This is a genomic window from Streptomyces lasiicapitis, from assembly GCF_014646335.1.
GTDB lineage: Bacteria > Actinomycetota > Actinomycetes > Streptomycetales > Streptomycetaceae > Streptomyces > Streptomyces lasiicapitis.
The window spans coordinates 285,048-342,718 of sequence record NZ_BMNG01000013.1; the positions used below are offsets into that span (position 1 = coordinate 285,048).

The following is a 57,671-nucleotide window of genomic DNA, read 5'->3' on the forward strand; positions in this document are numbered from 1 at the left end:
TTCGAGAACATCTACCTCTCGCAGGCCGGTCCCGAGAAGTACGACCAGCTCGCCCAGCACAAGATCAAGTGGACGGACCCGTCGGTCAAGGCGGCCCTGACGACGCTCGGGGACCTGTTCGGCAAGAAGGGGTTCATCGCGGGCGGGGCGAGCGGCGCGCTGCAGACGGAGTTCCCCGCGTCCGTGAAGCAGACGTTCACCGGCGGCGACCAGCCGAAGGCGGGCATGGTCTTCGAGGGCGACATGGTGTCGCTGGCCATCGCGGAGACCAAGGCGAAGGTGGGTACGGACGCGAAGGTGTTCCCGTTCCCGGCCGTCGGGGCCGAGTCCCCGGCCGTCGTCGGCGGTGACGCCGCCGTCGCGCTGAAGGACAGCAAGGGCGCGCAGGCCCTGCTGACCTTCCTGGCCTCCCCCGACGCCGCCGAGATCTGGGCGAAGGCGGGCGGTTTCGTGTCGCCGAACAAGAGCCTGGACCTGAAGGCGTACCCCAACGACGTGCAGCGCGGCATCGCCGACGCCCTGATCAAGGCGGGCGACGACATCCGCTTCGACATGTCGGACCAGGCCCCGCAGTCCTTCGGCGGCACGCCCGGCAAGGGCGAGTGGAAGGCGCTGCAGGACTTCCTGAAGAACCCGAAGAACGTCGCGGGCACCCAGCAGACGCTGGAGGACGCGGCGGCCAAGGCGTACAAGAAGAGCTGACGGGGCGATGACGACCCCTGATGCCGGGGGCACCGCGGCGGTGCCCCCGGCCCAGTCGACGCCGCACACCCCCACGTCCGGCCCGCACCGGGCCGGTCCCCGCAGGAGCGTCACCGGGACCCGCAAGACGATCGCGGCACTGTTCCTGCTGCCCGCGCTCGTCCTGCTCGGCGCGCTCGTGCTCTATCCGATCGGCTACTCGGTCGGCCGCAGCTTCTTCGACACGGCGGGCGACTTCGCCGGCTTCGACAACTACGAGACGATGTTCTCCGATGACGGGATCCGTACCGCCATCAAGAACAACGCGATCTGGCTGGTGGCGGCCCCGGCACTGACGACCGCGCTCGGCCTGATCTTCGCGGTCCTCACCGAACGGGTGCGCTGGGGCACGGCGTTCAAGCTCATCGTCTTCATGCCGATGGTGATCTCGATGCTGGCGGCGGGCATCATCTTCCGCCTCGTGTACGAGTCGGACCCCGACCGCGGTGTCGCCAACGCGATGTGGGTGGGCGTGCACGACACGTTCGCCGAGTCGTCCGGCTTCCCGCAGGGCCACCCCGGCGCGCGTTCCCCGCTGAAGGGCGCGGGCGGCGGCGCGTTCATCACCAAGGACCCGGTCAGGGCCGGTGAGCCGGTGGCGCTGCCGCTGACCGGTGTGCCGCCGGGCCAGATGCCCGACGACGCCGAGTCGGCGAAGCCGGCGCAGGCCGACCCGGGCAAGGTCACCGGCACGGCCTGGCAGGACTTCACGCGCGGCAAGGGCCGCGGCAAGGTGAACGCCCCCGACGCCGCCGAGTTCGGCTACCCCGGCATCAAGATCGAGGCGGTCAAGGACGGCAAGGTGGTGGCCTCGACGAAGGCCGCGTCCGACGGCACGTTCAGCCTGCCCAAGGAGGCCGACGGGGCCCAACTCCGCTATCCCGCATCGAACTTCCGCGAGCCGTACAACGGCGTGGACTGGCTCGGCCCGTCCCTGATCACGCCCGCCATCATCGGCAGCTACATCTGGATGTGGGCCGGGTTCGCGATGGTCCTGATCGCGGCGGGGCTCGCGAGCGTGCCGCGCGAGCTCCTGGAGGCGGCGCGCGTGGACGGGGCCAACGAGTGGCAGGTGTTCCGTCGTGTGACGGTGCCGCTGCTCGCGCCGGTCCTCGCGGTCGTCGTGGTCACGCTCATGATCAACGTACTGAAGATCTTCGACCTGGTCTTCGTGATCCCGCCGGGTTCCTCGAAGGACGAGGCGAACGTCCTCGCGGTGCAGCTCTACAACTCGGCCTTCGGAGACCGCGACGCGGGCGTGGCCAGCGCCATCGCGGTGCTGCTCTTCCTGCTGGTGATTCCAGTGATGCTGTTCAACATGCGCAGGATGCGGCGGGAGGGGCGGCGATGAGCACCCAGGGTGAGACGAGCCGGAAGCCGCCCGCGCAGCGGGTCACGGTCGTGAAGGCCAAGCAGTCCCTCGGCGGCCGGATCGCCGCGATCGTCAGCGGCAGCGCGCTGCGGGTCTTCCTGGTCGTGATCGGTCTGTTCTGGCTGGTGCCGACGCTCGGCCTGATGCTCGGTTCGCTGCGTACGTCGGCGGACATGAGCGAGAGCGGCTGGTGGAAGGTCTTCAGCAAGCCCTCGCAGCTGACCTTCGAGAACTACTCCAGCCTGCTCAAGGACGAGACGATCACCGACTCGATCCTGACCAGTGTGTCGATCACCGTCCCGGCGACGCTGCTCGTCGTGGTGATCGGCTCGCTCGCGGGGTACGCGTTCGCGTGGATGGAGTTCCCGGGCCGCGACTGGTGGTTCCTGGGCGTGGTGGGACTGCTCGTGGTGCCGGTGCAGGTGGCGCTGCTGCCGGTCGCCAAGCTGTTCGGCGAGATCGGGATCTTCGAGTCGACGACGGGCGTGGTGCTCTTCCACACTGCCTTCGGCCTGCCGTTCGCGATCTTCCTCCTGCGGAACTTCTTCGCGGAGATCCCGCGCGAACTCCTGGAGGCGGCGCGGCTCGACGGCGCCGGTGAGCTGCGGCTGTTCCTGCGCGTGGTGATGCCGCTCGGCGCGCCCGCGATCGCCTCGCTCGGCATCTTCCAGTTCCTGTGGGTCTGGAACGACATGCTGATCGCGCTGATCTTCGCCGACGCGGGCAGCCCGCCGATCACGGTGGCGCTCCAGCAGCAGGTGCGGTTCTTCGGCGACAACGTGCAGATCCTCGCGCCCGGCGCGTTCATCTCCATGGTCATCCCGTTGGCGGTGTTCTTCGCCTTCCAGCGTCAGTTCGTGTCCGGGGTCATGGCGGGCGCCGTCAAGTGACGTCCGCCGCCCGGTGACAGGGGTCGGCAAGTGAAGGGCGGGTGACGTACGAGGGTTGCGGGGGCCAAGAGGTCGGGGGCGTGTCGTGCCGCGTGTGGTGTTCGGCGGAACGCGGCCACTACGGTCGATCGCGGCGCACTGCCCCCGACTCCAGGACCTGACATGCCCGAAGCCTCCGCTTCCGTACCGACGTCCGCCCAGGAATTGGATGAACTGCCCCGCCCGACCGGCCTCTCCGATGTGAAGGGCTGGTTCCACCCCGCCGACCAGGTGCTCTTCGACTGGTTCCTCAGCCGTCAGCTCAGCCGCGAGGAGCCGGGCGACCTGCTCGAACTCGGCGCCTACCTCGGCAAGAGCGCGATCTTCATGGGCGGCTATCTGCGGCCCGGCGAGACCTTCACCGTCTGCGACCTCTTCGACTCGCCCGCGCCCGACGACGCCAACTCCAAGGAGATGAACCGGTCGTACGCGACGCTCACGCGGCGTGCCTTCGAGGCCAACTATCGCTCCTTCCACGAGCGCCTTCCGGCGATCGTGCAGGCGCCGTCCTCCGGGATCACCTCCCACGTACGTCCGGAGAGCTGCCGCTTCGTGCACATCGACGCCTCGCATTTGTTCGAGCATGTGCACGCCGACATTGCCGCGGCGCGGAGGTTGCTGACGCCGGGCGGGGTCGTTGTCCTCGACGATTTCCGTGCCGAGCACTGTCCTGGTGTTGCCGCCGCGACTTGGGGCGCCGTCGCCACTACTGGGCTCAAGCCGTTGTGCATCACCGCCACGAAGTTCTACGGGACGTGGGGGGCGTATCACGATGCTCGTGAGGCGTTGGGGGTGTTTCTCGCGGGGCGCGGGGACATGTGGCATGGGGCCGAGGAAGTTGCTGGGCATCCGATGATTCGCATCAGCGGGGCGAAGGCTGTGCAGCCGGCTCAGCCGGTGGTTCGGTCGCCCAAGGGGCGGGGGCTTGCTTCGCTCCTTGGGCGTCGGGGCTGAGTCGGCTCGCCTTTTATGGGGCTGCGCCCCTTTCCCCGCTTTTCGGCCCTTCGGGCCTCGTCCTCAAACGCCGGACGGGCTGAAAACATCGCCGGGCGGGCCTCCGGCCCCAGCATCCAGCTCCGGCTTTCAGCTCCGCCCTGCCCGACAAGGGCGTGCCGTTTCGATGAATTTCTGGTTAATCGCGGCAAAGTGGGGCAATGCACCGCTTTCCTGACCCGGCGCCCCGCGCCGTTCGCGCCGTCCGCTCTCGTCGTCTCGGTGTGCTCGTCCGCAGTACGCGGTTTCGGGTGGAGCGGGCCGTTGCCGGGCGGGGCGGGGGGCGGGGGGCCCTGCTGCCGCCGCCCGCACACCTTTCGTTGCGGGACAGTCGTACGCTCAATCTCGCGCTTGTGGCGCCCGAGCCGGGGGTGCGGGGTGCCGAGCTGGTGATCAGCCGGGGGGTCCGGCGGTTCCGGGTGCCGCTCGTCGTGGAGCGGGACTCCGATGGTGGGCCGCTGCTGACGGCCACGGTCACCCTGCGGGACGCGCCGGGTGCGGCGGACCCTCGTCTCACCGAGGGCGTCTGGCGGCTCAGCGTTGTGACGACCGGCGGCGACGGGCGCGTACGTCGGTGGGGGCTCGGGCTTGTCGGCGGGGTCGTGCCCGCGCCTGGGCCCACCGCCCCGCACGCGCCGAACCCGCGTACGGGCACCCTCATGCGGGTCGTGCGGTGTCGCAGTGGGCGGGCGGCCGTGCAGGTCACGCGGTCGCGGCCGCGGGCGGAGGTGGTGCGGTTCGTGCCGCGCGGGGACGGGATCACGGTGTACGGGAGGGTGGTCGCGGGGGCCGGGGAGCGGGGCCGGGCGGGCCGGGAACGGCCGACGGGGCGGGCCGTGCGGCGCCGTGACGGTGTGCTCGCGCCGGTGGAACTCGCCTGGGACGGCGACGGGTTCAGCTTCGCGCTGCCGCTGGACGCCATGTCCGGCGCCGGTCCCGGACAGTGGGTGTGGGACTTCCACGTGGGCGAGCTGCCGCTGGGGCGCAGGCTCACCGACGTGGCCGATCTGCCCTCGGCCTTCCCCACGCCGTTCCGGCTCGTCGCGCTGCCCGGGGGCCGCCTGGTGCGCGCGCACCCGCACTTCACCGCGTCCGGCGCCTTCGCCGTCACCTGCCTGGACATCACGAAGGAGACCTCATGAAGATCACGTATCTGCTGGGCTGGGGCGACGAGATGGGCGGCACCGAGCTGGCCACGTACACCCAGGCGCTGCACCTCGCCGAGCGGCACGACGTCGAGGTCGTCTCCGTGTTCCGCACCCGGCCCGAGCCGTTCTTCCCGCAGGCGCGCGAGGTCCCCGTGCGCTATCTGGTCGACCGCACGGTGACGCCGGAGCGGCCGGTGCGGGCGTCCGCGCTCGACGAGGCCGCGTGCCGGACGCTCGCCGCGCTGCCCAGTGAACTCGTCGACCCCGCCTGGGAGTCGGCGTTCGACCGGCTCTCGGACGTGGAGCTGACGGCGGCGCTGACCACGCTGGACGCGGACGTCCTGGTCACGACGACGCCCGCGCTGCTCGCCGCCGCCGTCGGCCTCGTACCGGCGCGCGTGGTGACCGTCCACCAGGAGCACCGCCCGACCCAGCGCCGAGGCCGCTCCGGCGAGCCGCTGCTGCTGCACGCGCCGCGCCTGGACGCCCTGGTCACGCTCACCGAGCGGACGCGGGACTGGATCGCGGAGTCCCTGGGCGCGACCGCGCCCGAGCTCGCCGTGATCCCCAACGCCGTGCCCGACGGCTTCCGGCCGCGAGCCGACGGCGAGAGCAAGGTCATCGTGATGGCCGCGCGCCTGACCGGCGAGAAGCGCGTCGACCACGCCATCAGCGCGTTCGCGCGGATCGCCGACGCGCACCCGGACTGGACCCTGCGGATCTTCGGCGGCGGCCACCGCGAGCAGAGCCTGCGCCGCCTCGTGGACGCCTTCGGCCTCCAGGACCGCGTCGAACTCCTCGGCCCCTGCCAGGACATGGCCGCCGAATGGGCCAAGGCGGGCCTGTCCCTGATGACCGCGGGCCACAACGAGGCGTTCCCGCTGGTGCTCCTGGAGGCACTCGCGGCCGGGGTGCCCGTGGTCACGTACGACGTCCTGACGGGCCCGGCGGAGATCGTCCGGCACCGCGTGGACGGGCTGCTCGTACCACCCGGCGAGATCGGTGAACTCGCCGTCGCCATGGACGAGTTGATGGGCGACGACCACCTGCGGCGGGGCTGCGCGCGGGCGGCCCGCGAGGGGGTGTACGAGCGGTTCTCCTCGGCCGGGGTGACGGCACTGTGGGAGGAGCTGTACACCCGGCTCGTGGCGGGGCGCGACCGGCCCGAGCGGCTCGCAGGGCGCGCGGACCGGGTGGCGCTCGGCGTGGCCTCGGGCGGCTGCGGCTTCCGCCCGACGGCGCCGCACACCTTCAACGCGGCCGCGAGCACCGACGAGCGCGCCCGCGAGGACGAGATCATCGCCGCCGCCCCGGACGGCCGCGTGATCCGCTCGGTCGGCCGCCTCGCCGAGTGCCGCGACGACGTGCTCGCACCGCGCATGGCGGACTGGAACCTCGAACTCACCGCCGCCGCCCTGGAGTCGCGGCAGATTCCGTACGTCCTGGTGCGCACCGGCGGCACGGCCCACACCCTCGCCGTGGACGAGGACGACCGCGACCGCGCCCTCAAGGCCCTCGCGGAGAGCCTGCGCGGCGAGCCGGTCTACGCCGAGCTGGTCAACCCGCGGGACGCGGCGCCGGGGGCGGTGCTCGCCGAACGGCTCGACGGAATCGGCGAGTTGGCGGGCGTCAAGGTGTTCAAGCCGGTGACCACGACGACGCTCTCGCTGCGGCACGGGGTGCAGCAGGCGTGCACGGTGGGGTTCTGGCCGGGGGCGGTTGAGGGCGGGGCCGACACGGCGGAAGCCCCGACGCCACCCCCGCCGTCGAGGAAGGCCCCCGGCCGGACCCCCCGCCGCGCCCCCTTCGGCAGCACCCTCGCCGGCGCCGAACTCCCCTCCCTCGCCCCCACCGCCCGCCTCCGCGTAGGCGCCCGCGAGTACCCGACCCTCGACGTCTTCACCCAACCCCTCATGACCGACGTCGACTTCCCCGTCGACGCCGTCTACACGTGGGTCGACGACACGGACCCCGACTGGCGGGCGGCCCGCGCCGTCGCGCAAGCGGCATCACTCGGCGGGGAAGCCGACGACCACTCCCCCGACAGCGGCACGGTCCGCTTCCGCAACCGCGACGAGCTCCGCTACTCCCTGCGCTCCCTCGCGATGTACGCCCCGTGGGTGCGGCACGTGTACCTGGTCACCGCCGGGCAGGTCCCCGACTGGCTGGACCGCGACCACCCGGGCCTGACCGTCGTCGACCACCGCGACCTGTTCGTCGACCCCGCCGCCCTGCCGACCTTCAACTCTCACGCCATCGAGACCCAGTTGCACCGCATCGAGGGCCTGTCGGAGCACTTCCTCTACTTCAACGACGACATGTTCCTGGGCCGCCCGACGACCCCGGACACCTTCTTCCTGGGCTCCGGCCTCCCCAAGTTCTTCTGGTCGTCCGCGTCCGTGCCCGCGCTCCCCGTATCCCCCGAGGACGAGGGCTACCTCGCGGCGGCGAAGAACAACCGCGAGCTGCTGCGCCGCGACTTCGGCCGGACCGCGACACACTGCTTCTTCCACGTGCCGTACGCCCTGCGCCGCACCCTCCTCGAAGAGCTCACCGAGCGGTACGCGGACGAGCTCGCGGCGACCGCCCGCAGCCGTTTCCGCGGCAGCACCGACCACTCCCTGCTGTCGTCGCTGCACCAGCACTACGCGTACCTCACCGGCCGCGCGGTGCCCGCCTCGATCTCGTACGACTTCGTGGACATCGGCATCCGCGCCGACCACGCCCGCCTCGGCCAGCTCCTCCAGTCACGGAACAAGACGGCCTTCTGCATCGGCGAGTCCCCCGACAGCGGCATGTCCGACGAGGAAACGGCCCTGGCGGTGCGGTCGTTCCTGACGGCGTACTTCCCGGTGCGCTCGCCCTACGAGCGGCCGGCCGCCGGGTGACCGTCCAGGAACAGCCTCCGCACCACCCGCTCCGCCGCGCCCCCGTCGTCGTACGGACAGAACCGCTCCCGGAACGCGGCCCGCAGTGCCGTCGTCTCCGGGGTGTCCCAGTCGCCGTCGCGGAACAGGGCGATCAGTTCCTCCTCGGACGTCGCGAGCGCGCCGGGGGTCTCGCCGGGGCGGCCCGACAGGAGGTCGAAGTAGGTGCCGCGGGCGAGGCGGTAGGCCTGCCAGTCGGGGGCGTAGGTGATGATCGGGCGGTCCAGGCAGGCGTAGTCGAACATCAGTGACGAGTAGTCGGTGACGAGGGCGTCGGCGGCCAGGCAGAGGTCCTCCACGCGCGCGTGGCCGGTGACGTCGACCAGGCCGGGGTGTGCGGCGAGGCCCGCGTCGGCGCCGTAGAAGTAGTGGGCGCGGACCAGGACGACGTACGACGGGCCGAGCGCCGCGGCGAAGCGCTCCAGGTCCAGGCGGGGCAGGAAGCCCTTCTGGTAGTCGCGGTGCGTGGGGGCGTAGAGGAGGGCCTTCTGGTCGAGACCGATGCCCAACTCCTCGCGAATCCGCGCCAGTTCGTCGGGCTTCGTCGTGAAGTACACGTCGTTGCGCGGATAGCCCGCCTCCAGTGCCTCGTACGCCGCCGGGTACACGCGCTCCCACACCTCCGTGGAGTGCGGGTTGGCGGAGAGGCTGTAGTCCCACTGGTCGGTGTGGTCGAGGACCTTCTGGAAGCTGATGCCGTGCGTGCCGGCGGGGTAGCGGCGCTGGTCGAGGCCCATCTTCTTCAGGGGTGTGCCGTGGTGGGTCTGGAGGTAGACCTGGCCGGGGCGTTTGGTGAAGCCGCCGGGGAAGGAGGAGTTGTTGATCAGGTAGGTGGCGCGGGCCATGGCCTGCCAGTAGCGGCGTGAGCCCTCGATGACGTACTCGACGCCCGGCGGCACGCGGTGCTTGTGGCGGCCGGCGACGACCCAGACGCCCCGGATGTGCGGGGCCAGTTCGCGGGCCTTCGCGTGGATGGCTGCCGGGTTGCAGCTCACGCCGCGGTTCCAGTAGGCGCCGTAGACGGCGAGGCGGGGGTCGAGGGAGCGGCGCAGGTCGGCGCGGTAGGAGACGCGCATGGCGCGGGCGCGCACCGACTTCTTGCGCCGGGCCAGGGCGGTGCGCAGCGCCTTCATGCGGCCGCCCGCGCGGGAGAGCGCCCGGTAGGTGCCGTACGAGGCGGAGAGCAGGACGCGTTGACGGTCCGTCATGGGCGTGTACGCGGCGGGGCGGTGGGCGCGCAGCATCGCCGCCGCCGCGCGGAAGTACGCGGACCGGTCGCCGGGGACGACCCGGCCGGGGTCGTCGAGGACGGCGAGGAGGTGGTCCACGGCGTACGGGAAGAGCTTCTCGGTCACCTCGGGGCCCTCGGCGAACAGCTCCTCGTACCGCCCGACGACCGCGAAGTGCTCCCGCCCCGGCGACTTCGCGAAGCTGCCCCCGCGCCGCTCGCGCCAGCGCACGCACGCCCGGTCGAGGGAGCCGACCCGCTCCCCCGCCAGCAGGGTCGCCCGGCGCACGGGCACCACGTCCTCGTACGCGCCCAGCGAGAAGGCGAGTCCCCGCTCGGACCAGAAGGTCCGCCGGAAGAGGCGGTTCCAGGCGGCGACGGTCACGGCGTGCGGGTCGCCGGTGACGTCCTCGCCGACCGGTCGTCGCACCGTCTCCCACCAGTCGGTGCGGTCGTGCCCGAAGAGGAGCACGTCGACGTCCGGTGTCAGCGCGGCGTCCAGGGCCGCGAGGGCGCCCGGAAGGAGCACGTCGTCGCCGTCGAGGAACAGCAGCCACTCACCGGTGGCGCGTGCGGCGCCGGCGTCGCGGGCGGGGCCGACGCCCCGCCGCTCGCTGCGCCGGACGAGTTGCACGCGCAGGTCACGCTGCGCATACTCCGCGGCGATCGCGGCGCAGGCGTCCGGCGATGCGTCGTCGACGACGATCAGTTCGAGGTCGCCGAAGGACTGGTCGAGCACGGATTCCAGGCATTCCCGCAGGTACCCCTGGACACGATGGGCGGGCACGACGACTGAGAAGCGCGGCATGGACACCGACCGTAGTCACGCTTACACGCTCTGTCGAAGACCGCGCCTCACTCGATGGGGTGGTCGCGAAACTCGATGGGGTGAGCGGCGGTAAAGAAGTTGATCGGAGCGGGAAAAAGGGGTGAATACGCCCGTACTGGGTTGTAGCGCCCCTCGTGTCGGGTTGCGTCACCTCTCGTACCGGGGCGTATCGACCACCCGTACTCCTACGAAAGGCCGGTCGCCGTGCAGCCCCGACTCAGCGTCGTCGTGCCCATCTACAACGTCGAGGAGTTCCTGGAGGAGTGCCTGGAGTCGATCGCCCGGCAGGATCTGGGCGGAGGCGGGGGCACAGTCGAGGGCGGCGGCCTCGAAGCCGTCCTCGTCGACGACGGCTCCACCGACGCGAGCACCCGCATCGCCCGCGAGTTCGCCACCCGCGACCCCCGCTTCGTCTACGTCCGCCAGCCCAACGCGGGCCTGAGCGCGGCCCGCAACACCGGTGTGCGGCACGCCAATCCGGCCGCCGAGTACCTCACGTTCGTGGACAGCGACGACATCGTGCCGCAGGGCGCGTACGCCCGGATGATCGCGAGTCTGGACGCCAGCGGCTCCGACTTCGCCAGCGGCAACGTGTGGCGCCTGACCGAGCGCGGCCGCTCCCAGGCCTGGCAGTACCAGTGGCTCACCGCGTCGCGCACCGGCACCCACATCTCCCGCGATCTCGCCCTGCTCGCCGACCGCGTGGCCTGGAACAAGGTGTTCCGGCGCGCCTTCTGGGACCGGCACGGCTTCCTCTTCCCCGAGGGCAGGCTGTACGAGGACACGCCGGTGATGATCCCCGCGCACTTCCTGGCGTCCTCCGTGGACGTGCTCAGCGACCACGTCTACTACTGGCGGGTCCGCGAGGGCTCCATCACGCGGCGGCGCACCGACGTCAAGGGCGTGCGCGACCGCATCGCGGCCTGCGCGCACGTCAGCGCCTTCCTCGGCGAGCACGCGCCCGAGCTGAAGTCCACGTACGACGCCTCCTGTCTGCGCGACGACTTCGTGTACTTCCTGGAGGGCCTGCCGATGGGCGGGCCCGAGTACCGGGCGGCGTTCCTCGCCGACACCGCCGAGTTCCTGCGCACCGCGGACCCGGCGATCCTGCGGAAGCTCCCCGTCGACCTGCGCGTGAAGTGGCACCTCGTGCGCGAGCGGCGCACCGGTGAGCTGATCGAGCTGCTCGACCACGAACGGCGGGGCGGCAAGGGGGCGTTCGACGTGCGCGGCTCGGTGCTGCGGTACGCCGACCATCCCGGCGTCGACGGGATCCCGCGCGAGCTGACCCGCCTCGGCCGCGGCGAACTGCCCGCGGTGGCCCGGCTCGGCGAGGCGACCTGGGACGCCTACGGGCGGCTGCGGATCCGCGGCTACGCCTACGTGCGCAACCTGGAGGCGACGCGGCCCGCGGAGTCCGTGAAGGCGGGGCTGCTCAAGTCGGCGCACAGCCGGGGCCGGTTCCGGCGGGTGCCGACGCGGACCGTGCCCGCGCCCGAGGCCACCGAGCGCTCCGGGCAGCGGCTGCACTGCTACGACCTGTCCGGCTTCGAGATGACGTTCGATCCGGAGCAGTTGAAGACGGGCGGCAAGTGGCGGCCCGGCAACTGGCTGCTCGGCGTGCTCGTCGGGGGCCACCGCACGATCCGCCGCGCCGCCGTCCGCGCCCAGGACGGCTCCCGCACCCAGTCCCTCGTGCGCGACCTGGGCGACGGGGTGCGGCTCGTGCTCGGCTTCAGCAAGGGGCGCCTCGTCCTGCGCGTGCAGGAGTACGCGGCGCGGGTGGACGGGCACCGGGGGGACGGCGGGGACGTGGTGTTCCTGGGGACGCTGACGGGGGCGGGGGCGGGGGCCCGCACCGGCCCCCGCACTGGCACTGGCACTGGCGCCGACCCACGGACCGGTGCCGGCGCCCTCTCGGGGCCCGTCCGCCCCAAGGCCCTGCGCCTCACCCACCCCGGCGCCGGGGCCTCGTTCAGCTACCCCGTCACCGTCACGGACGACCGCTTCGAGGTCCGCGTGCGCCTCGCCGACCTGGAGGAAGTGCCGCCCGCCGAGCACCACGCGCCCGCCCAGGTCGAGCCGCCGCACGGCGACCGCTGGCACGCCGTCCTCGAACTCGCCGACGGCACCAGGACATCCCTGGCCGCCGTGCTCGACCTGCCGCCGGGCCGCTATGCCTCCGGTCCGGGCCGGGAGCTGTGCGCCACCGCCGACGACCGCGGCGGGCTCGTCGTGGAGCTCACCCGCCGCCCCGTCGCGGACCGCGTCGCGTGGACCGCCGACGACACCCTCGCCGTCGAGGGCAGCGCGGCCGAGGCGAGCTGGCCGTCGGCGGAGCTCGTGCTCCGGCACAGCGGCCGCGACGACGAGGTGACGGTGCCGGTCGAGCTGTCCGGCGGGCGGTTCCGGGCGGTGGTGGCGCCCGGGGGCGGGGCGCTGCGGGAGGGGCGGTGGTACGTGTTCCTGCGCGAGGCGGGGCACGGCGGGGCGGGGGTGCCGGTGCGGGTCCTCGCGTCGACGGGGGCCGAGCTGCCGGACCACCAGATGATCCAGGGGCGGGAGTTCGTGGCCGCGCGGCGCTTCGGCGACCGGCTGATGATCGAGGCCGGGTCGGTGCTGCGCCCGGCCGAGCGCGGCGCGTACCGGCGCCACCGTCTTCGTACGGAGCACTATCCGCGCGAGCGCACCAAGAACCTGCGCGACGCCGTCCTGTACTTCGACGGCGACTCCCCGCGCGCCGTCCACGAGGAGCTGGTGCGGCGCGGCACCGACGTCGAGCACCTGTGGGTCACCCGCGACCAGCAGACGCGGGTGCCCGCGGGCGCGCGCGGCGTGGAGGAGCACGGCGCCGAGTGGTACGAGGCCCTCGCCCGCTGCCGCCGCGTCGTGACCGCGGGACACCTGCCGGACTTCTTCGAGCGCCGCGAGGGCCAGACCGTCGTCCAGACCTGGAACGGCACCCCCCTCAAGCGCATCGGCACCGACCTCACCGACACCCTGTACGCCGACCACGGCCACCTCGACCTGCTGCCGCGCCTGGCCGCCCAGTGGAACGTCCTGGTCTCCCCCAACCGCTTCGCGACCCCGCACCTGGGCCGCGCCCTCACCTACGAGGGCGAGGTCCTTGAGGCCGGATCGCCGCGCAACGACGTGCTGTTCGCCGACGACCGCCAGAAGGTCACCGAACGCGTACGGCGCGAGCTCGGCCTCGCCCCGGACAAACGGATCGTGCTGTACGCGCCCACCTACCGCGACCATCTCGGCTTCGGCGCGGGCCGGTTCCGCTACGACCCCGCGCTGGACCTGCGGGCCGCCGAGCAGGTACTCGGCGACGACCACGTCCTGCTCGTGCGCAAGCACCCGCTGACGTCCGGCCGCATCGCGGGCGCCCGCGCCCCCTTCGTCCGCGATGTCACCGCCCACCCGCGCACCGCCGAACTCCTCCTGGTCGCCGACGTGTTGATCACCGACTACTCGTCCCTGATGTTCGACTTCGCGCACACCGGCCGCCCGATGCTCTTCCACGCGTACGACCTCGCGCACTACCGCGACACCGTGCGCGGCTTCTACCTCGACTTCGAGAACCGCGCGCCCGGCCCGCTGCTCGCCTCCACCGGGGAGGTCGTCGACGCCCTGCGCGACCTCGACACCGTCGCGGCCCGGCACGCCGACGCGTACGCCGCGTTCCGCGAGGCGTACTGCGACCTCGACGACGGACGGGCGGCGGCGCGGGTCGCGGACAGGCTGATGCGGTGACGGCGCCGCAGACCGCTGCCGGGACGGCGCCGCAGGACGCTTCGGAGACTGCACCGCAGGCCACCGAGTCCCCGACCACCGGCCCCAGGACCACGCGGGCGCGCCGCATCGCGCTCGGCTCCACCGCCACCGGCTTCGGCATCCGATGGCACCCCAGCCCCTATCTCCTCCTCGGCGGCCTGTTCTGGCTGCTGATGTCCCTCGCGTACTGGCGGGTGCCGATCTGCTGCGACTTCGGGCAGCACGCGGCCGTCGTCGAACGCCTCAGGGACGACCTGCTGCACCCCCGGCACCCGATGGCGGACCTTCCCGGCGACGGCAGCGCGTACTACTCGCCGTACGCCGTCGCGCAGGCGCTGCTCGCGAAGGCGACGGGCCTCGCGGGCTGGCAGGTCGTCAAACTCTCGGGCCCGCTGAACCTCCTGGTCCTGCTCACCGGCATCGCCCGCTTCGTCCGCGTCCTCACCCCCCGCCCCTGGGCCCCCGTGCTCGCCCTGTTCGCGATGGTCCTGCTCTGGGGCACCCGCATGGCCTGGTGGAGCGGCTACCTGGGCCTGATGTCGATGACGGGCAACCTCGGCTACCCGTCGACGTTCGGCATCGCGCTGATGTTCTGGGCGTGGGCCTGGGCGGGTTCGCTGGCGCGGACGCCCCGGAGCGTGTGGCCCTACGCGGGCCTGGGCGCGCTGTGCGGCCTGATCCTCCTGATCCACCCGATCACTTCGGTGGCGGCGGTGATCGGCGTGATCGCGTTCGCGCTGCCCCGCTTCCGGACGCCCCTGCGCTGGGCGCTCACCGGGCTCGCCGCTCTCGCGGTGGCCACGACCTGGCCGTACTTCAACCCCCTGGACCTCGTCGGAGACGAGAGCGTCGACTGGATCCACCGTCAGCTCTACGTGGACATGCCCCAGCGCTTCTGGCTGGCGGCCCTCGGCCTCCCGGCCCTCTTCGTACGCTGGCGCAGGGACCGCAAGGACCCCCTGGTCCTGATGTTCGCCCTCGACTGCGCGGTCGTCGGCTACGGCTGGCTCAGCGGCCACTACACGTACGGCCGCATCCTGGGCCTGACCCTCGTCCCCCTCCAGTTCGCCCTGGCGATCGAACTGACCGCCCCCCGCAACTGGGGCAACCGCAGAGCCGCCCTCGCGGGAGCCACCGCGCTCGGCGCGTTCGTCGGCTTCTTCCAGATCCAGGCGGGCGCCGTCGTCCCCCGCACCCTCGACCCCATCGGCTTCGACCAGCCGCCGCGCTGGCCGAGCTACGCGTGGGCGGCCGCCCACATGGACCGCGGCGACGTGGTCCTCACCGACGGCTACCGCCCGATGCGCTCGCTGCCCGCGTTCGGCGTCAACCTGGTCGCGCCCGCCTGGCCGGACGCCTCGCTGGAGGAGTCCGTACGCAACCGGCGGCTGCGCGAGGTGCGCGAATACCTCGACCCGCTGTCCAGGCCCGCCACGCGCGCCGCCGTGGTGAAGCGCCACCACGTGCGCTGGCTGCTCGTCGCCCCGTACCAGCGGCTGCCCGCGGAGGCGGTGGTGGTGTCGTGGAGCGCGCAGACCGGGGAGGTGCTCGCGCGGGTGGGCCCCCGGGCCACCGGTGCCAGCCACGCCCACGCCCACGCCCACGCCTCGTGAAAGCCCGCGAGGCCCGCGCGACGAAGCCCCCTAATCGGATAATTCCTGGCAAGCCCTAAAATTTCCCCTGTGAACCGCAATTCGCCTCAAGAGCCCCAGATCACCGTCGTCGTGATCGGCTACGACGACGCCCCGCACATCGCCGACGCGGTGCGTTCCGCGCTCGCCCAGGGCCCCGTGGTGGGCGAGGTGATCGCGGTGGACGACTGCTCGACGGACGACACCCCGGCCGTGCTCGCGGAACTGGCCGCGCGGGACAGGCGCGTGCGGGTCGTCCGGCGGGCCGCCAACAGCGGCGGCTGCGGCGCCCCGCGCAACGACGGCGTGGACGCCGCGACGATGCCGTACGTGATGTTCCTGGACAGCGACGACGTGCTGGCGCCGGGCGGCGCGCGGGCGCTCCTGGACGCGGCACTGCGGCACGGCGCGGACGTCGCGTCGGGCCTGTGCGTGCGGCGCGAGCTGCCGTCGGGGCGCGAGACGCCGTGGCAGCCCGAGCTGTACCGCAAGGCCGCGCTCGTGGCCCGCCCCGAGCTGCGCCCGCGCCTGGTCCACGACACGCTCTGCGTCAACAAGCTGTACCGCACGGACTTCCTGCGCGAGCACGCCGCCCGCTTCCCCGAAGGCCGCTTCCTCTACGAGGACTTCGTCTTCGGCGCCCGCGTCCTGGCCGCCGCCCCGCGCATCGCGCTCGTACCGGACACCGTGTACGTGTGGCACGTGCGGCGCGCCGCCGCCAAGCTGTCGATCTCCCTGGACCGCGCGGGGATCGAGAACTGGCGGGCCCGCGTCGAGGCGCACCGCCAGGCCGTCGACATCCTGCGCGGCGCCCGCGGCGGCGACAAGGTCCTCGCGCGCGCGGCCCGCGCCCAGTTCGTCGACCACGGCCTGCGCATGTACACGCGGGAGCTGGCCGCGCGCGGCCCCGAGTACCAGCGCGAGTGGTGGGCGCTCACCCGCGCCTACCTCACCGAGTTCGACGAGGCCGACCTGGAGGCCGCCCCCGCCCCCGGCCGCGTCATCGCCCGCGTGCTCCTCGCCGCCGCCGAGCCGCGCGACCTGGACCGCCTCAAGCAGGTGGCGGCGCGCCCGGCCCGGCTCGCCCCGCCCTACGCGCGCGCCGCCGACGACACCCCCGTCTGGTCGGCCGACCTGCCCCAGGTCACCCTGGAGCACCTGCTCGCGCGGCCGCTGCGGCTGCTCCCCCTCGCGGTCGACGCCGAGCTGCGCCCCCGCGCGGGCGTGCTGCTGCTTCGCCTGCACGAGCTGTACGGGCGGGTCGCGGCGGCGGGGCCCGGCGTGGTCGACGTGGAGCTGACGCGGCGCGGCGGCGGGCGTCCCGAGCTGCGGCGCACGGCCGCGTTCGGCCCCGAGAAGCCCGGCGAGACGTGGGTGGCGGAGGTGCGGCTCGACCTCGCGGCGCTCGACGGCGACGTGTGGGACCTGCGCCTTCGGCTCCTCTTCGACGACGGCACGACGCGCGAGACGACGGCGCGCGCGGTGGCCGGGCCCGGCCTGCTGCGCCGCGCGGTGGTGCCCGGCGGGCGGCGCGGGGTGCTGCTCGTGCAGCCGTACGCGACGCAGGCCGGGAGCCTCGCGGTGCGCCTGGCGCCGGGGGCGCGCGGGGTGGCGGGCGTCGCGCGGCGGCGGCTCGCGCGGATCGTACGCACGCTGCCCGGCGGCCGGGCCGACGGCCCCTGACAGGACGCGTACGCGCGCTCTGCGACACTGCACGTCCGGGATGTCCGGGGCACATCCCGGGACCAACACGACACGACGGGACGAGCTGACCATGACCTGGCTGATCACCGGCGGCGCCGGATACATCGGGGGACACGTCGTGCGCGCCATGACGGAGGCGGGCGAGCGGGCGGTGGTGTACGACGACCTGTCGTCGGGCATCGCCGAGCGCCTGCCCGAGGACGTCCCCCTGGTCGTCGGCTCGACCCTCGACGCAGACCTCGTCGCGCGCGCCCTCGCGGACCACGCCATCACCGGCGTCGTCCACCTGGCGGCGAAGAAGCAGGTCGGCGAGTCGGTCGAACAGCCGCTGCGCTACTACCGGGAGAACGTGGAGGGCCTCCGGGTCCTCCTCGAAGCGGTCGCGGACGCGGGGGTCCCGTCCTTCGTCTTCTCGTCATCGGCCGCCGTGTACGGCATGCCGGACGTCGACCTCGTCACCGAGGACACGCCCTGCCTGCCGATGAGTCCGTACGGCGAGACGAAGCTGGCGGGCGAGTGGCTGACCCGCGCGGTGGGCCGTGCGACGGGCCTGCGCACGGCCTGTCTGCGGTACTTCAACGTGGCGGGCGCGGCGGCCCCCGAGCTCGCCGACACCGGCGTCTTCAACCTCGTACCGATGGTCTTCGAGAAGCTCACCGCCGGTGCGGCCCCGCGGATCTTCGGCGCGGACTACCCGACGCCGGACGGCACCTGCGTGCGCGACTACATCCACGTCACGGACCTCGCCGAGGCCCACGTGGCCGCCGCCCGCCGCCTCGCCGGCGCGGCACCCGGCACCGACCTGACCCTCAACATCGGCCGTGGCGAGGGGGTTTCGGTGCGCGAGATGGTCGACCTGATCGCGGACGTCACCGGATACGACATCCCGGCGGAGGTCACCGAGCGGCGCGCGGGCGACCCTGCGCGGGTCGTCGCCGCCGCCGACCGGATGACCGCCGAGCTCGGCTGGTCGGCCAAGCGGGACGTGCGCGAGATGGTGGAGTCGGCGTGGGCGGGGTGGGTGCGGCTGCACCCCGAGGCGCGTACGCAGACGCGTCCGTGAACGCGCGGGCACGCACCGGACGGTAAGTACCGCACCAAATAGTCGGTACTTGAGGAACCGCACGGCTGAATCCAGGCTGGGGTGCGAGGTCGACTCGCCCACCCCACCCCAGCATTGGAGCACCCATGCCCGAGCACGCCCGCACCCCCGTGACGATCGTCGGACTCGGCTCCATGGGAGCGGCGCTCGCCTCGGCGTACGTCGCGGCCGGGCACCCCACGACCGTGTGGAACCGCAGCCCCGCCAAGGCCGCGCCCCTCGTCGAGCGGGGCGCGACGCACGCCCCGGACATCCGGGACGCGATCGCCGCGAGCCCCCTGACGATCGCCTGCCTGACGACGTACGAAGCGACCCTCGCCGCCCTGGAACCGGCCGCAGCCGCGCTCGCCGGGCGCACCCTGATCACCGTCAACTCCGGTATCCCGTCCGGCGCCCGCGCGATGGCCGACTGGGCCACCGGGCACGGCGCGCGCTTCCTGGACGGCGCGATCAAGAACGTGCCCGCGGCCGTGGGGGCGCCCGACACCCTGCACTACTACAGCGGCGACCGGGCCCTCTTCGACGAGTACGCGGCCACGCTGCGGGTCATCGGCGGCGACACCGTGCACCTGGGCACGGAGCCGGATCTGGCGGCGCTGTACGAGTCGGCGGTGGGCGGCACGCTGCTGCCCGCGCTGCTCGGCTTCTTCCAGGGGGCGGCCCTGGTCACGGCGCGCGGCCTGGAGGCGAGCACGCTGGTGCCGTACACGATCAAGTGGCTGGAGATGATCAACTCCGTGCTGCCGCACCTCGCGGCCGAGATCGACCGCGGTGCCTACGACGACCCCCAGTCCTCCATCGGCATCTTCCACACGGGCATCGCCGGCGACACCGAGGTCGCGGCCGACGCCGGGCTCGACGTGAGCTGGCACGCGCCGATGCACGAGCTGCTGCGCAGGGCGGTGGCGGAGGGGCGCGCGGAGCAGAGCATCGCGGCGCTGGTGGAGGTGTTGCGCAAGCCGGCCGGGGAGCCGGGGGTGTAGGGGGCTACACCCCCGCTTCGGGTGCGTGCTCCCTCGCGGGCGGGACCCCCGGATTCCTAGCGTTCCGAGTGACAGGCGGTACCGGCTGCCGCTTCGGTCACCGAAAGGGCGTACGGGAATGTTCAGGCGGCGCGGGCGGGCACAAGTGCCGGTCGTGGCAGGGGCGGAGGGCGGTGCGCTCGCCCTCGACGGGGTGGGTCGCACGTACCGCGGCGGTGACGTGGTCGCGCTGCATCCGACCGATCTGGTGGTGGGACGCGGCCGGTTCGTCGCCGTGATGGGGCCCTCGGGGTCGGGGAAGTCGACGCTGTTGCAGTGCGCGGCGGGGCTGGACCGGCCGACGTGCGGCACCGTCCGCGTGGAGGGCGTCGAGATCGGCGAGTTGTCGGAGGCCGCGCTGACGCGACTGCGCCGGGAGCGGATCGGCTTCGTCTTCCAGGCGCACAATCTCGTGCCGTCGCTGAGCGTCGCGGAGAACGTGGCGCTGCCCCTGATGCTGGGCGGCGCCGACGCGGCGGGCCCCACCGGCGAAGGCACGGCCGCCCGCGCCGCCGTGGCCCTGGCCGCCGTCGGCCTCGGCGACCGCACCACGGACATCCCCGCCGAACTCTCCGGCGGCCAGCAGCAACGCGTCGCGATCGCCCGCGCGTTGGTGACGGACCCAGCCGTGATCTTCGCCGACGAACCGACCGGCGCCCTGGACCCGTCCACCGCCCACGACGTCCTCGCCCTGCTCCGCCAGGCCGTCGACCACGGCGGCCACACCGTCGTCATGGTGACCCACGACCCGACCGCGGCGGCGTGGTGCGACGAGGCGGTGTTCCTCACGCAGGGCCGCCTGGTGGCGGCCATGGACCGGCCGGACGCGGGGCGGGTGCACGCGGTGATGCGGCGGCTGGGGCGGCGGGGGGTGGCGGCGTGAGGGGCGGGGCGGGTCGGCCGCGCACCCCTCGTACAAAAGTCACCGCACTCCTCGCCACCCGCGCGGCCCGTACCCACCGCAAAGCCTGGGCCGCCGTTCTCGCCGCCCTCGTCCTGACCTCCGCCCTGCTCGGTACCTTCGCGCTCGCCGTGGGGTCGGCGGCGCTCGGGCACGCGCGCGTGGAGCGTTACGCGGCGGCCGACCTCGTCGTCGCGGGGGACCAGAACACCCGTTACACCGCGAAGCCGTGGGGTTCGGAGCCGGAGACGGTGGCGGTGGGGCTGACCGAGCGGGTGCGGGTGCCGGAGCGGGTGGTCGGCGTGGTGCGGAGGGTGCCGGGGGTGCGGGCCGCCGTGGCCGACCGGGTGTTCGCGGTGGGTTTCCGGGGCGGGTCGGCCGTCGGGCGGCCTTGGGACGCGGCCCGGTTGGCGCCGTACGCGGTACGTGACGGCCGTGCGCCCCGGCACGCGGGCGAGGTCGTCGTGGGCGTGGGCCGGGCCCGCGTCGGGGAGCGGGTGACACTGCGGGTGGGCGGCGCGGACGCCGCGTACCGGGTGGTGGGGGTGGCCGAAGGGCCGCGTGCGGCCGTGTACTTCGACGGCGGGCAGGCACGGCGGCTGGCCGGGCACGCGGGCACGGTCGACGCGATCGGGGTCGTGGCCGAGGGCGACACCCGCGCGGACGAGTTGTACGGGCGGGTGCGGGACGCGGTCGACGCGGCCGGGCTGCGCGGCGCGGGCACGCGGGCGGAGGGCGACTCGGCCGGACTGCGGGTGCTCGCCGGTGACGGCCGGGGCGCCGCCGAGCACCTGGCGGCGGCACCGGCCCGCACGACCATGCTGGAGATCCTCGGCGCGGTCGCCGCGACGGTGACCCTGATCGCGGTCCTCGTCGTGTCGTCGACGATCGTGCAGGCCCTGCGCCAACGCGCCCACGAACTGGGCCTGTTGCGCGCGGTGGGCGCGACGCCCCGGCAGCTCCGGGCGGCGGTGGGCCGCGAGGCGGGACGGATCGCGGTGGCGGCCTCGGCACTCGGCGCGATCCTCTCCGTACCTTCGTACGTGGCGCTGCGCGCACTCCTGAACGCACGCGGAGCCCTGCCCACCGGCCTGGAACTCCCCTTCCCGCCCTGGCTGTTGGCGGTCCCCCTCCTCACCGCCGCCATCACCGTCCTCGTCGCCCGCCTCTCCGCCCTGATCGCCTGCGCCCGCACGGCGAAGGTGCGACCGGCCGAAGCGCTGCGCGAGTCCCCACCCGGAACCCCGCGCCGCATCACCGGCCTGGTCCTCCTCGGCCTCGGCGTCACCTCCGCGGGGACGGCGACCCTCCAGCACGGCCAGGCGGCCGCCGCTGCGGCGAGCGCGGCGGCGGTCCTCATGGTGATCGCTTGCGCGCTGCTCGGCCCGTGGATCGCGACGGGCGCGATGCGCGTGCTCGGCGCGCCCATGCGTCGCTTCGGCGGTCCCGGAGGGCGCCTCGCGGCGGCCAACTGCACGGCCGCTGCACCCCGTCTGGGCGCGGCGATCACCCCGATCGTCCTGGTCACCGCGTTCGCCGTGGTCCAGCTCGCGGCGGGCGCGACGCTCACGCACGAGGCGCGGGCGCAGGCGCGGGAGGTCACCCGGGCGGACCTGGTGGTGCGGGCGGACGGAGGGCTTCCGCACCACGCCCTGAAGCGGATCCGCTCCGTCCCCGGCGTGACCGGCGCGACGGAGGTCGTACACAGCACCCTGGTCCTGGCCCGCAAGGAGGCCGGTGAACCGCAGTTGGAGCGCCTCCCGGTCCTCGGCGTCACGCCGGAGGACGTCACCCGCACCCTGGACCCCGACGTCCGCGAGGGCACCCTGACCGCCCTGCGCCCCGGCCGCGTGGCCCTCTCCGCCGACCGCGCCCGCACGCTCGACGCGAAGCCCGGCTCGAAGGTGACACTCCGCTTCGGCGACGGCACACCGGCCCGTCTGCGCGTGGTCGCGGTCTACGAACGGGGCCTCGGCGCGGGCGACTTCCTGCTCTCCCGGGACGAGGCCGTACGCCACACCTCCGGCACCACCCCCACCCAAGTCCTGGTCGCAACGGACAACAACTCCCCCCGCACAGCCCGTGCGGTGGCCGCGGCGGCCCCCGGGACCCACGTCGACGGAACCCCCGAAGCCGTACGGAAGGCAACCCACGTAGAACCGGAGGACCAGGCCCTCGGCGAGGTGGTGACCGCCGCGGCGGTAGCGGCGATCGGCGCCTTCACGGCCATCGCCGTCCTCAGCACCCTCACCCTGATCGCGGTGGGCCGCCGCCCCGAACTCACCCTCCTGCGCAGGGCGGGCGCGGCCCGCGCCCAACTCCACCGCATGCTCCACGCGGAGGCGGCGGCGACAGCTCTCACGGGCCTGACCGTGGGCGCCGCGGTGGCCCTCGTCCCCCTCCTCGCGTTCAGCCTCGCCTTCACGGGCACGCTCCCCCACCTCCCCCCGACCCAGGCGATCCTGATCGTGACGGTGGTCGCGGCGACGACTGCGGCGGGGACGGTGCCGCCGGTGTGGCGGGCGCTGCGGGGCCGATATCCGACGGGCTGAGGGGGCGGAGCATTCCACCCGGGCGTTCCAGGCAGCCTCCGTCTCCCCAGGTCAAACCCCACTTTTGCGTTCCAGTGTCCCGAACTGCCCGGCTTTATTGGCGATTTGCATGGATCACCCCGCACGCTGGTGGAAGTGAAGCCCAAAGCTTCACCGCAACGACATGAGGAGTTCGTACATGCTTAAGCGCTCACGGCTGATCGCCGCTCCGGTCGCGGCTGTCGCCCTGACCCTGACTGTCGCCGGCTACCAGGCAAGTGCGGCCGAGTCCTCGGCTTCGGGCGGCAAGGCGGCCGCGGCCCCGTGTCTGGCCGGCGCCACGACACTGGTCGGCGATCTCGACGGCGACGGCCGCCCGGACAAGATCATCAACCCTGGGCACACCGGCCTCAAGATGACGGTCCAGTGGGGAACCGCGAGCGGCGGGTTCGGCACCAAGCACACCGTCAGCAAGCTGCTCGGTACGAGGTCCGGAGAGGTCACGACCGCCGCGGTCGCCGATTTCCAGAACGACGGCACCTTGGACATGGTCGTCAACATCGTCAAGCCGTCCGGCATCGACGACCCCAACAAGGCGCGCGTCGCGCAGTACCGCCCCGGCCCGCTCAAGCGCGCCGACCTGGGCTCCGCCTCCGCCCGCACGCTCGACATCGGCACCCAGGGCGAGGCCAAGCAGCTCCGCATCGCCAACTACGGCGGCGACAAGTACCCGGACCTCGCCGTCCTCAACAACGCCGGTGACGGCGTGTGGGAGCGGTCCATTCGCGTGTCGAAGCCGGGCACAGGCCCCGGGAAGTACGACTACGACCTGCAGCAGCAGTACGGCGCGACCGGCACCCCGGCCGAGCCCCCGACCATGCCCACCAGCGGCTGGAAGCACTTCTACAAGGCCTGCTCCTGACCAGGTCCTGAGCACCTGTTCCCCCTGACCACGGCCGGGTGCCGCCGATCCCCCGGGACATCGGCGGCGCCCGGCCCTACCCCTTGTTCAAGTACGCCAGCACCGCGAGCACCCGCCGGTGCCCGCTGTCGCTCTGCGGCAGGCCCAGCTTCAGGAACACGTTCCCGATGTGCTTGCTGACGGCGCGGTCGGAGACGACCAGGGTGGTGGCGATGGTGGTGTTGTCGCGGCCCTCGGCCATGAGGTGGAGGACCTCGCGTTCGCGCGGGGTGAGGGTGTCGAGGGGGTCGTCGGCGCGGCGGGTGAGGAGTTCGGTGACGACCTCGGGGTCGAGGGCGGTGCCGCCGGCGGCGACGCGTTCGAGGGCGTCGAGGAATTCGTCGACGCGGCCGACGCGGTCCTTGAGGAGGTAGCCGACGCCGCCCGCGCCGCCGCTGAGGAGTTCGGCGGCGTACGTCTCCTCGACGTACTGGGAGAGGACCAGGACCGGCAGGTCGGGGATCTGCTCGCGGGCCGCGAGGGCGGCGCGCAGGCCCTCGTCGCGGAAGCCGGGCGGCATCCGTACGTCGAGGACGGCCACGTCGGGGCGGTGTTCCAGGAGGGCGGGCAGGACCTCGGGGCCGGTGGCCGCGACGGCCGCCACCTCGTGGCCCACGGACGTGAGGAGCAGCACCATCCCCTCCCTCAGCAACGCGTTGTCCTCCGCGATCACCACACGCACGGCAGCTCCACTCCGATCTCGGTCGGCCCCCCGGCGGGGCTGACCACCTCCATGGTCCCGTCGAGGGCGGCGACCCGGCGCCGCATGCCGAGCAGGCCGCTGCCGCCCGACTCGTCGGCACCGCCCTGCCCCTCGTCCCGCACAAGGAGGCGCAACCCCGCGGCCCCGCGGGCGAGTTCCACCGTCGCCCGCCGCGCCCCGCTGTGCTTCGCCGCGTTCGTCAGGGCCTCCGCCACCACGAAGTACGCCGCCGCCTCCACGGCCGCGGGCGCGCGCGGCCCGTCCGCCACGCCGTCGTCCCGCACGGACACGTCCAGGCCGCTGCTCGCCGCCAACGCCCTTACGGCACCGACGAGTCCGCGGTCCGTCAGGATCGGCGGGTGGATGCCGCGTACGACGTGCCGCAGCTCGGCGAGGGCCTCCTCGGCCTGGTCCTGCGCGTCGGCGAGCAGCTTGCGGACCGCCTCCGGGTCCGTGTCGTACACACGCCTGGCCAGGCCCATCCGCATGGACAGGGCCACGAGGCGCGCCTGGGTGCCGTCGTGCAGGTCCCGCTCGATCCGGCGCAGTTCGGCGCCGTGCGCCGCGACCGCGCCCGCCCGCGTCTGCGTCAACTCCTCGACCCGCTGCGCCAGTTCGGCGTTCCGCTCCGCCTCCGGCGACGGCTTGAGCAGCGCCGTCGACCAGCGCGTGTCCAGCTCGGCGAGGCGCCCGATCAGCGGGAGCACGACGGCCTTGCGGCCGAGGAGCCCGCACCACACCCCGTCGACCAGCGCGCCGATCACCCACAGGGGCAACGCCACGTACAGCAGCGCCAGTCCGTAGACGAAGTGGACGAACAGCCACCGCAGGTCGCGGTACGTCCCGGGGTCCTTGACCGCCTTGCGCACCCGCTCGACGAGCGTGCCGGTCAGCGGCGTGTACGCCTCGCGGATCTCCGTACCCGACCACCGGCCGACCTGCCGCCGCTTGGACCCGGCCATCCGGCGCAGCAGCAGGACCGTCTCGGGCAGCACGCCCAGGCCGATCACGATGAGCGACGCGACGACGGTGAAGAGCAGGACGCCGACGAAGACGTACGAGAGGAGGGCCAGGCCCGCGCCCATGAGCAACTGCATGGACGCGCGATCGGCCCGGCCCAGCGTCTCCCGCATGCTCGTCGGGCGGCGCACGTTCAGGAGTGCTTCTCGCGGGTCAGGACCAGCGCGGTGATCGAGCCGATGACGGCGACACCCGTGGTGACGCTCACGGCGATCTCCGTCGCCCCGTCGAGCGTGAGGCTGCTGAAGGCGTTGACGACGACGGCGACGGCGAGCACGAACCAGAGGAGGGCCTTCATGGCGGAACCTTTCGGGGAGCGGGAGGCGGGGGAACGCTGCTGCACCTGAGCGACTCTGCCGTGTCGGCGACCGCGCGGCGAGGGGGCGGCCTCCCGAACCGGGGGTGTAGTGCGCTACACCCTCACAGCGCCTTGAGCGCCGCCGCCGTCGCCGTGGCCAGCGCGCCCAGGTAGCCCTTGGGCAGCTCGCCCCGCACCACCACGGCCCGCCAGTACAGCGGCCCCGACATCAGGTCGAGGGCCAGCTCCTCGGCCACACCGGCTCTCAGCTCACCCCGCGCCACCGCCTGCGCGACGATCCCGCTCGCCACGCCGTGCTGGCCCTCGCGCAGCGCCTTCTGCAGGGCCGCCTCGATCTCGGGGTTGCGGGCCGCCTCCGCCTGGAGGTCGGGGATGACCTGGGAGGCGACGGGGTGGCGAAGGGCCCGGGACGTCACCTCGTACAGCAGTCGCAGGTCGCCCTCCAGTGAGCCCGTGTCCGGGGTCGGCAGGCCCTGGACGGCGAGGGCCGACACCAGGTCGAGGACGAGGTGCAGCTTGGAGCGCCAGCGGCGGTAGACGGCCGTCTTGCCGACGCCCGCGCGGCGCGCGATGCCCTCGATGGACATGCGGGCGTAGCCGACGGCCGCGAGTTCCTCGAAGACGGCGGTCCGGATGGCCTCGGTCACATCCTCACGGAGCACGGCGGCCCCGGCCGGCGCCCTTTTGCCCTGCTGGCGGGCGCTGCGGCCCGCGTCCCCGTCGCTCGTCGTCATACGGACAGCATAAGGCGCCACGACGATACGGTTGCGTCCCGACGTCGCGACGTCCTACTGTCGGCGTTACGACGATACGGACCCGTCCCGACGTAAGACGTACGTACGTGTCGCCGTCGCCCTCGGATTCCCGCGCCCCCGAGCGAAAGCAGCGGACGTGAGCCAGCTCCTCGACAAGCCGCCCACCGCGACGGCCGCCCCCTCCGGGCCCCCCGCCCCATCCCCTGCCGACCTCGCCGCCCGCCACGGCCTCACCGTCAGCGGCGCCCGCCCCACCCTCCCGGCGTACGTACGCCAGCTCTGGGACCGCCGCCACTTCATCACCGCGTTCGCCACCGCCAAGCTCACCGCCCAGTACAGCCAGGCGAAGCTCGGCCAGCTCTGGCAGATCATGACGCCGCTCCTGAACGCGGCCGTGTACTACTTCATCTTCGGCGTCCTGATGAACACCAAGCACGGCGTGCCGGACTACGTCCCGTTCCTGGTCACCGGCGTGTTCGTGTTCACGTTCACGCAGCAGTCGGTGATGGCGGGCACGCGGGCCGTCTCCGGCAGCCTCGGCCTGGTCCGCGCCCTGCACTTCCCGCGCGCCTCGCTCCCCCTGTCGTACTGCCTGCAACAGCTCCAGCAGTTGCTGTTCTCCCTGTGCGCGCTCGTCGTGATCCTGCTCGCGTTCGGGGTGCCGCCCACGGTGTCCTGGCTGCTCGCGATCCCGGCGCTCGCGCTGCAGTTCACGTTCAACGCGGGCCTCGCCCTTGTCATGGCGCGGCTCGGTTCCCAGACGCCGGACGTCGCGCAGCTCATGCCGTTCGTGCTGCGTACGTGGATGTACGTGTCCGGGGTGATGTGGAGCATCGACACGGTCCTGAGGGACCACCACCTGCCGCACGCCGTGACGGTGCTCCTGGAGGCCAACCCGGCCGCCGTCTACATCGACCTGATGCGCTTCGCCCTCATCGACAGCTTCCACGCGAGCCAACTCCCCGCGCACGTGTGGGCGTGGGCCGCGGGCTGGGCGCTGCTCGCCGGGGTCGGCGGGTTCATCTACTTCTGGAAGGCAGAGGAGACGTACGGACGTGGCTGACACCCTGACGAAGACCGACCCGGGCGCCGTGGCCGCGCCCACGAAGTCCGCCCCGGACACAGCGGCCGCCCCCGCCCCGACCCCCATCCCCACCGTCATCGCCGACCAAGTCGACATCGTCTACCGCGTCCACGGCGCCGCCACCTCCGGCCGCGGCGCCGCGACCGCCGCCCTCGGCCGCATCCTGCGCCGCCGCAAGGGCGGCGATGACGGCGCGGAACGCGGCGTACGCACGGTCCACGCCGTACGGAACGTCTCCTTCACCGCCTACCGCGGCGAGGCCATCGGCCTCATCGGCACCAACGGCTCGGGCAAGTCCACCCTGCTCAAGGCGGTCGCCGGACTCCTCCCCGTCGAGCGCGGGCACATCTACACCGACGGCCAGCCGTCCCTGCTCGGCGTCAACGCGGCCCTGATGAACGACCTCACCGGCGAGCGCAACGTCCATCTCGGCGGACTGGCCATGGGCATGTCCCGCGAACAGGTCCGCGAGCGCTACGAAGAGATCGTCGACTTCTCCGGGATCAACGACAAGGGCGACTTCATCTCGCTGCCGATGCGCACGTATTCGTCGGGCATGGCGGCCCGCCTCCGGTTCTCCATCGGCTCCGCCAAGGACCACGACGTACTCCTCATCGACGAGGCCCTGGCCACCGGCGACCGCTCCTTCCAGAAGCGCTCGGAGGCCCGCATCCGCGAACTCCGCGCACGCGCGGGCACGGTCTTCCTGGTCAGCCACAACAACAAGTCGATCCGCGACACCTGCGACCGCGTGCTGTGGCTGGAGCGCGGCGAGCTGCGGATGGACGGGCCGACGGCGGAGGTCATGCGGGAGTACGAGCGGTTCACTGCCCGCTGAAAGCACCCGCCGACAGTGCCCCTTTTGTCGCATCAATACGCAGATCCTTACACTATGGGAGCGTTGGGAGCGTTTACAGGGTTTACACCGAAGGGCAAGAGAGGCGGGCCGCGGGATGGCAGAGCTGAGCGTCGTCGTGTACGGCCGCAATGTGCAGGGGCACCTCCCCGAGGCCCTGGAGGAGCTGGCGGATGCCGCCCCCGCGGTCGAGGTGGTCCTCGCGGCCGTCGGCGCGTCCGCCCAGGAGGCCGCAGCCCGCCACCCGTACGTGACGGTGGTCCCGCTGCCCGACGGCACCCCGGACGCGGCGGCCCGCGCGGCGAGCGCGGCGCGGGCCACGGGCCGGTGGCTGCAGTTCGTGCACAGCAAGGACGGCGTGCCCGCGCTCGCGGCCCGCGCGGTCGCGGAGCGGGCGGCGGCGCTCGACGACACCGTGGACGTGCTGCTCACCGATCACGTCCGCTCCACCTGGCGGCACTCGCGCATGCCGAGCCCCGACGGCCGGTTCCTGGCCAAGCCGGGGCGGCGGGACGTGCCGCCGGCGGACTGCCCGGATCTGCTGAGGGTGACGCCGCTGCTGGGGACGCGTGTCGTACGGAGGGCCTTCTGGCAGGCGTACGAGAGTGAGCGGGCGCCGTCGGACCAAGTCGCCGCCGACGACGAGCTGTTCACGGCGTACGCCCTGCTCCTGACCGCCGGTCGCATCGCCACGCACGACCAAGTCGCGTTCGAAGACCGGCAGTTGCGGGCGGAGAGCCTGCCGCCGGTGACGGCGGACGACCGCTTCGCGCTCCTGGAGACGTACGAGCGGCTGCTGAACCTGGCGGCCGACCGGGACGGCGGCCCCGGCCCGAGCGCCGTGCTGTACGCGGCGATGGTGAGCGCGAGCCTGCGGATCGTCGCCCGTGACAGGCTGCCCGAACCGGCGGCGCGAGAGTTCTTCCGGCGGGCCTCGCACGCGGCGGTCGCGCACCGCCCGCCCGGGTACCGGCACCCCGGCGGCCTGGAGGGCGTGCGCCGCCGCCTCCTGGAGGAGGACGCGTACGCGAAGTACCGCACGTTCCAGGCGGTCAACCAGCGGCGCCGGAAGGTGCGTTCGGCGGTCGGGGCGGGGCGCGCGGCGGTCGGCAGGAAGGTCCGGGGCGCGCGCTACCACCAGGACCTGCGCCGCCCGATCGACTCCAACCTGGCCGTGTTCTCCGCCTACTGGGACCGGGGCGTCGCCTGCAACCCGGCGGCGATCGCCGCGAAGCTCGCCGAACTCGCCCCGCACATCCACCCGGTGTGGGTGGTCGCGGCCGAGAACGTACCGCTGCTGCCGCCAGGCACGGACCACGTGGTCCCCGGCACACGCCGCTACTCACGCGTCCTGGCAACGGCCAAATACCTGGTGAACAACGCCAACTTCCCCAACGCGGTCGTGAAACGGCCCGACGCCGTGCACGTACAGACCCACCACGGCACGCCCCTCAAGCGCATGGGCCTGGACCAGCTCGACTACCCGGCGGCGGCGAAGGGCCTGAACTTCCACGACCTGCTCGCGCGCGTGGACCGCTGGGACTACAGCGTCTCGTCCAACAGCCACTCCACGCAGATGTGGCAGCGCGCCTACCAGTCGCGGTACGTGGAGCTGGACTACGGCTACCCGCGCAACGACGTGTACTACTCGGCGACGGCGGCGGACGTGCGGGCGGTCCGCGAACGCCTCGGTATCGCGCCCGGGAAGCGGGCCCTCCTCTACGCCCCCACGCACCGCGACTACGAGGCCACGTGGACCCCGCGCCTCGACCTCGCGACCCTCGCCGACCGCCTCGGCGACGACACCGTGCTCCTCGTGCGCGGCCACTACTTCTACGGCGGGACGGTGACCCCGCTGGCCGGCCTGCGCCGGGCCGGGCGCGTCATCGACGTATCGACGTACGACCCCGTCGAGGACCTGGCACTCGCCGCCGACGCCCTGATCACGGACTACTCGTCCATCATGTTCGACTACGCCAATCTGGACCGCCCCATCGTCATCTACGCCGACGACTGGGAGACGTACGCGAAGACGCGCGGCGTGTACTTCGACCTGCTGGCGGAGCCACCGGGCCAAGTGGCGCGCACCCAGGAGGAATTGACGCGCATTCTCACCTCCGACGCCTGGCGGGACGAGACGGCGGCGAAGGCGCGGGCGGGGTTCCGGCGGCGCTTCTGCGAGTTCGACGACGGGCGGGCGGCGGAGCGGGTGGTGCGGCGGGTGTTCCTGGGGGAGAGCGAATCGTCACTGCCGCCGATCACACCCGTGGACGAACGGACCCCGGCCCCGGCCCCGGCCCCGGCCTCGGCCTCGGCCTCGGAGGAGGCGACCCCATGACCACCACACCGGACGCACCCGACGTAACCATCACCGTCATCGTCTACAACGACGCCGAACGCCTCCCGCGCGCGGTGGCATCGCTCCTCCGCCAGACGCACCCGAACATCGAGATCGTCATCAGCGACGACCACTCGACGGACGGGACGCCGCGCGTGGCAAGGGAGTTGGCGGCACGGGACGACCGGATCACGTACCTCCGCCTCCCTCAGAACAGCGGCGGCTGCAGCGCCCCCCGGAACCGGGCGATCGACATCGCGCGCGCACCGTTCCTGATGTTCCTGGACAGCGACGACGAACTCCCGGAGCGGGCGGTGGAGTTGATCCTGTCCGCGCACGCCGAGACGGAGGTCGACTTCGTGATGGGCGCGGTGGAACGAGTACGGGTGGACACCGGCCGTACGTCGACGTGGATGCCGCACCTGGTCGCGGAGCGCCGCACGGTGGCGGGCATCGAGGCGGAACCGGGCCTGTTCTTCGAGCACTTGTCGACGAGCAAGATGTACCGCAAGTCCTTCCTGGACCGAAACAACCTCCGCTTCCCCGAGGGAATCCACTACGAGGACCAGCTCTTCTCGGCGCAGGCGTACTGCCTGGCGAAGGCGTTCACCGTCATCCCGGAGCCGGTGTACCGCTGGTACATAGAGCCGTACGGCGCGGCGGAGGCGGCGTCGATCTCCAACCAGCGCCACAAGCTGAGCAATGTGCGGGACCGGGTGTACGTGCAGGGCCTGATCGACGCGTTCTTGGTGGACAGCGGGCATGCGGGCGTCCGCGAGGCCAAGGACTACAAATTCCTCAAGCACGACTTCCGGATGTACGCGGGCGACCTCCCCTTCCGCGACGACGACTGGCTGCGCGGCTTCGCGACGATCGTGAACCCGTACCTGGCGGGCCTCGCCCCGGGCGCGTACGAGCGCCTGCCGCGCGCGGAGCGCGTAGTCCTCCAGCTCGTACGGGACGGACGCCTCGCGGACGCGCAGGTGGCGGCCCGGGGTCTCGGCCACGGGGTCGGCCCGCGCGAAACATCGCTGGACGCGGAAGGCCGACGCCTCTACTGGGGCGGAACCGTCCCCGACTCCCCCGCCGCCCGCCGCGAGCTCGACCTGACCGAACTGGGCCTGGACTCACGGCCGTTCCCCGGCGCGCAGTTCCGCCACGAGATCACGCGTCTCGACCGGTCGCCGGAGGGCGCGGGCCTCACCCTCCGCATCCGGACGTACGACCCCGGGCTTCGTCTCCCCGTGGGCCCCCAGGTGGCAAGCCTGGTCGTGGCCCCCGGCCGCCGCCGCATGACGACCCGCTTCCGCCTGGACCCGGTCCGCCCCGGCGTATTCGAGGGCGAAGTCACCCTGGACCTGACCCAGGCCCGCCTCCCCGCGGACGGCTTCTCCGGCACGCGCCACCCCTTGATCCAGCTCACGGAGGGCCACCTCCGCAACAGCGGCCTGCTCCTGGCCCCCCTGTCCTTCCCCCACCTGAAGGCCCGCGTCCCGTACCGCTCGGGCACGGCCCCTCACATGGTGACGGCGGAGCCGGAGGGCCGGGGCGCGGGCCGCCTCCAGCTCCGGTGGGCGCCCGTGGGGGTGCTGGCGCATGTGGTGCGGCCGGTGGTACGGCGCGTGGTGGGAGCCCGCGTGCGGCGGTCGGCCCGCTTGGCGGCGAGCGTGTTCCGCTGACCCGACGCCCCGGGCGGGCGCACCCCTCCCCCGCCACCCCACCCGGCGCACGGCCAACCGCACCCCCGACGTCATCCACCCCCACCCCAGGGCTTCAACTCTTCGTACGCCTCCCCCAGCTCCACGGCCTCCGGCAACCCCCGCCCCTCGACCACCCGGACAATCTCCAGAGCCCGCCAGTGATTCGCGGGCAGCAGGCGCCCGGACGCGATCGCCCGCCGCGCGGCATCGCATGCCTCGTCGAGCCGGTCGCAGGACAGGAGGGTCAGGGCGAGGTCGATGTGGGCGGAGACGGCGCGGCGCGGCCAGGACGTGGCGTCGCCGCCCAGGTCGAACTGTGCGATCACCTCGCGGGCGGGCTGCTCCGCGGCGGCGTCGCCCATCCACGCCAGGGTCGTGGCGGTGTACGACGTGGCCTTGGCGGGGTCGTACTGGTAGTGGTGCTCCGGCTGGGCCCGCAGCACCATCGTGGTGGCGAGGTGCTGCACGCGCTCGATGGCGGCGTACGCCTCCCGCCGCTGCCCGAGGCGTGCGCGTGCCCGCCCCTCCTGGGCGGTCGCCTGAAGTTCCGCTGACCCGCCGCGCGGGGCGACGTACTGGGCCGCCCGGGACAGTTCCACGGCGCGCGGGTAGTCACCGGTGGTGAGCGCCCGCCAGGCCTCCGTCTCGTACGTCCACGCGTGGATCTCGTGGTGCTCGGCGTGCTGGGCCAGCGAAGCGGCCGTCGTGAGCCGCGCCGCCGCCGCTCGGCTCTGCCTGAGGTCGACATGCAGGGTCGCGGCGAGCAGCGAGAGCCAGCCGCCCAGGACGATGAGGCGCCGGTGTTCGCTCAGCGTCTTGCGGTCGTCCAGCAACTTGGTGACGTACCCGAGGTGTTGGCGTACGTCGCGCAGGAGCTCGGGAGGCGACGCCGTCTGATAGCGGACCGCGAACTGGTCGAAGGCGCTCTCCAGCCGGTCGAGGGTCTCGGCGCCGACGTCGCTGGCCCGAACGCGCCGCGCCAGTTCGACCGCTTCGAGGTCGTCACCCGCACCGTCCCCCGCGGCAGCGGCAGCGGCCACGGCCACCTCCGCGTTCGCGGCCAGCAGCGCCCCCTCGGCCCCGGTCAGCCTGTCCAGGCCACGCCTCAGGTTCTCGGACGGCCGCTGCTTCCCTTTCAGGACCCGGGACAGATACGACACGTCGTAGTTCAACGCGCGCGCGGCCTGGCGCATGGAGATGCCCTGGTCCGCCAGGGCATCGCGGGCACGGGAGGCGAAGTCGGTCACGGGGCGCTCCGGACAGTTGTCGACCGTTGACTCCGAGTTTAGTCAACGGCCGGTCCACTGGGCCGGGTTGGCCGGGATCGCGAACCATCGGCATGGCAGGCCGCACAGGCCTGGCCCCAGCCGCCCGGCAACCGACAGGAGCGAGCACCACATGCCCGAACCCATGCCCATGCCCTCACCCGAACCCACGACCGGAACCCCGAACACCACCTCCCCCACCCCCGGCATGACCCTCCGCGTCTACACCGTCAACCGCGACGGCACCGTCACCCAAGACACCGGCACCCGCCGCGTCACCCCCAACGGCGGCACCCCGCCCCTGAGTTCACGCCCACCCCTGTGCACATGCTCCCGCTGCCCGGGGTACCCGGCGACCCCCTGACCCCGCTCAGTACGTGCGGACCCCCGCCTGCGCAGCAGCGACACCGCCCCGCGCAGGGCGGCCCACCTCGGCCACGCCCACCGAGGCCTCCAGCGCAAGCTCCCGCACAACAGCCATATCGCTGAACGGCACCAACCGCCCCCGCACAGTCTGATGCGGCTCACTCCCCTTGCCCGCGATGAGGACCGTGTCGCGGGGCCCCGCCGCCGACAGTGCGAAGGCGATCGCCTCGCGGCGGTCGGCGAGGCGCTCGAAGGGGGTGCCGGTCGCGGTGAGGCCGGGTGTGATCTCGTCGAGGATGGCCTCGGGGTCCTCGTCGCGGGGGTTGTCCGAGGTGAGGACGCACAGGTCGGAGTGGGTCCCGGCGATCCTGCCCATGTCGGCGCGCTTCGTGGTGTCCCGGTCACCGCCGCAGCCGAAGACCGTGATGACGCGGCCGCGCGCGTAACCGCGGATGGTGGTCAGGACCTTGTCCAGGGAGTCGGGCGAATGGGCGTAGTCCACGATGACGGAGGTGCCGTCGGGGGTCTCGAAGCGTTCGAACCGGCCGGGGACGGGCGGCATTTGGGCGAGCGCGGCGATGAGGGCGTCCAGGTCGTGTCCCAGGACGTGGCAGGAGGCCAGCGCGGCAAGGGCGTTGGCGACCGAGTACCGGCCGGGGAAGGGGATGGCCGCCGGATACGCGTGCCCACCGTGCCGGAGGGTGAACCGCGTCCCCGTGGCGCTCACCGCGAGATCCGTCGCCCGGTAGTCCGCCGGTACGTCGAGTGCGTACGTGGTCACCGCCCCCGGCATCATCGCCGCGATCCCGACCCCCACGGGGTCGTCCGCGTTGACCACCGCGTACCGGCAAAGGCCCTGGAAGAGCCGGAGTTTGGCGTCCCGGTAGTCGGCCATCGTGCCGTGGTCGTCGAGATGGTCCTGCGTGAGGTTGGTGAACACGCCGACGTCGATGAACGTCCGGTCCACCCGGTGGGTGAGCAGAGCCATCGAGGTGGCCTCCAGGACCACGCTGCCGGTCGCACGGTCCCGCATGTGGCCAAGGAGGTACTGCAGGTCGGGCGACTCGGGAGTGGTGAGCACCGAATGCGGCATGGGGATCAGTTCGTCGCCGATGCGGCTGCCGGCCGTCCCGATGACTCCCACCTTCGCGCCCGCGGAGATCCGCAGTACGGCTTCGACCATGTACGAGACCGACGTCTTGCCGTTGGTCCCGGTGATCGCCACCATGTCCATCCACCGGCCCGGCTCACCGACGTACTGCGAGGCCACGACCGCGGCCGCCCGTCGGGTGTCGGGCACCCGCACGGTGCACCTGCTCGCGGCCGCCGAAAGCACGGGAAGGGCCGGATCCGGCCCTTCGACGATCACAGCGGCGGCGCCACGCGCGAACGCGGCCGCCACGGAGCCCGGCCCGCCCTCCCGGTGTCCGGGCACGGCGATGAAGACAGAACCGGGCGTGACCCGGTCGACGTCGAAGGTCGCACCCGCCGTGACCTCGGTCCTGCCCGGGTCACCCTCAAGTACCTGATGTTCCTGTCCGGCCAGCAGCTCGCTCAGCTTCACAGTGATCCCTTCGAGGTGGCCCGGCCCGGTCGTGCGGTCGGAGCCAGGTGGCAGCACCGGCGGAGGCCGGCAAGCTGGTGTGGCGACATGGGCGGAGCGGGAAGGGAGTTCGCCCGGCGAGGAGGGGCGAAGCGGCTCTCGGCCCAGGAAACGTCCCGGGAGGTACCGGGAGGGGGCCCGGCGCGCGGCGTGGAGAAGCGGCGAGCCGGTGCGACGTGCGGCGCTAACCGTGCCCGTGGAGTGCGATACGCCAGATCCGAGGTGTCTCGACGTCAACGGCGAAAGCCGGATCGACGACGACGGCCGGATCGATGACGACGGGGATCGGGCGCAGTTCTGAGGCCGCCCTGTGCGGGCACTGCCTCATAGAACCCATGCGACCCATGAGCCCGAGTGTACGGCCGTTCCGGCGACCCTCGGTCCAGATCTTGCCGCAGCCGGGGGCCTCAGCCGGGGCCACCTCACCCCACCACCCGGTACAGCCCAAGCCCCCGCGGCCCCGTCCCCACCTTCCGCAGCGCGGGATCGTCCGCCCGCAGCCCGCCGTCCCCGGGATACGCCACGACCCACCGCACCCCGTACCGCCGCAGCACCTCCACCCGCTCGGCCCGGGGCGTGCCCGGCGCGAAGTACCGGCGCACGGCGTCCTCGCGCGCGACTTCGTCCGGGAGGAAGAAGTCGGGGTAGCCGGGGGCCACCGTGTACGCCCCGTACGCAGGGATCTGCCGCGCGGGGAACGTCTTCGCCATCACGACGTCCCCGTACCGCACCCACGGGGTGATCCACCGGTAGCCGGGCCACGGCGGCTCGTACTTCGCGGCGAGAGGGGAGGGCAGCGCGTCCTTCGGGAGTACGTAGCCCAGCGTCCCGGCCTGGGTCCACGCGCCGAAGGCGAGGGCGACGGCCAGAACCCCGGCGAACACCCGCCGAAGACGGTCCCCGCACACCACCCCGGCCACCACCCCTGCCCCCTCCACCGCCGCCGCGACCTGCGCCGGAATCAGCGCCGCGGGCAGCACCCGCCCCCAGGAGTAATGACCGCTCAGGCCCCCGGCCACAAACACCACCGCGCCGAGCGCGAAGAACAGCACCAGCGGATCACGCCGGTCCCGCCGGAAGCGGACAGCCAGCGCGGCCACGCCCAGCAGGGCAAGGCCGAAGCGGCCGGGCAGGTCCCGGTACAGCGCGCGGTGGATCTGCTCCAGGTCCGCGCCCGCGCCGAAGAGCTCGAAGAAGGGGTAGTACGGCCAGACGGCGAGCACCACGAGGCCCAGGGCGAGACCGGCGGCCAGGCGCAGCAGAACCGCGCGCGAAGGCCACGGCCGGGCCCCGAGCAGCATCGCCAGCGCGCCCAGCGAGGCGACGACACCGGTGAACTGGTGGGTGAGGAGTACCACGGCCCACAGCGCCCCGAGGCCGAGGAACACCAGCCACCCAGACCCCGCCCGCAGAGCCTTCCGCAGCCACGCCCACAGATGAAACGAAAGCCCCAGCGCGCACGTACTCGGATAAGAAACCGTCAGCGCAAGGGAGTTGAGCCCGAGAAAGCCGCTCCACTCGAACGGCACCGGCCCCCACAGGAACAGCACACACAGCACGGCAAGGGGCGGAGTGGCCCGGCACTCCGTCAACGTACGGACGAAGTGCCAGATCCCGGAGAGCAGGAGTACGAGACCGACGACGGCCGCGAGCCGCAGCACCCCGAAGGCGCCCACCCCTGTCGCCTTGGCGACGCAGCCGAGGAGGACCGTCCACGGGGAGTAGTAGGGGCTGGGTACGTCGGCGTCGACCAGCGGATCGCCGGGGTGGAGCGGGTCGTGGCGGAGGCGTTCGATCGTCGCCGCGTGGATGCCCAGGTCACCGACCCAGGGCAGGCGGACGACGACGGCGAGGAGGAGGGCGGCGACGGCGCCCGCCACCGCCCGGAGTCCCCACACCCAGCGGGACGGGCTACGCCCGCCGGGCGTCATGCCGGACGTCGTCCAAGCCCCCGTGGTGGGACCGGTGCTGGAACACCCACGTCCGGTACACCAGGAACCGGAACGCGGACGCCAGCACGATGGACTGCGCCTTCGCGACGTTGGAGCCGAGCGGCCCGCTGAGGCCCGCCCCGTGGTACGCGGCGTAGAACAGCAGGCTCTCCATGACCACGCCGATGCCGCTGAAGACGAAGAAGAGGGCGATCTGCCGCTTGGTGCGGGACGCGCGGTCCCGGTACGCGAAGAAGCGGAAACCGAGGTAGTTGGTACCCATGGCGACGCAGCTCGCCAGGACCGTGGCGGTCATGGGGGCCGAACTCAGGCCGTGCAGAAGGAGGTTGAAGACGACCAGGTTGACGGCCACCCCGCTGCCGCCGACGACGCCGAACTTGGCCAGCTCCAGGCACAGCCGGCGCAGCCGCGCCAGGCTGAGCCGCGGGGCGGGGGCGGGGGCGGGACCGGCGACACCGGCGGTCGCGGCGGGCACCTCGTGCAGCGTGCTCGTCATGCGGAGGACCCCGAACCGGGCCCGGACCCCTGCCTGGGCCCACCCCGCATCCGCAGCTTCCACGGCATCACGACCGACTCCAGCTGCACCATCAGATTCATCTTCGACTCACCGACCGTGCGGTCCTCGAAGTGGATCGGGACCTCCACGACGTCGAAGCCGAGCCGCACGGCCCGGTACTTCATCTCGACCTGGAAGCTGTATCCCGCGCTGTCGACGGATCCGAGGTCGACCGCGCGCACGGCGTCGGCCCGCCACAGGTTGAAGCCGCCGGTGATGTCGCGGACGCGGGTGCCGAGGATGGTGCCCGCGTAGGCGTTGGCCCAGCGGGACAGGAGCTTGCGGTGGGCGCCCCAGGCGTCGGAGAGGGTGCCGCCCTGGACGTACCGGCTGCCGACGACGACTCCGGCGTCCGTGGCGAGCGCGACGCCGAGCAGCTCGGCGACCTTCTCCACGGGATGGCTCCCGTCGGCGTCCATCTGCAGGACGTAGTGCGCGCCGTCCTCGACGGCCTTGGCCATCCCGGCCGCGTAGGCCCGGCCGAGGCCGTCCTTCTCGGTGCGGTGCAGCACGTTCATGCGGCGGCGGCCGTACGTCTCCTCGTGCCGCCGCGCGCGGTCCTCGGCGAGGTCGCCGGTGCCGTCGGGGCTGGAGTCGTCGACGACGAGCAGGCTGAGGCCGGGCAGCGGCAGCGCCATCAGCGCGTCGGCCATGCCGGGCAGGTTCCCCGCCTCGTTGTACGTGGGCATGACGACGGTCAGCGGTGTGGCGGCCCACTCCTCGGGCAGCCGTCCGGCACCGAGCACCCGGACCGCGCGCTCCGCTGCGTCCAACGGACTTGCTTCTGTCATCGGCTTACCCTGCTCCCTCCGGGATCCATCCGTCAGACAATCTCATCTACCGTAGCCCAAATGCCGGAATTAACGGCATATGGCACCGCTCGTCACCCGTTCCGCAGACTGCGAGTGCCCCCCGGTCGCGCCCGAACGCACGTCGAGAACGCCGACGGGGGCGCCCCGCACCACACGGTGCGGGGCGCCCCCGGGCGACGTACGACCTACGAATGCGTGCGCAGCAGCGTCCGCATCGTCCGCATGGCCACCGACAGGTTGGCCAGGTCGAAGGCGTCGGAGCCCTGGATCTCCTCCAGGGTGGTCCGGGCCCGGCCCAGGATCGCCGCGTTCTTCTCCTCCCACGCCTTGAAGCGCTGCTCCGGCGTGGACGTGCCGTTGCCGACGGCCAGCACGTCGGCGGTCAGCGCGGAGTGCGCCGCGTACAGGTCCTCGCGGATGGAGGCGCGGGCCATCGACTGCCAGCGGTCGGACCGCGGCAGCTCGATGATCCGGTCCATGAGCTGGGTGATCCGCAGCCGGTCGGCGAGGTCGTAGTAGATCTCGGCGACGGCCAGCGGCTCCTTGCCCATGCGGTCGGCGACGGCCACGATGTCGAGCGACGGGAAGGCCGAGGAGAACCCGGCGACCCGCTGGGCCAGCTCGTCCGGGACACCGGCCGAGGTCAGCTCCTCGCGGATGTTCTCGTACCACTCCAGGTCCGAGCCGCGCATCAGCTTCGGCAGCTCGGTCCACACCTGGGCGACGCCCTCGCGGAAGAAGTCGACGGTCTCGGCGAGCTGCAGCGGCTGCGGCCGGTTGTTGAGCAGCCAGCGCGTGCCACGCTCGACGAGCCGGCGGCAGTGCAGCCGCACCCGCGTCTGCACGTCGGCGGCCACGGCGCTGTCAAGCGCCTCCACGGCGTCCCAGACCTCGCCGAGCCCGAAGATCGCGCGGGCGCAGAGCTGTGCGCGCACGATCTCCTCGAGGGACGCGCCGGTCTCCTCGCGCAGCCGGTGCAGGAAGGTCGAGCCACCGCTGTTGACGGTGTCGTTGACCAGGATGGTCGTGACGATCTCGCGGCGCAGCGCGTGCCCGTCGACCTGCTCGGGGAACTTCTCGCGCAGCGCCTTCGGGAAGTACGCGTGCAGCAGGCGCCGCAGGTAGTCGTCGTCCGGCAGCGTCGTGTGGATCAGCTCGTCCGCGGCCACGATCTTCGTGTACGCGAGGAGGACCGCGAGCTCGGGCTGCGAGAGGCCGCGGCCGGAGTTGAGCAGCTCGCGGATCTGCCGGTCGGTGGGCAGGAACTCCAGGCCCCGGTCGAGCTGGCCCTCGCGGCCCAGGCGGCGCATGAAGCGCTGGTGGGCGTGGAGCAGCGAGGGCGACTCGAAGACGGAGTTGGCGAGCGCGGTGTTCTGCGCGTAGTTGTTGCGGAGCACCAACTGGCCGACCTCGTCGGTCATTTCGGCGAGCAGCTTGTTGCGCTGCTTGACCGTCATGTCCCCGGCCTGCACCACGGCGTTCAGCAGGATCTTGATGTTCACCTCGTGGTCGGAGGTGTCCACGCCCGCGCTGTTGTCGATGGCGTCGGTGTTGATACGGCCGCCCGCACGCGCGAACTCGATGCGGCCGAGCTGGGTCAGGCCCAGGTTGCCGCCCTCGCCGACGACCTTCACGCGCAGGTCGGCGCCGTCGACGCGGATGGCGTCGTTGGCCTTGTCGCCGACGTCCGCGTGCGACTCGGCGCCCGCCTTCACGTACGTACCGATGCCGCCGTTCCACAGCAGGTCGACCGGCGCCTTGAGGATGGCCTGCATCAGGTCGGCCGGGGTCATCTTGGCGCCGCCGGTCTCGATGCCGAGGGCCTGGCGGATGTGGGCGTTGAGCTGGATCGCCTTGGCGGAGCGGGGGAAGATCCCGCCGCCCGAGGAGAGCAGCTCCTTGTTGTAGTCGGCCCAGCTGGAGCGCGGCAGCTCGAAGAGGCGGCGGCGCTCGGCGTAGGACGTGGCCGCGTCCGGGTTCGGGTCGATGAAGATGTGCCGGTGGTCGAAGGCGGCGACCAGACGGATGTGCTCGGAGAGCAGCATGCCGTTGCCGAACACGTCACCGGACATGTCGCCGACGCCGACGACCGTGAAGTCCTCGGTCTGGGTGTTCACGCCCAGCTCGCGGAAGTGCCGCTTCACGGACTCCCAGGCGCCGCGCGCGGTGATGCCCATGCCCTTGTGGTCGTAGCCCGCGGAGCCGCCGGAGGCGAAGGCGTCACCGAGCCAGAAGTTGTACGACTCGGCGACCTCGTTGGCGATGTCGGAGAACGTCGCCGTGCCCTTGTCGGCGGCGACCACCAGGTAGGTGTCGTCCTCGTCGTGGCGCACGACGTCCGCCGGGGGCACGACCTCGCCCGCGACCAGGTTGTCGGTGATGTCGAGCAGCGCCGAGATGAACGTCTTGTAGCAGGCGACGCCCTCCGCCAGCCACGCGTCGCGGTCCACGGACGGGTCGGGCAGCTGCTTGGCGACGAAGCCGCCCTTCGCGCCGACCGGCACGATGACGGTGTTCTTCACCATCTGCGCCTTCACCAGGCCGAGGATCTCCGTACGGAAGTCCTCACGCCGGTCGGACCAGCGAAGCCCGCCGCGCGCGACCTTCCCGAAGCGCAGGTGGACGCCCTCGACGCGGGGCGAGTACACCCAGATCTCGTACGCGGGACGAGGCGCCGGCAGGTCCGGGATGGCCTGCGGGTCGAACTTCATCGAGACGTACGAGTGCGGCTTGCCGCCCGCGGCCTCCTGGAAGAAGTTGGTGCGCAGCGTCGCCTTGATGACGGTGAGGAAGGAGCGCAGGATGCGGTCCTCGTCGAGCGAGGCCACCTGGTCGAGCGCGCCGTCGAGCTCTTCGAGGAGCCCGTCGGTCAGCTCGGTGCCCGCGCGCTGGCGGTCCGGGGACATCCGGGCCTCGAAGAGACTCACCAGGAGCCGCGTGGTGTGGACGTTGTTGCGGAGGGTGTCCTCCATGTAGTCCTGGCTGAAGGTGGAGCCCGCCTGGCGCAGGTACTTGGCGTACGCCCGCAGGACCATCGCCTGGCGCCAGTTCAGACCGGCGCGCAGGACCAGGGAGTTGAAGCCGTCGACCTCGGCCTCGCCGGTCCAGGCGGCGGCGAAGGCCTCCTGGAAGCGGGCCCGGCCGTCGTCGCCCAGGTAGTCGCCGTTGCCGTTCTGCGCCTTCGGCATGCGCAGGCCGAAGTCGTAGATCCAGGCGTTGGTGCGGTCGGAGCAGCGCAGTTCGTACGGCCGCTCGTCGGTGACCTCGACGCCCAGGCGCTGAAGGACGGGCAGCACGGCGGACAGGGAGATCTGCGCGCCGGAGCGGTAGATCTTGAAGCGGCGCTCGTCGGGGGCGGCGCCCACCGGCTCGTACAGGCTGAGCGCGAAGTCCTGGTGGCTCTGCTGGGAGAGCCGCTCCAGGTGGACGAGGTCGGCGACCGCGGCGCGCGGGGTGTGGTCGGCCTTGTAGCCCTCGGGGAAGGCGGCGCCGTAGCGGCGGAGCAGTTCCGCGGCGCGCTCCTCGCCGAGCTCGGCGGTCAGCGCCTCGCCGAAGCCGTCGGCCCAGGAGCGGGCGGCCTCGACCAGGCGGCCCTCGATGCGCTCGACGTCGGCGTCGGAGAGGTCGGGGACCTCGCCGCCCTTGGGGACGCGGACGACGAAGTGGATGCGGGAGAGGATCGACTCGGTGTTCCAGGCCGTGAAGTCGACGCTGGCGCCGTTCAGCTCCTCCTTGAGGATGTCGATGATCCGCAGCCGGACGCCGGTGGTGTAGCGGTCGCGCGGCAGGTAGACGAGCGCGGAGTAGTAGCGGCCGTACTCGTCCTTGCGCAGGTACAGACGCAGGCGGCGGCGTTCCTGGAGGTACAGCACGGACGTGACGATGGACCGCAGCTCGTCGGGCGGGGTCTGGAAGAGCTCGTCGCGCGGGTAGGTCTCCAGGATCTGGAGCAGGTCGCGGCCGTCGTGGCTGTTGGAGGTGAAGCCCGCGCCCTTGAGGACTTCCTGCACCTTGCGGCGGATGACCGGCACGCGGCGCACGGACTCGGTGTACGCGGCGGAGGAGAACAGGCCGAGGAAGCGGCGCTCGCCGACGACGTTGCCGTGCTCGTCGAACTTCTTCACGCCGACGTAGTCGAGGTAGCTGGGCCGGTGCACCGTGGAGCGGCTGTTGGCCTTGGTGAGGACGAGCAGCTTGTGCTCGCGGGCCTTGGCGCGGGCGTCGGCGGGCAGCCGGTTGAAGGACGGGCTGACCGGGTGGTGGTCGTCGCCGTCGGTGTGGTGCGGGTCGGCGCGCAGGATGCCGAGGCCGGTGCCGGGGACGGCGGCGAGGGAGTCGTCGTCCGTCAGGTCGTACTCGCGGTAGCCGAGGAAGGTGAAGTGGTCGGCGGCGAGCCAGCGGAGCAGCTCGCGGGCCTCCTCGACCTCCTGGTCGCGGACGTCGTCGGCGGTCGGCTCGGTCGGCAGCTCGTCGGCGATGCGCAGCGCGGAGTCGCGCATCTTCTCCCAGTCCTCGACCGTCTCGCGGACGTCGGACAGGATGCGCAGCAGGTCGGCGGTGATCTGCTTCAGGTCGGAGCGGTCGGTCTCGCGGTCGATCTCGACGTGGATCCACGACTCGGTGACTGCGTCGTGCGGGCGCTCGGAGCCGCTTGGGGTCTCGGGGAGTACTTCGAGGAGCTTGCCGGTGACGTCACGGCGGACCACGACCTGCGGGTGGATCACGACGTGGATGCCGCGTCCCTGCCGGGACAGCTCGTTGGTGACGGAGTCGACCAGGAACGGCATGTCGTCGGTCACGACCTCGACGACGGAGTGGCTGCAGGTCCAGCCGTTCTCCTCGACGGTCGGGGTGTGCACCCGGACGTTGGCCGTGCCCTGGGGGCGATTCTCGGCCAGTCGGTAGTGGGAGTAGGCGGCTCCGAAGACGTCGACCGGGTCGCGGTCGGACAGGTCCTCGGGGGCGGTGTGCAGGTAGTAGCGCTGGAGGAACGCGAGCACTTTCTGGGTGTCGGCCGGGCCCGCCGCCTTCTGTGCGCCGGCCCTCCCGCCGCCCTTGCTCCCGCCCGTGGACCCGGTCGGTGCTCCCGTTGGCAGGCGCCCCCCGACCGGGCTGTTCTCAGCTACCCGGGCCGCCCGCGCGAGCAGCTCGGCCTTGGCTTCGTCCAGCTTGGTCTGCATTGTCCTCTGACTCCTGTCGCGCGCCGTTGCGTGACGTAGAAGGAAGTGATGTGACGTAACGCCGCGACGCGGGGTCTCCGGTCCAAGTCGACGTTATGCCGCGATGAGCGGTGACCGGGCGGTAATCCGCCAATTCTGGCGAAATCATTGGCCGACCCAGGTGTCCGTGATGTCGACGATGTCCGCGACATCCGCTCCGGGAAAAGTCGTCAGCGTGGCGCCCGGCACGGTTCGTGTACTCCGTGCTCTCCGGGCGCGAGGCGGAGGCGTCGTCGCCCCCGCGGGATATCGCGCTGATCACGGGACAAGGCTATCGCCCCGCACCGGGAAGTCGTCATGAGCCGTATGTGTACAAAACCAGGGGTCGAATTTTGACAGTCTGCACAGTCCGAGTACGGAGGCGGTGTGCGGATCCGGCCACGCGGGCGCCAAATATGCCCCCCGGGCTGGGCGGACGTCCCCAGCCGTGGCCCGGCGAGATGCCGCCTCGCCGTGGGCGGAGCGGGACGCCCCCTTGGCAAACGGGGCGGCGCGATGCACGTTGAGCGTGACGGAACGCACGTTGAGCGTGCAGGACCGCATCGCGCTCGACCGACTCGGGGAGCGAACAGCCATGGCAGCCAAGATCCTGATCGTCACCGGTGACGCGGCGGAGTCGCTGGAGGTCCTCTACCCCTACCAGCGCCTGCGCGAGGAGGGTTACGACGTCCACATCGCGGCCCCCGCCCGCAAGAAGCTCCAGTTCGTGGTGCACGACTTCGAGCCGGGCTTCGACACGTACACCGAGAAACCGGGCTACACCTGGCCCGCCGACCTGGCCTTCTCCGAGGTCGATCCGGGGCAGTACGTGGCCCTGGTCATCCCGGGCGGGCGCGCTCCCGAGTACCTCCGGGGCGACCCCGAGCTGCGCAAGATCCTCAAGTCCTTCTTCGACGCCGACAAGCCCGTCGCCCAGATCTGCCACGGCCCCCTGCTCACCGCGGCCATCGGCAGCCTCGCGGGCCGCCGCGTGACGGCCTATCCGGCCCTGGAGATCGACATGCAGACGGCGGGCGCCACCTTCCAGGACGCGGAGGCGGTGGTCGACGGCACGCTGGTCTCGTCCAGGGCCTGGCCGGATCACTCCGGGTGGATGCGCGAATTCTTGACCGTGCTGCGGTCGAAGGCTCCGGTTACGTGAGCTGAGGCTTTCCGGTACGCGGTGCGGGCCGGAAGGCCCGCGCTCACGCCACCAACCGCTCCGCGGTCTCCACGGCCTCGTCGAGGCTGTCCACCACGGGCACCCCGGCGACTTCCAGGCTGGCCCGGCTGTGCGACCCACCGGTGTACAACACGGCCCGGGCCCCCACATGGGCGGCAGCCCGGGCGTCGTCGACGGCGTCCCCGATGACAACGACCTGCTCGGCCGCAACCCCGGCCAACTCTCCGAGATGCCGGACCATCCGCTCGGCCTTCCCGGCATGGGACGCATCCGTACGCCCGTCGATCCGCACGAACCGCTCAGCGATCCCGTGCCGCCGCACCAACGGCACCAGATGCTCGTGCGGCGCGAGCGACAACAACGACTGCGTACGCCCCTCGGCCTGCCGCAGCGCGAGCAGCTCCGCCGCCCCCTCGACAAGCCCGCACGCGTCCACCCGCGTCCCATAGTGCTTGTGGAAGACGGCGTCCATCACGAGCCACTCGTCCTCGGTGGGCAGCCGCCCCATCAGCCGCTTGTAGAACAACGGCACCGGCACGCAGTACAGCTCCCGATACCGCTCCAGCGTGATCGGCTCCAGCCCGATCTCCAGGAACGACGCGTTCGTGGCCCCGATCACCGCGTCGATGTCGTGCAGAAGTGTCCCGTTCCAGTCCCATACGATGTGCGCCCCGCGCTGCTGCTTCCCCATGCAACGACGGTACCCGGCCCCACCGACAATCCGTCCGGCAGCGGCATCCGCCCGGGCCCTGACCAGGGCGTGGGCGTGAGCATGGGCGTAAGCGTAAGCGTGGGCGTGGGCCCCGCCTAGGCTCCCGGCCCGACCAGGTTCGGGATCTCCTGCGTGGCGTACCAGAGCAGCTCGTGGTCCTCGGCCCCGTCCACGACGAACTGGGCGTCGTCGTCCCCCTGGTCCGCCGCCCCCAGCGCGTCCGCCGCCGCGGTGACGTCCGCCTCCGCGTCGTCGGAGTCGACGTGCACCGCGGCCGCCTTGGCCAACGGCAGCGCGACGGTGACCCGCACCTCGCCGAGCGCCCCCCGGTCGAGCCCCCGGTCGGGATCGGCGACGGCGGTCCCGTCGGGAACGTCGGCGGCGAGGACGACCCGCCGCCGCGCGGTCCCCGGCTCACCGGCGAGCATCCGCAGCGAGGCGAGCGCCGCCCGGTTCAGGGCCGCGTACTCCAGCTCCTCGAGGTCGTCGGAGACGTACCACTCGCGCAGCGCGGGCGTCACGGCGTACGCGGTCATCGGCCCGGGACCCAGCTCACCGGCCTCGTGCGCCTGCGCGAGACGGGGCAGTGTCAGGGGTACGTACACGCGCATGACTGGCCGCTTTCGTAGTTCGCCAAGGCTCCCGGGAGTGGCCTCCAGGACTCCCGGGACGGGCCTTCAGGATACGTGCGCGCGTCCCCCTTCGAGGTGCCGCCCGCCACGACGGCCCCGTCCACTCCGGTACGCCCCGTCACCCTCCCGTCCCGCACGGGCACGGGCCCCGGAGCACCCCCGATCACCGTGATGAGTGAACCGCCCGACGGCCCCCGGCACCCCTCCGAAACCGTTGCGGCGCCCGCCCCCGCGGCCGTACAAGATCCCCAGCAGGAAGTTACCCATCGGTATCCCGCGGCCCGGAACGGAGATCCCCATGCACCGCCCCCCGACCAGCCTCCGCAAGATCATGACCCGCCCCCGCCGCCCGGCGGGCACCCGCGCGGGCGACACCCACCCTGCCGGACCCCACCCCGCCGGACCCCGTCCCGCCGGCCACCGTCCTGCCGGCCACCGTCCCACCGGACCACGCCCGCCCGCGGGCCGCCCACCCGGCCGCCAGGACCCGCGCCGCCCCAGCGGCTCACGGCCCCGGCGGATCCCGGCCCAGCCGCCCCCGCACCCGGCCGAGCTCTTCACCGAGCTGCTGCTCCTGGTGCTCAGCGGCCAGCGCCCCGTGCACGCCGTCGCCCGTCACATCGCCCACACCGCGTACGACGACCTGGTCCGCCTCGCCGAACTGCTGCCGCTGCGCTCCGTGGGCGGCCACCGCCCCGCCGTACTACGCGTCGGCCACTACGAGGTACGTCCCGGGGTCTTCGAGGTCTTCGCCCGCGTCGGCGCGGGTCCGGCCCTGCGGGCGCTGGCGTTCCGCCTGCACCAGGGCGACGACGAGCGCTGGCGCTGCACGGCGGTGGAGGTGGCCTGACCGTCCGCCCGGCAGCATCGCCCCGGCCGTCCCGCGGACAACGCGAAGGGCCGGACACCACCCGGTGCCCGGCCCTCACTCACATCCTGCGCGCGGCGCTACTTCTTGCGGCGCCGCCCGCCCTTCTGGGCCTTGCGCCGCTCCGCGCGGGTCATGCCGTCGCCGGACGCCGTCGTCTCGCCGGACGGCTGGTCGGAGGTCGTGAAGTCGCCCTCGTCGACACCGCCCTCGGCGTTCGGCGCCTGGAAGTGCAGGCGGTCGGGGCGCTGCGGGGCGTCGAGGCCCTTGGCGCGGATCTCCGGGCGGCTCGCACCGGCCGGCACCGCGTCCTGCACGCCGTCCTTGGACAGCGAAGGCGCGGAGTCCGACACGGGGACCTCCTCGACCTGCTGCTCGACCTGGACCTCCAGGTTGAACAGATAGCCGACGGACTCCTCCTTGATGCCGTCCATCATGGCGTTGAACATGTCGAAGCCCTCGCGCTGGTACTCGACCAACGGGTCCTTCTGCGCCATGGCACGGAGGCCGATGCCCTCCTGGAGGTAGTCCATCTCGTAGAGGTGCTCGCGCCACTTGCGGTCGAGGACCGACAGGACGACCCGGCGCTCCAGCTCACGCATGATCTCGGAGCCGAGCTGCGCCTCGCGCTCCTCGTACTGCTGGTGGACGTCGTCCTTGATGGCCTCGGCGACGAACTCGGCGGTGAGGCCCGCGCGGTCGCCCACCTCGTCCTCGAGCTCCTCGACGGTGACCTTCACCGGGTAGAGCTGCTTGAAGGCGCCCCACAGCCGGTCCAGGTCCCACTCCTCGGCGAAGCCCTCGGCGGTCTCCGCGGAGACGTACGCGTCGATGGTGTCGTCCATGAAGTGCACGATCTGCTCGTGCAGGTCCTCGCCCTCCAGGACACGACGACGCTCTCCGTAGATGACCTCGCGCTGGCGGTTGAGGACCTCGTCGTACTTGAGGACGTTCTTGCGCGTCTCGAAGTTCTGCTGCTCGACCTGGGACTGCGCGGAGGCGATGGCGCGGGTGACCATCTTGTTCTCGATCGGCACGTCGTCCGGGACGTTGGCCATGGCCATCACGCGCTCGACCATCTGGGCCTTGAACAGGCGCATCAGGTCGTCGCCGAGCGACAGGTAGAAGCGGGACTCGCCGGGGTCGCCCTGACGGCCGGAGCGGCCGCGCAGCTGGTTGTCGATGCGGCGCGACTCGTGCCGCTCCGTACCGAGGACGTAGAGACCGCCGAGGTCGACGACCTCTTCGAACTCGGCGCGCACGGCCTGCTCGGCCTTCTCCAGGGCGGCGGGCAGCGCGGCCGCCCACTCCTCGACGTGCTCGACCGGGTCGAGGCCGCGCTGGCGCAGCTCGGCCTCGGCGAGGTCGTCGGGGTTGCCGCCGAGCTTGATGTCGGTGCCTCGTCCGGCCATGTTCGTGGCGACGGTGACGGCGCCCTTGCGGCCGGCCTGGGCGATGATCGGCGCCTCACGGTCGTGCTGCTTGGCGTTCAGGACCTCGTGCTGGACGCCGCGCTTGGAGAGCTGCTGCGAGAGGTACTCGGACTTCTCGACGGAGGTGGTGCCGACCAGGATCGGCTGGCCCTTCTCGTGCTTCTCCGCGATGTCGTCGACGACGGCGGCGAACTTGGCGACCTCGGTGCGGTAGATCAGGTCCGACTGGTCGGCGCGGATCATCGGCCGGTTCGTCGGGATCGGGACGACGCCCAGCTTGTAGATCTGGTGGAACTCGGCGGCCTCGGTCATGGCCGTACCGGTCATGCCGCAGAGGCCGGGGGTTTCCTTGCCCTCGTGGTCGTGGCGCTTGTAGAGGCGGAAGAAGTTCTGGAGGGTGATGGTCGCCAGGGTCTGGTTCTCGTCCTTGATGTCCACCCCTTCCTTCGCCTCGATCGCCTGGTGCATGCCCTCGTTGTAGCGGCGGCCGGCGAGGATACGGCCGGTGTGCTCGTCGACGATCATGACTTCGCCGTCCATGACGACGTAGTCCTTGTCGTTCTTGAACAGTTCCTTGGCCTTGATGGCGTTGTTCAAGTAGCCGACGAGGGGGGTGTTCACCGACTCGTAGAGGTTGTCGATGCCCAGCCAGTCCTCGACCTTGGCGACGCCGGACTCGTGGATGCCGACGGTGCGCTTCTTCTCGTCGACCTCGTAGTCCCCGGTCTCCTCGATGCCCTTGAGGGGCTCGCCGGGCTTGCCCTTGGTGAGGCGGGTGACCAGCTTGGCGAAGTCGCCGTACCACTTGGTGGCCTGGTCGGCGGGGCCGGAGATGATCAGCGGCGTACGCGCCTCGTCGACGAGGATCGAGTCGACCTCGTCCACGATCGCGAAGTTGTGGCCGCGCTGGACCAGCTCCTCCTGGGACCACGCCATGTTGTCGCGGAGGTAGTCGAAGCCGAACTCGTTGTTCGTGCCGTACGTGATGTCGCAGGCGTACATCTCGCGGCGCTGGGCGGGCGGCATGTTGGCGAGGATGCAGCCGACGTCCAGGCCGAGGAACTTGTGGACGCGGCCCATCATTTCGGAGTCGCGCTCGGCCAGGTAGTCGTTGACCGTGATCAGGTGCACGCCCTTGCCCGAGAGTGCGTTCAGATACGCGGGCAGGGTGCCGACGAGCGTCTTGCCCTCACCGGTCTTCATCTCCGCGACATAGCCGAGGTGCAGGGCGGCGCCGCCCATCATCTGCACGTCGTAATGACGCTGGCCGAGGACGCGCTTGGCGGCCTCGCGCACGGTCGCGAATGCCTCCGGCAGGAGGTCGTCGAGCGTTTCGCCGTCGGCGTAGCGCTCCTTGTACTCGGCGGTCAGCGCGCGCAGCTCGGCGTCGGAGAGGACGGTGAAGTCCTCTTCGATGGAGTTGACCTGGTCCGCGATGCGGTGCAGCTTGCGCAGGATCTTGCCTTCGCCTGCACGCATGATCTTCGAGAGGACGGACACGGGGGTTGGTCTCCTTGCCGGTCGGGCCTGGCACGGTCGGTTTTACTCGTCGGGCAACGGCCATCGTATGCGAGGACCCGGCCGCCCCGGGAGGTGTGCCAGTACGTCAACGGACAGGCACCCGCGAAGGTGCCGCTTCCACCCCGGTATTCCTGGCCTCCCGACCCCCGCACACCCCCTCCGACCCCCCGCCCCACAAGGCGCCACCCGCTGCTTGAGGTGCCCTCCCCCGCCCTCCCCCGGACAAACCGCTGGCGTCATTTCGTCCGCCCCAAGCAGAATCAGCCGATGGAGCCCGTCACCCTGACCACCGAGCGCCTGCTGCTGCGCACCTTCACGCCCGACGACACCGACGAGGTGTACGCGGCCTGCCAGGATCCCGAGATCCAGCGCTGGACCACGATCCCCTCGCCCTACTCGCGCGCGGACGCCGAGGGTTTCATCAGCCGCATGGTCCCGGACGGCTGGCGCTACGACACCGAGTACACCTGGGCGGTGCGCCCGCGCGGGGGCGGCCCGTTGCTCGCCGCGACGAGCCTGCACCACCCGCGCGCGAGCGCCTGGGAGATCGGCTTCTGGACCGCCGGCGAACACCGCGGCCAGGGCTACATGACGGAGGCCGTCCAGGCCCTGGCCCACTGGGCCTTCGAACGCCTCGGCTGCACCCGCCTGGAATGGCGCGCGGAAGTCGGCAACAGAGGCTCCCGCGCGGTGGCGGAAAAATCCGGCTTCACCATGGAAGGCACCCTCAGAGCAGCCCTGCTCAACAAGGGCACCCTCCGCGACTGTTGGGTAGGAGCCCTACTCCCCACAGACATAGCCCTCCCCTCCCACCAGCCCTACCTACCGGCCCCCGAACGCCCCTGACCCAGACGTTCCAAGCCGCCCATTCCAGCCCCTCCGACGCACAACACCCACCCCCACCCAGCCCGTCCGACACTTGACGACGAGCCGCAGGAAATAGCCCGTCCGGCGTTTGAGGACGAGCCGCGGAGCGGCGATTCGACGGAGGCCCGTCCCACCCGCACAGGACACCCGCCCCGGCGGGAGCCTGTCCCACCCACCCGGCAGCTGGGGTCCAGGGGGCGCAGCGCCCCTGGTTTCGGGAAAGGGGCGGGCCTGGGGCGCACCGCGAGGCCCCACCCACCCGCGCCCAAACCCGAACCCCGCGCCCACCCCACCCTCAGGCCCACCCCCACACCCACCCCCACTGTCAGACCCTCCCCCTATCGTTCCGACCATGACGAAGAGCATGCCGCGCCCCGAGACAACCCTCTCCGCCCCCGAGGCCCGCCGCATCGCCCTACGGGCCCAGGGCTTCCTGGGCGCCCCGGACCGCAGGTCCGGAGTCCGAGGCGTGCTCCGCCACCTGGGCGCCGTCCAGCTGGACACCATCTCCGTCCTGGCCCGCTCCCACGAACTGATCCCCTACGCCCGCCTGGGCGCGGTAGGCCGCAAAAAGGTCGAGTCGGCGTACTGGACGACGACCCCCGAAGGCGCGCCCCCGGCGCCCCCGCACGCCTTCGAATACTGGTCCCATGCAGCCTGCATCCTCCCCATCGAGGAGTGGCCCCACTTCGCCTTCCGCCGCCGCGCGTACCGCGCCCGCCCCCACTGGGGCCACGACCTCCCGGACGGCGCGTACGACCAGGTGATCAAGCAGCTCCGAGCCGAAGGCCCCCTGACGGCCACCGAGTTGGGCGGCGCGAAGAACAAGGGCGAGTGGTGGGACTGGTCAGACTCCAAGATCGCGGTGGAGCGCGCGCTGATGTACGGCGAGGTGGTGTGCACCCAGCGCCGTTCCTGGAAGCGGGTGTACGACCTCGCGGAGCGAGCGATCCCCGACACCCTGCTGCACGACGACCTGGACGACGCGGAGTGCGTACGCCGCCTGATCCGCCTGGCCGGCCAGTCCCTGGGTGTCGGCACGCGCGCGGACATCGCCGACTACCACCGCCTCAAGGGCGAGCAGTTCGACGCGGCGGTCGTGGACTCGGGCCTGGTCCCGGTGACCGTCGAGGGCTGGGACAAGCCCACCTGGGCGGACCCGGAGGCCCTGGCCACACCCCCGCGCGGCCGCCACCGCACGACGCTCCTGTCGCCGTTCGACTCCCTGATCTGGGAGCGTGCGCGCACGGAGCGGATCTTCGGCTTCACCCACCGCCTGGAGGCGTACGTCCCCAAGCCGAAGCGGGTGTACGGCTATTTCGCGATGCCGGTGCTCGCCGGCGGCAACCTGGTCGGCCGCGTGGACCCGGCCCGCGAGGGCCGCACCCTGGTGGCCAAGCAGGTGTCCCTGGACGGCCCCAAGGCGGTCCCGGCCGTGGCCCAGGCACTGCTCGAAGCAGCCCAGTGGGTGGACTGCGACTCCGTTCGCGTAGAACGAGTGGACCGCCCGGAACTGACCGCAGACCTGATCCGCGCCCTGAACTGACACCACCCGGGACGCGTCACCGGATCTCGAGAATCTTCTCCCGCATCGCGTACACCACCGCCTCCATCCTGGAGTGCAGCTGCAGCTTCTCCAGGATGTTGCGCACGTGGTTCTTCACGGTGTTCTCGGAGATGAACAGTTCCTTGGCGATGTCCCGGTTGTTCATCCCCGTGGCGACGAGCTTGAGGACTTCCAGCTCCCGGTCGGTCAGCCGGGGCGCCGGCACCAGCCGCCGCTCGTCCGTCCGCTGGATCATCGACTTGAACTCGGTGAGCAGCTTCGAGGCCATCGACGGACTGATCTGCGACTGCCCGTCGGCCACGGCACGGATGGCGGTGGCCACCTCGTCCGTGGAGATCTCCTTGAGGAGGTAGCCGGTCGCCCCGGCCTTGATCGCGTCGTAGAGGTCCGCTTCCTCGTCGCTGATCGTCAGCATGATGATCTTCGCGCTGGGGGCCACCTCCTTGATGGAGGTGCAGGCCTCGATGCCGCCGCGTTTCGGCATCCGTACGTCCATGAGCACGATGTCCGGCAGCAGGTCAGCGGCCTTGTCCACCGCCTCGGCGCCGTCGCCGGCCTCCCCCACCACCTGGATGTCCTCCTCGGCGGCGAGGACGATCTCCAGGCCGCGGCGGAAGAGCGCGTGGTCGTCCACGACGAGGACCCTGATGGGTTCCTTGCGCGGGGCGCCCGCGTCCGTGCCGATGCCGATGCCGTCACCGGCATCTTCGCTCCGCATCGGTCCGAAGCTGTCCGCCATCGTTCCTCCCCCTGAAGGCCAGGGCCCGTCTCTTGCCTTGGCTGCACCAACCCTGGGCAGAGTCAAGCGGGTTGGGCCGTCGCGCCCATGATTCCATGCCCGGCCCCCAAGTCGTGCCCGCAGTGGTCGCACGGGGGTGCCCCTGGGGGCGCACACGCGCTCCAGGGGCACCGTCCAATGCGCTCCGCGAGGGTGCGTCAGCCGCCGAGGGCGCTGCCCCCGCCCGCCGAATCCGGTTGGGTGACCATAGGGTCGGTGTTGAGGCGGATGACGCCGTAGTCGTAGGCGTGCCGTCGGTAGACGACGCTGGGTTCCTTGGTCTCGGAGTCGACGTACAGATAGAAGTCGTGTCCGACCAGTTCCATCTCGTACAGCGCCTGGTCGAGGGACATGGGTGCCGCGACGTGCGTCTTCTCGCGGACCACGAGGGGGCCTTCACCCTGGATCTCCAGGGAGCCGATCCTGGTGGTGGGCACGCCTTCCGGCTCCTCGTCACGGCTCAGGCTGCCGTCCCCGTTGAGATGCGCCGCCTCTGGGACGTGGGCGGCCACTTCGGCGGCGGTGAGCCTGCCGTTGCCGCGCCGGTTGTGCCGCTTCTCGTGCTGCTTGCGCAGTCGTGCCTCGAGCTTGGCGGTGGCCAGGTCGAGCGCCGCGTACTGATCCGATGCCGAGGCTTCCGCACGGATCACGGGTCCACGCCCACGGACGGTGATCTCCACGCGGTCGGAACGGTCGGCCTGACGCGGGTTGGTTTCCTTGGACACCTCGACGTCGAGGCTGATCACCTTGCCGTCGAGCTTCTGGATCTTCTCCAGCTTCAGCTTCTCGGCCACGTGCTTGCGGAACCGCTCGGGCACCTCGGTCTTGCGGCCCTTGACGACGATGTCCACGCAGAACTCCGTTCCCGGATTGCTCCGCTGCTTCGGCGGAGCTTCTCCCTCTTGCACCAGGCCCCGGAAACTCCCGGAGCCTCGGACTCGGTGACTTCCACCTCCTCCTCCCCCGTGGACAAGATCTCCACCCCACCGGCCTCGGGTGATTCAGAAAACCCATGGGCCGGCAATCCGATATGCGAGGGGCGCTGTCCGCCGTTCCTCACAACCGAACATATCTCGCCCGGACGGATGTCGTCACCCTCTACTGACACGTACCTCCATTCGGGTGGATAAGCCCTCTCACTACCTGCAACGATGAAAGTTCTCGGTCAGTTCCGGTTTATTTCGAAAGAGGCCGGAGTAGCGGCGACAACTGCGGCGTGGATGATGTTTACGCGGGCCAATGCGCTGGCCGCGCGCCTGTTCACGGCGACTTCCGCGCCGCCGCGCCCGCCGCCGCAGCTTGGCCGATTCCCCATCTGGCGCGCCGCCGCCATCTGTGCCTCCTGCCCGTCCCAGTCGTCCGTCCCACCTCCCTGCCGGTCACCTACCCGATGCACGCCACATACGCCTCCCACCGCTCTGGACGCCTCCGTCAGCGACGCCCCCGTCGTCATGAGGTCGTCCACGACGACGACCCGCCCCGCACCCCGCAACAGCCGTCCCGCACCGGCCACCACCTCCAGCGCGCCCGCCAGATTCGCCTGCCGCTGACGGGAGTTGAGCCCCGCCTGGTCCGCGACCGCACGCCCCTGCCGCAACGCGCACAGCACACTCACCGGCACCCCGGCACGCCGCAGCTCCCCGGCCGCCGCCAGCGCGATCCGCCGCACCGGGTCGTGCCCCCGCGACCGCACGGCCCGCCGCGCGGACGGCACGGGCACCAACAGCACGGGCCCGGCCGGGCCTTGACCCGGCGCCCTTTCCCGGCCTTCCCGCAGCGCGGCCCGCACCGCCCCCGCCAAGGCCTCGCCGAGCACCCCTGCCAGCGGCAGCGCACCCCGCTCCTTGTGCGCGAGCAGCACCGCCCGCACCGCGTCCCCGTACGGAGCCGCCGCGTGCACGACCGGCAGCCCCCGCGGCTCCGGAACCGGCCGCACCCTGCGCGGTGCCGCCCCGCACAGAGCGGCCCGGCACCCGGCGCACAGCGCCACGCGCGGCGTCCCGCAGCCCGCGCAGTCAGCCGGCAGCACCAGATCCGTGAGGTCCTGCCACCACCCCCGCATGTCTCCACTGTGCCAACGCGGACGCCCAGCGGCCACCCCTGTGGACAACCGCCTGTGGATAACCCCGAAAACCTCAATTGACCTGCGGAGAAGCACTGTTGAGGGGGCAAGCACGCAAGCGGCGCCGCGGGCAGGCGTGGGCGGCCGCGCCCAGATGGCGCGGCGCTGCCCCGCACCCGGGCCTCACCCGGGATGGACCGGCAACGGGCTGCTCACCGCGGCCCCCGGCCACGTCGCCGCCTCACCCGGGATAGACCGGCTTGGCCCCGTCCTTGACCACCGTCTGCCACTGCGCGCCGGACGGCAGCCGGACGATGCCGTCGTCCGAGTGGGCCACCAGCGGCTGCCGCTCGTCCTCGGACGCGGCGATCTCCTTCACGCCGGTGAGACCGGGCAGCGTCGCCCCCGTCCGCGCGGACCCGTCGCTCTGGACGTACCGCATCTGCTGCACACCGCCGGACTCGCGCCCCACCACCACGAGGCGGCTGACGCCCGCCCAGGACATGGCGGTGACCTCCTCCATCTGCGGGGCCGCCTCGAGCAGTTCGACGATGGAGATGTCGGGCTGCCCGCCCTTGCCGTCCGCCCAGTCGATCCGGCCGATCCGCAGCGACGTCTTGCCGCCCTTCTCCACGAGCAGCGCGACCCGCACCCCGTCGGCCGCGACCCGCACCGCCTCGATGTGCCCGTCCAGACCGGGAACGTTCACCTGCACCGGCTCGCCGGTGCCTTCCGAGAGCCACAGCAGCCGCGGCCGCTTCGGATCGCGGTCGGCCACCCACAGGTCGCCCCGCACGTCCCAACTGGGCGTCGAGAACCCGTCGGTCTCGGACTTCGAGCGGGACCGCAGCTCAGGGCCGCCGAGCGTGCCCTTGTTCACCAGCGACGCGGTGTAGAGCCTGCGCCCGTCGAGCGACACCCCGGCCCCGCGCTCCTCGTCGCGCGACACGGCCGCCGAGCGCAGCGGCTGCTCGCCCTCGCCGAACGGCCCGGTCACCGGCTCCGGCGCGGCATTGCTGCCCGTGTTTCCGGGCATCCGGACCAGGCGCTTCTTCTCCTTGTCGATGAAGTACTGGTACGCGGGGAGGTCCGCCGTGCTGTGCGGCGCGACGGTCTCGGCGCGGTCCTTGCTGAGCACGCACAGCTGCGAGCCGTTCCTGCGCTGCAGCTCCACCTGCTCGACTCCGGAGGCCGTCAGGTCCTGCAGCGTGAAGAGCAGTTGGGCGGCCATCTGCGTGCACAGGTCATGGCCCAGCGTGTCCGCGCGCGCGTTCAGCGGCACGACGAGCTTGTTCTTGTCGTCCGGAGTGAGCGACTTGGTGTCGGGGGCGAGCCCCGCGCCCCTGGGAACCGCCGTCCGTACCACCGGGTCGAGCCAGTTGGTGGGCCCGTCGAGCAGCGCCTTCACCGTCTCCGTCAGCGGATCGATGCGCTGGCGTACGTAGATGGGGTCCGCGACGAGACCCTGCTGCCTGCCGACCTGGCGGACCGTACCGAGGCCCTTCGGAGGCGCCGCGAAGTAGTACTTGTTGACGGCTTGGTAGTTCCGCTCGAAGTCGGACTCGCCGAGCACGACGCCCGCCGGCGGGACGTCGATGCGCCACACCCTGCCGTTCGGCCCGCTCTGCTGGGTGAGGTGGACGGCCTGGCGGTACGTCCTCGCGTCGGGCTTGTACGCGCGCTGCTCGTTCACCGTCGCGAGCCTGCGCCCGGTCAGCGCGT

At 72.1% G+C, this 57,671-nt stretch carries 41 protein-coding genes (2 of these 41 cut by a window edge); 23 read left to right on the plus strand and 18 right to left on the minus strand.

The genetic code is table 11. From position 1 onward, the window contains the following. The 6 genes from IEY91_RS28540 to IEY91_RS28565 all read left to right on the plus strand — a co-directional run. Positions 1-702 carry the 3' end of an ABC transporter substrate-binding protein gene (locus IEY91_RS28540; protein ID WP_229697278.1) on the plus strand. The gene continues 711 nt to the left of window position 1, outside the view, so 702 of the gene's 1,413 nt are visible here — the last part of the coding sequence; its start codon lies beyond the left edge, outside the window; the stop codon is at positions 700-702. 7 nt (positions 703-709) lie between these two features. Further along, entirely contained in the window at positions 710-2,092 is a 1,383-nt protein-coding gene (locus IEY91_RS28545; protein WP_189176182.1) for a carbohydrate ABC transporter permease, read from the plus strand. Further along, positions 2,089-3,003: a carbohydrate ABC transporter permease gene (locus IEY91_RS28550; protein ID WP_189176183.1), complete on the plus strand. Its 915-nt coding sequence runs from the start codon at positions 2,089-2,091 to the stop codon at positions 3,001-3,003. Before IEY91_RS28545 ends, IEY91_RS28550 begins: the two co-directional genes overlap by 4 nt. Before the next feature lie 162 nt (positions 3,004-3,165). Then, positions 3,166-3,996 carry a class I SAM-dependent methyltransferase gene (locus IEY91_RS28555; protein ID WP_189176184.1) on the plus strand — a complete coding sequence of 277 codons (831 nt, stop codon included), beginning with the start codon at positions 3,166-3,168 and terminating at the stop codon, positions 3,994-3,996. A gap of 392 nt (positions 3,997-4,388) precedes the next feature. Beyond that, positions 4,389-5,177, plus strand: a complete 789-nt coding sequence (locus IEY91_RS28560; protein WP_189176185.1) for a hypothetical protein — start codon at positions 4,389-4,391, stop codon at positions 5,175-5,177. Next, the gene (locus tag IEY91_RS28565) at positions 5,174-8,071 is read left to right on the plus strand and encodes a stealth family protein (RefSeq protein WP_189176186.1); all 2,898 of its coding nucleotides are present in this window, start codon (positions 5,174-5,176) and stop codon (positions 8,069-8,071) included. Before IEY91_RS28560 ends, IEY91_RS28565 begins: the two co-directional genes overlap by 4 nt. Here the strand turns inward: IEY91_RS28565 and IEY91_RS28570 are convergent. Further along, on the minus strand, positions 8,047-10,146 hold the full coding sequence (locus IEY91_RS28570; RefSeq protein WP_189176187.1) for a bifunctional glycosyltransferase/CDP-glycerol:glycerophosphate glycerophosphotransferase: 2,100 nt from the start codon (positions 10,144-10,146) through the stop codon (positions 8,047-8,049). The genes IEY91_RS28565 and IEY91_RS28570 overlap by 25 nt on opposite strands. Before the next feature lie 225 nt (positions 10,147-10,371). Here IEY91_RS28570 and IEY91_RS28575 point away from each other — a divergent pair, with 225 nt between their 5' ends. The 8 genes from IEY91_RS28575 to IEY91_RS28610 all read left to right on the plus strand — a co-directional run bounded on the left by IEY91_RS28575 (position 10,372) and on the right by IEY91_RS28610 (position 23,760). After that, positions 10,372-13,926, plus strand: a complete 3,555-nt coding sequence (locus tag IEY91_RS28575) for a bifunctional glycosyltransferase/CDP-glycerol:glycerophosphate glycerophosphotransferase (RefSeq protein WP_189176188.1) — start codon at positions 10,372-10,374, stop codon at positions 13,924-13,926. A gap of 107 nt (positions 13,927-14,033) precedes the next feature. Continuing rightward, entirely contained in the window at positions 14,034-15,560 is a 1,527-nt protein-coding gene (locus IEY91_RS28580; RefSeq protein WP_189176237.1) for a hypothetical protein, read from the plus strand. Positions 15,561-15,629: 69 nt separating this feature from the next. Beyond that, entirely contained in the window at positions 15,630-17,261 is a 1,632-nt protein-coding gene (locus IEY91_RS28585; protein ID WP_189176189.1) for a glycosyltransferase family 2 protein, read from the plus strand. 91 nt (positions 17,262-17,352) lie between these two features. Continuing rightward, positions 17,353-18,345, plus strand: a complete 993-nt coding sequence (gene galE / locus IEY91_RS28590; protein ID WP_189176190.1) for a UDP-glucose 4-epimerase GalE — start codon at positions 17,353-17,355, stop codon at positions 18,343-18,345. A gap of 125 nt (positions 18,346-18,470) precedes the next feature. After that, positions 18,471-19,367 carry an NAD(P)-dependent oxidoreductase gene (locus IEY91_RS28595; protein WP_189176191.1) on the plus strand — a complete coding sequence of 299 codons (897 nt, stop codon included), beginning with the start codon at positions 18,471-18,473 and terminating at the stop codon, positions 19,365-19,367. A gap of 118 nt (positions 19,368-19,485) precedes the next feature. Next, positions 19,486-20,289, plus strand: a complete 804-nt coding sequence (locus tag IEY91_RS28600; RefSeq protein WP_189176192.1) for an ABC transporter ATP-binding protein — start codon at positions 19,486-19,488, stop codon at positions 20,287-20,289. Continuing rightward, the gene (locus IEY91_RS28605) at positions 20,286-22,859 is read left to right on the plus strand and encodes an ABC transporter permease (protein ID WP_189176193.1); all 2,574 of its coding nucleotides are present in this window, start codon (positions 20,286-20,288) and stop codon (positions 22,857-22,859) included. Before IEY91_RS28600 ends, IEY91_RS28605 begins: the two co-directional genes overlap by 4 nt. Before the next feature lie 178 nt (positions 22,860-23,037). Next, positions 23,038-23,760, plus strand: coding sequence for an FG-GAP repeat domain-containing protein (locus IEY91_RS28610; RefSeq protein ID WP_189176194.1), 723 nt, complete (start codon positions 23,038-23,040; stop codon positions 23,758-23,760). Between the two features lie 76 nt (positions 23,761-23,836). Here the strand turns inward: IEY91_RS28610 and IEY91_RS28615 are convergent, their stop codons facing one another. The 4 genes from IEY91_RS28615 to IEY91_RS28630 form a co-directional block, all read right to left on the minus strand. Beyond that, positions 23,837-24,481, minus strand: coding sequence for a response regulator transcription factor (locus IEY91_RS28615; RefSeq protein WP_164324397.1), 645 nt, complete (start codon positions 24,479-24,481; stop codon positions 23,837-23,839). After that, on the minus strand, positions 24,469-25,635 hold the full coding sequence (locus IEY91_RS28620; RefSeq protein ID WP_189176238.1) for a sensor histidine kinase: 1,167 nt from the start codon (positions 25,633-25,635) through the stop codon (positions 24,469-24,471). Before IEY91_RS28620 ends, IEY91_RS28615 begins: the two co-directional genes overlap by 13 nt. 20 nt (positions 25,636-25,655) lie before the next feature. Continuing rightward, entirely contained in the window at positions 25,656-25,820 is a 165-nt protein-coding gene (locus tag IEY91_RS28625; protein WP_189176195.1) for a hypothetical protein, read from the minus strand. Between the two features lie 122 nt (positions 25,821-25,942). Then, positions 25,943-26,575: a TetR/AcrR family transcriptional regulator gene (locus tag IEY91_RS28630; RefSeq protein WP_164324394.1), complete on the minus strand. Its 633-nt coding sequence runs from the start codon at positions 26,573-26,575 to the stop codon at positions 25,943-25,945. A gap of 157 nt (positions 26,576-26,732) precedes the next feature. Here IEY91_RS28630 and IEY91_RS28635 point away from each other — a divergent pair, with 157 nt between their 5' ends. The 4 genes from IEY91_RS28635 to IEY91_RS28650 all read left to right on the plus strand — a co-directional run bounded on the left by IEY91_RS28635 (position 26,733) and on the right by IEY91_RS28650 (position 32,553). Next, positions 26,733-27,659 (plus strand): ABC transporter permease, encoded by a 927-nt coding sequence (locus tag IEY91_RS28635; RefSeq protein ID WP_189176196.1) that lies wholly within the window; start codon positions 26,733-26,735, stop codon positions 27,657-27,659. A 28-nt stretch (positions 27,660-27,687) separates the two neighbouring features. After that, complete coding sequence (locus IEY91_RS28640) at positions 27,688-28,518, plus strand: ABC transporter ATP-binding protein (protein ID WP_189176239.1); 831 nt, start codon at positions 27,688-27,690, stop codon at positions 28,516-28,518. A 115-nt stretch (positions 28,519-28,633) separates the two neighbouring features. Next, positions 28,634-30,874, plus strand: a complete 2,241-nt coding sequence (locus tag IEY91_RS28645; protein WP_189176197.1) for a CDP-glycerol glycerophosphotransferase family protein — start codon at positions 28,634-28,636, stop codon at positions 30,872-30,874. Beyond that, a complete protein-coding gene (locus IEY91_RS28650) occupies positions 30,871-32,553 on the plus strand; it encodes a glycosyltransferase family 2 protein (protein ID WP_189176198.1) in 1,683 nt (560 codons plus the stop codon). The genes IEY91_RS28645 and IEY91_RS28650 overlap by 4 nt, the downstream gene beginning before the upstream one ends. Before the next feature lie 71 nt (positions 32,554-32,624). On the opposite strand, the gene IEY91_RS28655 is transcribed toward IEY91_RS28650, so the two are convergent. Further along, on the minus strand, positions 32,625-33,821 hold the full coding sequence (locus IEY91_RS28655; protein ID WP_189176199.1) for a helix-turn-helix domain-containing protein: 1,197 nt from the start codon (positions 33,819-33,821) through the stop codon (positions 32,625-32,627). A 151-nt stretch (positions 33,822-33,972) separates the two neighbouring features. On the opposite strand from IEY91_RS28655, the gene IEY91_RS28660 reads away from it, so the two are divergent. Next, positions 33,973-34,203 (plus strand): hypothetical protein, encoded by a 231-nt coding sequence (locus tag IEY91_RS28660; protein WP_189176200.1) that lies wholly within the window; start codon positions 33,973-33,975, stop codon positions 34,201-34,203. A 6-nt stretch (positions 34,204-34,209) separates the two neighbouring features. Here the strand turns inward: IEY91_RS28660 and IEY91_RS28665 are convergent, their stop codons facing one another. From IEY91_RS28665 to IEY91_RS28685, 5 genes are all read right to left on the minus strand, one after another. Beyond that, positions 34,210-35,769: a UDP-N-acetylmuramoyl-L-alanyl-D-glutamate--2,6-diaminopimelate ligase gene (locus IEY91_RS28665; RefSeq protein WP_189176201.1), complete on the minus strand. Its 1,560-nt coding sequence runs from the start codon at positions 35,767-35,769 to the stop codon at positions 34,210-34,212. Positions 35,770-36,230: 461 nt separating this feature from the next. Then, complete coding sequence (locus tag IEY91_RS28670) at positions 36,231-37,739, minus strand: putative glycosyltransferase family protein (RefSeq protein ID WP_373288033.1); 1,509 nt, start codon at positions 37,737-37,739, stop codon at positions 36,231-36,233. Further along, positions 37,720-38,256: a GtrA family protein gene (locus IEY91_RS28675; RefSeq protein WP_189176203.1), complete on the minus strand. Its 537-nt coding sequence runs from the start codon at positions 38,254-38,256 to the stop codon at positions 37,720-37,722. The genes IEY91_RS28670 and IEY91_RS28675 overlap by 20 nt, the downstream gene beginning before the upstream one ends. Then, on the minus strand, positions 38,253-39,107 hold the full coding sequence (locus tag IEY91_RS28680; RefSeq protein WP_189176204.1) for a polyprenol monophosphomannose synthase: 855 nt from the start codon (positions 39,105-39,107) through the stop codon (positions 38,253-38,255). Before IEY91_RS28680 ends, IEY91_RS28675 begins: the two co-directional genes overlap by 4 nt. A gap of 206 nt (positions 39,108-39,313) precedes the next feature. Continuing rightward, a complete protein-coding gene (locus IEY91_RS28685) occupies positions 39,314-44,308 on the minus strand; it encodes an NAD-glutamate dehydrogenase (RefSeq protein ID WP_189176205.1) in 4,995 nt (1,664 codons plus the stop codon). A gap of 613 nt (positions 44,309-44,921) precedes the next feature. Here IEY91_RS28685 and IEY91_RS28690 point away from each other — a divergent pair. After that, positions 44,922-45,488, plus strand: coding sequence for a DJ-1/PfpI family protein (locus IEY91_RS28690; RefSeq protein WP_164324377.1), 567 nt, complete (start codon positions 44,922-44,924; stop codon positions 45,486-45,488). Positions 45,489-45,531: 43 nt separating this feature from the next. On the opposite strand, the gene IEY91_RS28695 is transcribed toward IEY91_RS28690, so the two are convergent. Together IEY91_RS28695 and IEY91_RS28700 are read right to left on the minus strand one after the other, a co-directional pair. Continuing rightward, positions 45,532-46,200 carry an HAD family hydrolase gene (locus IEY91_RS28695; RefSeq protein ID WP_164324375.1) on the minus strand — a complete coding sequence of 223 codons (669 nt, stop codon included), beginning with the start codon at positions 46,198-46,200 and terminating at the stop codon, positions 45,532-45,534. Positions 46,201-46,316: 116 nt separating this feature from the next. Further along, a complete protein-coding gene (locus IEY91_RS28700; protein ID WP_164324373.1) occupies positions 46,317-46,832 on the minus strand; it encodes a DUF6912 family protein in 516 nt (171 codons plus the stop codon). 319 nt (positions 46,833-47,151) lie between these two features. Between IEY91_RS28700 and IEY91_RS42010 the strand changes: the two genes are divergently transcribed. Beyond that, positions 47,152-47,703, plus strand: coding sequence for an Rv3235 family protein (locus IEY91_RS42010; RefSeq protein WP_229697279.1), 552 nt, complete (start codon positions 47,152-47,154; stop codon positions 47,701-47,703). 98 nt (positions 47,704-47,801) lie between these two features. Here IEY91_RS42010 and secA read toward each other — a convergent pair whose 3' ends face one another. Then, positions 47,802-50,654: a preprotein translocase subunit SecA gene (gene secA / locus IEY91_RS28710; RefSeq protein WP_189176206.1), complete on the minus strand. Its 2,853-nt coding sequence runs from the start codon at positions 50,652-50,654 to the stop codon at positions 47,802-47,804. Between the two features lie 288 nt (positions 50,655-50,942). Here secA and IEY91_RS28715 point away from each other — a divergent pair, with 288 nt between their 5' ends. Both IEY91_RS28715 and IEY91_RS28720 read left to right on the plus strand, forming a co-directional pair. Next, positions 50,943-51,521, plus strand: coding sequence for a GNAT family N-acetyltransferase (locus IEY91_RS28715; protein ID WP_189176207.1), 579 nt, complete (start codon positions 50,943-50,945; stop codon positions 51,519-51,521). Between the two features lie 373 nt (positions 51,522-51,894). Continuing rightward, positions 51,895-53,088 (plus strand): winged helix-turn-helix domain-containing protein, encoded by a 1,194-nt coding sequence (locus IEY91_RS28720; protein ID WP_189176208.1) that lies wholly within the window; start codon positions 51,895-51,897, stop codon positions 53,086-53,088. A 16-nt stretch (positions 53,089-53,104) separates the two neighbouring features. Here the strand turns inward: IEY91_RS28720 and IEY91_RS28725 are convergent, their stop codons facing one another. The 4 genes from IEY91_RS28725 to IEY91_RS28740 form a co-directional block, all read right to left on the minus strand. Next, positions 53,105-53,848: a response regulator gene (locus IEY91_RS28725; protein ID WP_016645733.1), complete on the minus strand. Its 744-nt coding sequence runs from the start codon at positions 53,846-53,848 to the stop codon at positions 53,105-53,107. A gap of 197 nt (positions 53,849-54,045) precedes the next feature. After that, the gene (hpf, locus tag IEY91_RS28730; protein ID WP_373288034.1) at positions 54,046-54,738 is read right to left on the minus strand and encodes a ribosome hibernation-promoting factor, HPF/YfiA family; all 693 of its coding nucleotides are present in this window, start codon (positions 54,736-54,738) and stop codon (positions 54,046-54,048) included. A gap of 314 nt (positions 54,739-55,052) precedes the next feature. Further along, positions 55,053-55,949 carry a ComF family protein gene (locus IEY91_RS28735; protein ID WP_189176209.1) on the minus strand — a complete coding sequence of 299 codons (897 nt, stop codon included), beginning with the start codon at positions 55,947-55,949 and terminating at the stop codon, positions 55,053-55,055. A 241-nt stretch (positions 55,950-56,190) separates the two neighbouring features. Next, positions 56,191-57,671: the 3' portion of an LpqB family beta-propeller domain-containing protein gene (locus tag IEY91_RS28740; protein WP_164324363.1), read on the minus strand. Its footprint extends 388 nt past the window's final position; 1,481 of the gene's 1,869 nt are visible here — the last part of the coding sequence; the start codon falls outside the window, past its right edge; its stop codon occupies positions 56,191-56,193.

Bases quoted from the DNA above. Each gene is read 5' to 3' on its own strand.
- IEY91_RS28620 (WP_189176238.1), bottom strand. From the start codon at position 25,635: ATGCGGGAGACGCTGGGCCGGGCCGATCGCGCGTCCATGCAGTTGCTC.
- IEY91_RS42010 (WP_229697279.1), top strand. From the start codon at position 47,152: ATGCACCGCCCCCCGACCAGCCTCCGCAAGATCATGACCCGCCCCCGC.
- IEY91_RS28690 (WP_164324377.1), top strand. From the start codon at position 44,922: ATGGCAGCCAAGATCCTGATCGTCACCGGTGACGCGGCGGAGTCGCTG.
- IEY91_RS28555 (WP_189176184.1), top strand. From the start codon at position 3,166: ATGCCCGAAGCCTCCGCTTCCGTACCGACGTCCGCCCAGGAATTGGAT.
- IEY91_RS28650 (WP_189176198.1), top strand. From the start codon at position 30,871: ATGACCACCACACCGGACGCACCCGACGTAACCATCACCGTCATCGTC.
- IEY91_RS28715 (WP_189176207.1), top strand. From the start codon at position 50,943: ATGGAGCCCGTCACCCTGACCACCGAGCGCCTGCTGCTGCGCACCTTC.
- galE (WP_189176190.1), top strand. From the start codon at position 17,353: ATGACCTGGCTGATCACCGGCGGCGCCGGATACATCGGGGGACACGTC.
- IEY91_RS28695 (WP_164324375.1), bottom strand. From the start codon at position 46,200: ATGGGGAAGCAGCAGCGCGGGGCGCACATCGTATGGGACTGGAACGGG.
- IEY91_RS28625 (WP_189176195.1), bottom strand. From the start codon at position 25,820: ATGAAGGCCCTCCTCTGGTTCGTGCTCGCCGTCGCCGTCGTCGTCAAC.
- IEY91_RS28660 (WP_189176200.1), top strand. From the start codon at position 33,973: ATGCCCGAACCCATGCCCATGCCCTCACCCGAACCCACGACCGGAACC.
- IEY91_RS28685 (WP_189176205.1), bottom strand. From the start codon at position 44,308: ATGCAGACCAAGCTGGACGAAGCCAAGGCCGAGCTGCTCGCGCGGGCG.
- IEY91_RS28600 (WP_189176192.1), top strand. From the start codon at position 19,486: ATGTTCAGGCGGCGCGGGCGGGCACAAGTGCCGGTCGTGGCAGGGGCG.
- IEY91_RS28725 (WP_016645733.1), bottom strand. From the start codon at position 53,848: ATGGCGGACAGCTTCGGACCGATGCGGAGCGAAGATGCCGGTGACGGC.
- IEY91_RS28610 (WP_189176194.1), top strand. From the start codon at position 23,038: ATGCTTAAGCGCTCACGGCTGATCGCCGCTCCGGTCGCGGCTGTCGCC.
- IEY91_RS28675 (WP_189176203.1), bottom strand. From the start codon at position 38,256: ATGACGAGCACGCTGCACGAGGTGCCCGCCGCGACCGCCGGTGTCGCC.
- IEY91_RS28595 (WP_189176191.1), top strand. From the start codon at position 18,471: ATGCCCGAGCACGCCCGCACCCCCGTGACGATCGTCGGACTCGGCTCC.
- IEY91_RS28700 (WP_164324373.1), bottom strand. From the start codon at position 46,832: ATGCGCGTGTACGTACCCCTGACACTGCCCCGTCTCGCGCAGGCGCAC.
- IEY91_RS28735 (WP_189176209.1), bottom strand. From the start codon at position 55,949: ATGCGGGGGTGGTGGCAGGACCTCACGGATCTGGTGCTGCCGGCTGAC.
- IEY91_RS28680 (WP_189176204.1), bottom strand. From the start codon at position 39,107: ATGACAGAAGCAAGTCCGTTGGACGCAGCGGAGCGCGCGGTCCGGGTG.
- IEY91_RS28645 (WP_189176197.1), top strand. From the start codon at position 28,634: ATGGCAGAGCTGAGCGTCGTCGTGTACGGCCGCAATGTGCAGGGGCAC.
- IEY91_RS28630 (WP_164324394.1), bottom strand. From the start codon at position 26,575: ATGACGACGAGCGACGGGGACGCGGGCCGCAGCGCCCGCCAGCAGGGC.
- IEY91_RS28570 (WP_189176187.1), bottom strand. From the start codon at position 10,146: ATGCCGCGCTTCTCAGTCGTCGTGCCCGCCCATCGTGTCCAGGGGTAC.
- IEY91_RS28670 (WP_373288033.1), bottom strand. From the start codon at position 37,739: ATGACGCCCGGCGGGCGTAGCCCGTCCCGCTGGGTGTGGGGACTCCGG.
- IEY91_RS28565 (WP_189176186.1), top strand. From the start codon at position 5,174: ATGAAGATCACGTATCTGCTGGGCTGGGGCGACGAGATGGGCGGCACC.
- IEY91_RS28550 (WP_189176183.1), top strand. From the start codon at position 2,089: ATGAGCACCCAGGGTGAGACGAGCCGGAAGCCGCCCGCGCAGCGGGTC.
- IEY91_RS28545 (WP_189176182.1), top strand. From the start codon at position 710: ATGACGACCCCTGATGCCGGGGGCACCGCGGCGGTGCCCCCGGCCCAG.
- IEY91_RS28720 (WP_189176208.1), top strand. From the start codon at position 51,895: ATGACGAAGAGCATGCCGCGCCCCGAGACAACCCTCTCCGCCCCCGAG.